51 protein-coding genes (1 of these 51 only partly in view) are annotated in these 57,671 nt (G+C 66.4%); 27 read left to right on the forward strand and 24 right to left on the reverse strand.

Annotation, left to right across the window (positions count from 1 at the left end; genetic code table 11):
• A protein-coding gene (gene cyoB, locus JW805_14405) for a cytochrome o ubiquinol oxidase subunit I (protein MBN2973207.1) crosses the window boundary here: on the reverse strand, positions 1-1,465 show its 5' portion. It extends 542 nt beyond the left edge of the window; 1,465 of the gene's 2,007 nt are visible here — the first part of the coding sequence; it begins with the start codon at positions 1,463-1,465; its stop codon lies off the left edge, out of view.
• Positions 1,466-1,474: 9 nt separating this feature from the next.
• Complete coding sequence (gene cyoA / locus JW805_14410; GenBank protein ID MBN2973208.1) at positions 1,475-2,590, reverse strand: ubiquinol oxidase subunit II; 1,116 nt, start codon at positions 2,588-2,590, stop codon at positions 1,475-1,477.
• 176 nt (positions 2,591-2,766) lie between these two features.
• On the opposite strand from cyoA, the gene JW805_14415 reads away from it, so the two are divergent.
• From JW805_14415 to JW805_14435, 5 genes are all read left to right on the forward strand, one after another.
• A complete protein-coding gene (locus JW805_14415; protein MBN2973209.1) occupies positions 2,767-4,107 on the forward strand; it encodes an MFS transporter in 1,341 nt (446 codons plus the stop codon).
• Between the two features lie 98 nt (positions 4,108-4,205).
• Positions 4,206-4,946, forward strand: a complete 741-nt coding sequence (locus JW805_14420; protein MBN2973210.1) for an SDR family oxidoreductase — start codon at positions 4,206-4,208, stop codon at positions 4,944-4,946.
• A 2-nt stretch (positions 4,947-4,948) separates the two neighbouring features.
• Positions 4,949-6,226, forward strand: a complete 1,278-nt coding sequence (locus JW805_14425; GenBank protein MBN2973211.1) for an L-fuconate dehydratase — start codon at positions 4,949-4,951, stop codon at positions 6,224-6,226.
• Positions 6,227-6,305: 79 nt separating this feature from the next.
• Positions 6,306-7,589, forward strand: coding sequence for an L-fucose:H+ symporter permease (gene fucP, locus JW805_14430; GenBank protein ID MBN2973212.1), 1,284 nt, complete (start codon positions 6,306-6,308; stop codon positions 7,587-7,589).
• A gap of 10 nt (positions 7,590-7,599) precedes the next feature.
• Positions 7,600-8,451, forward strand: coding sequence for an IclR family transcriptional regulator (locus tag JW805_14435; protein ID MBN2973213.1), 852 nt, complete (start codon positions 7,600-7,602; stop codon positions 8,449-8,451).
• 93 nt (positions 8,452-8,544) lie between these two features.
• Here JW805_14435 and egtD read toward each other — a convergent pair whose 3' ends face one another.
• The 5 genes from egtD to JW805_14460 are packed head-to-tail and all read right to left on the reverse strand — an operon-like array spanning position 8,545 to position 12,620.
• On the reverse strand, positions 8,545-9,522 hold the full coding sequence (egtD, locus tag JW805_14440) for an L-histidine N(alpha)-methyltransferase (protein MBN2973214.1): 978 nt from the start codon (positions 9,520-9,522) through the stop codon (positions 8,545-8,547).
• Position 9,523: 1 nt separating this feature from the next.
• On the reverse strand, positions 9,524-10,783 hold the full coding sequence (gene egtB, locus JW805_14445; GenBank protein ID MBN2973215.1) for an ergothioneine biosynthesis protein EgtB: 1,260 nt from the start codon (positions 10,781-10,783) through the stop codon (positions 9,524-9,526).
• Between the two features lie 45 nt (positions 10,784-10,828).
• Positions 10,829-11,383, reverse strand: coding sequence for a cob(I)yrinic acid a,c-diamide adenosyltransferase (locus tag JW805_14450; GenBank protein ID MBN2973216.1), 555 nt, complete (start codon positions 11,381-11,383; stop codon positions 10,829-10,831).
• Positions 11,384-11,417: 34 nt separating this feature from the next.
• Positions 11,418-11,651, reverse strand: coding sequence for a twin transmembrane helix small protein (locus JW805_14455; GenBank protein MBN2973217.1), 234 nt, complete (start codon positions 11,649-11,651; stop codon positions 11,418-11,420).
• A 9-nt stretch (positions 11,652-11,660) separates the two neighbouring features.
• Positions 11,661-12,620: a glutamyl-Q tRNA(Asp) synthetase gene (locus JW805_14460; GenBank protein MBN2973218.1), complete on the reverse strand. Its 960-nt coding sequence runs from the start codon at positions 12,618-12,620 to the stop codon at positions 11,661-11,663.
• A gap of 63 nt (positions 12,621-12,683) precedes the next feature.
• Here JW805_14460 and JW805_14465 point away from each other — a divergent pair, with 63 nt between their 5' ends.
• The gene (locus tag JW805_14465) at positions 12,684-13,697 is read left to right on the forward strand and encodes a DUF1176 domain-containing protein (protein ID MBN2973219.1); all 1,014 of its coding nucleotides are present in this window, start codon (positions 12,684-12,686) and stop codon (positions 13,695-13,697) included.
• Between the two features lie 109 nt (positions 13,698-13,806).
• Here the strand turns inward: JW805_14465 and JW805_14470 are convergent, their stop codons facing one another.
• Positions 13,807-15,237 carry a glycoside hydrolase family 125 protein gene (locus tag JW805_14470; protein MBN2973220.1) on the reverse strand — a complete coding sequence of 477 codons (1,431 nt, stop codon included), beginning with the start codon at positions 15,235-15,237 and terminating at the stop codon, positions 13,807-13,809.
• Between the two features lie 182 nt (positions 15,238-15,419).
• The gene (locus tag JW805_14475; GenBank protein MBN2973221.1) at positions 15,420-16,205 is read right to left on the reverse strand and encodes a Crp/Fnr family transcriptional regulator; all 786 of its coding nucleotides are present in this window, start codon (positions 16,203-16,205) and stop codon (positions 15,420-15,422) included.
• Positions 16,206-16,445: 240 nt separating this feature from the next.
• On the opposite strand from JW805_14475, the gene JW805_14480 reads away from it, so the two are divergent.
• Entirely contained in the window at positions 16,446-19,571 is a 3,126-nt protein-coding gene (locus JW805_14480) for a DEAD/DEAH box helicase (protein MBN2973222.1), read from the forward strand.
• 99 nt (positions 19,572-19,670) lie between these two features.
• Here the strand turns inward: JW805_14480 and JW805_14485 are convergent, their stop codons facing one another.
• From JW805_14485 to JW805_14495, 3 genes are read right to left on the reverse strand one after another with little or no spacing between them, the layout of a single operon-like run.
• On the reverse strand, positions 19,671-20,261 hold the full coding sequence (locus JW805_14485; GenBank protein MBN2973223.1) for a hypothetical protein: 591 nt from the start codon (positions 20,259-20,261) through the stop codon (positions 19,671-19,673).
• Positions 20,258-20,794, reverse strand: a complete 537-nt coding sequence (locus JW805_14490; GenBank protein ID MBN2973224.1) for a DUF177 domain-containing protein — start codon at positions 20,792-20,794, stop codon at positions 20,258-20,260. Before JW805_14490 ends, JW805_14485 begins: the two co-directional genes overlap by 4 nt.
• Entirely contained in the window at positions 20,791-21,294 is a 504-nt protein-coding gene (locus tag JW805_14495) for a ubiquinol-cytochrome C chaperone family protein (GenBank protein ID MBN2973225.1), read from the reverse strand. Before JW805_14495 ends, JW805_14490 begins: the two co-directional genes overlap by 4 nt.
• Positions 21,295-21,424: 130 nt before the next feature.
• On the opposite strand from JW805_14495, the gene JW805_14500 reads away from it, so the two are divergent.
• The 4 genes from JW805_14500 to JW805_14515 all read left to right on the forward strand — a co-directional run bounded on the left by JW805_14500 (position 21,425) and on the right by JW805_14515 (position 25,308).
• On the forward strand, positions 21,425-21,886 hold the full coding sequence (locus tag JW805_14500) for an outer membrane protein assembly factor BamE (GenBank protein ID MBN2973226.1): 462 nt from the start codon (positions 21,425-21,427) through the stop codon (positions 21,884-21,886).
• 272 nt (positions 21,887-22,158) lie between these two features.
• Complete coding sequence (locus JW805_14505; protein MBN2973227.1) at positions 22,159-23,538, forward strand: glycosyl transferase family protein; 1,380 nt, start codon at positions 22,159-22,161, stop codon at positions 23,536-23,538.
• Positions 23,535-24,584: a hypothetical protein gene (locus tag JW805_14510; GenBank protein MBN2973228.1), complete on the forward strand. Its 1,050-nt coding sequence runs from the start codon at positions 23,535-23,537 to the stop codon at positions 24,582-24,584. Before JW805_14505 ends, JW805_14510 begins: the two co-directional genes overlap by 4 nt.
• Positions 24,585-24,756: 172 nt before the next feature.
• Entirely contained in the window at positions 24,757-25,308 is a 552-nt protein-coding gene (locus JW805_14515) for a hypothetical protein (protein ID MBN2973229.1), read from the forward strand.
• 139 nt (positions 25,309-25,447) lie between these two features.
• Here the strand turns inward: JW805_14515 and JW805_14520 are convergent, their stop codons facing one another.
• From JW805_14520 to JW805_14530, 3 genes are all read right to left on the reverse strand, one after another.
• Positions 25,448-26,137 (reverse strand): hypothetical protein, encoded by a 690-nt coding sequence (locus tag JW805_14520; protein MBN2973230.1) that lies wholly within the window; start codon positions 26,135-26,137, stop codon positions 25,448-25,450.
• 104 nt (positions 26,138-26,241) lie between these two features.
• Positions 26,242-26,520, reverse strand: coding sequence for a hypothetical protein (locus JW805_14525; GenBank protein MBN2973231.1), 279 nt, complete (start codon positions 26,518-26,520; stop codon positions 26,242-26,244).
• Positions 26,521-26,647: 127 nt separating this feature from the next.
• Positions 26,648-27,394 carry a Bax inhibitor-1/YccA family protein gene (locus JW805_14530; GenBank protein MBN2973232.1) on the reverse strand — a complete coding sequence of 249 codons (747 nt, stop codon included), beginning with the start codon at positions 27,392-27,394 and terminating at the stop codon, positions 26,648-26,650.
• Between the two features lie 120 nt (positions 27,395-27,514).
• On the opposite strand from JW805_14530, the gene thpR reads away from it, so the two are divergent.
• Positions 27,515-28,054, forward strand: a complete 540-nt coding sequence (thpR, locus tag JW805_14535) for an RNA 2',3'-cyclic phosphodiesterase (protein ID MBN2973233.1) — start codon at positions 27,515-27,517, stop codon at positions 28,052-28,054.
• Positions 28,055-28,063: 9 nt separating this feature from the next.
• On the opposite strand, the gene JW805_14540 is transcribed toward thpR, so the two are convergent.
• Together JW805_14540 and JW805_14545 are read right to left on the reverse strand one after the other, a co-directional pair.
• Positions 28,064-28,675, reverse strand: coding sequence for a superoxide dismutase family protein (locus tag JW805_14540; protein MBN2973234.1), 612 nt, complete (start codon positions 28,673-28,675; stop codon positions 28,064-28,066).
• 263 nt (positions 28,676-28,938) lie between these two features.
• Positions 28,939-31,287 carry an EAL domain-containing protein gene (locus tag JW805_14545; GenBank protein MBN2973235.1) on the reverse strand — a complete coding sequence of 783 codons (2,349 nt, stop codon included), beginning with the start codon at positions 31,285-31,287 and terminating at the stop codon, positions 28,939-28,941.
• A 185-nt stretch (positions 31,288-31,472) separates the two neighbouring features.
• Here JW805_14545 and acnA point away from each other — a divergent pair, with 185 nt between their 5' ends.
• From acnA to JW805_14575, 6 genes are all read left to right on the forward strand, one after another.
• The gene (gene acnA, locus JW805_14550; protein MBN2973236.1) at positions 31,473-34,157 is read left to right on the forward strand and encodes an aconitate hydratase AcnA; all 2,685 of its coding nucleotides are present in this window, start codon (positions 31,473-31,475) and stop codon (positions 34,155-34,157) included.
• Positions 34,154-34,525 (forward strand): antibiotic biosynthesis monooxygenase, encoded by a 372-nt coding sequence (locus JW805_14555; GenBank protein ID MBN2973237.1) that lies wholly within the window; start codon positions 34,154-34,156, stop codon positions 34,523-34,525. The genes acnA and JW805_14555 overlap by 4 nt, the downstream gene beginning before the upstream one ends.
• A complete protein-coding gene (locus JW805_14560) occupies positions 34,522-35,028 on the forward strand; it encodes an HIT family protein (protein MBN2973238.1) in 507 nt (168 codons plus the stop codon). The genes JW805_14555 and JW805_14560 overlap by 4 nt, the downstream gene beginning before the upstream one ends.
• A 4-nt stretch (positions 35,029-35,032) precedes the next feature.
• Positions 35,033-35,440 (forward strand): DUF2147 domain-containing protein, encoded by a 408-nt coding sequence (locus JW805_14565; protein ID MBN2973239.1) that lies wholly within the window; start codon positions 35,033-35,035, stop codon positions 35,438-35,440.
• Between the two features lie 77 nt (positions 35,441-35,517).
• On the forward strand, positions 35,518-36,132 hold the full coding sequence (locus JW805_14570; GenBank protein ID MBN2973240.1) for a hypothetical protein: 615 nt from the start codon (positions 35,518-35,520) through the stop codon (positions 36,130-36,132).
• A 53-nt stretch (positions 36,133-36,185) separates the two neighbouring features.
• The gene (locus tag JW805_14575; protein ID MBN2973241.1) at positions 36,186-36,620 is read left to right on the forward strand and encodes a hypothetical protein; all 435 of its coding nucleotides are present in this window, start codon (positions 36,186-36,188) and stop codon (positions 36,618-36,620) included.
• Positions 36,621-36,650: 30 nt separating this feature from the next.
• On the opposite strand, the gene JW805_14580 is transcribed toward JW805_14575, so the two are convergent.
• Positions 36,651-38,126 (reverse strand): M23 family metallopeptidase, encoded by a 1,476-nt coding sequence (locus JW805_14580; protein ID MBN2973242.1) that lies wholly within the window; start codon positions 38,124-38,126, stop codon positions 36,651-36,653.
• A 369-nt stretch (positions 38,127-38,495) separates the two neighbouring features.
• On the opposite strand from JW805_14580, the gene JW805_14585 reads away from it, so the two are divergent.
• From JW805_14585 to JW805_14610, 6 genes are all read left to right on the forward strand, one after another.
• Positions 38,496-40,982, forward strand: coding sequence for a hypothetical protein (locus JW805_14585; GenBank protein MBN2973243.1), 2,487 nt, complete (start codon positions 38,496-38,498; stop codon positions 40,980-40,982).
• 4 nt (positions 40,983-40,986) lie between these two features.
• Positions 40,987-41,268, forward strand: coding sequence for an RNA-binding S4 domain-containing protein (locus tag JW805_14590; protein ID MBN2973244.1), 282 nt, complete (start codon positions 40,987-40,989; stop codon positions 41,266-41,268).
• A 51-nt stretch (positions 41,269-41,319) separates the two neighbouring features.
• The gene (locus JW805_14595; GenBank protein ID MBN2973245.1) at positions 41,320-41,661 is read left to right on the forward strand and encodes a ferredoxin family protein; all 342 of its coding nucleotides are present in this window, start codon (positions 41,320-41,322) and stop codon (positions 41,659-41,661) included.
• A gap of 262 nt (positions 41,662-41,923) precedes the next feature.
• On the forward strand, positions 41,924-42,457 hold the full coding sequence (locus tag JW805_14600; GenBank protein ID MBN2973246.1) for a CarD family transcriptional regulator: 534 nt from the start codon (positions 41,924-41,926) through the stop codon (positions 42,455-42,457).
• A gap of 113 nt (positions 42,458-42,570) precedes the next feature.
• Positions 42,571-43,302, forward strand: a complete 732-nt coding sequence (locus JW805_14605) for a DUF2807 domain-containing protein (GenBank protein ID MBN2973247.1) — start codon at positions 42,571-42,573, stop codon at positions 43,300-43,302.
• A gap of 248 nt (positions 43,303-43,550) precedes the next feature.
• Entirely contained in the window at positions 43,551-44,255 is a 705-nt protein-coding gene (locus JW805_14610) for a DUF2807 domain-containing protein (protein ID MBN2973248.1), read from the forward strand.
• Between the two features lie 132 nt (positions 44,256-44,387).
• Here the strand turns inward: JW805_14610 and dinB are convergent, their stop codons facing one another.
• Both dinB and JW805_14620 read right to left on the reverse strand, forming a co-directional pair.
• Entirely contained in the window at positions 44,388-45,467 is a 1,080-nt protein-coding gene (gene dinB / locus JW805_14615; protein MBN2973249.1) for a DNA polymerase IV, read from the reverse strand.
• 20 nt (positions 45,468-45,487) lie between these two features.
• The gene (locus tag JW805_14620) at positions 45,488-48,961 is read right to left on the reverse strand and encodes an error-prone DNA polymerase (protein ID MBN2973250.1); all 3,474 of its coding nucleotides are present in this window, start codon (positions 48,959-48,961) and stop codon (positions 45,488-45,490) included.
• A gap of 54 nt (positions 48,962-49,015) precedes the next feature.
• Between JW805_14620 and JW805_14625 the strand changes: the two genes are divergently transcribed.
• Together JW805_14625 and JW805_14630 are read left to right on the forward strand one after the other, a co-directional pair.
• A complete protein-coding gene (locus JW805_14625) occupies positions 49,016-49,258 on the forward strand; it encodes a type II toxin-antitoxin system Phd/YefM family antitoxin (protein ID MBN2973251.1) in 243 nt (80 codons plus the stop codon).
• A complete protein-coding gene (locus JW805_14630; protein MBN2973252.1) occupies positions 49,255-49,665 on the forward strand; it encodes a type II toxin-antitoxin system VapC family toxin in 411 nt (136 codons plus the stop codon). The genes JW805_14625 and JW805_14630 overlap by 4 nt, the downstream gene beginning before the upstream one ends.
• A gap of 8 nt (positions 49,666-49,673) precedes the next feature.
• Here JW805_14630 and JW805_14635 read toward each other — a convergent pair whose 3' ends face one another.
• Together JW805_14635 and JW805_14640 are read right to left on the reverse strand one after the other, a co-directional pair.
• On the reverse strand, positions 49,674-51,314 hold the full coding sequence (locus JW805_14635) for a DNA polymerase Y family protein (GenBank protein MBN2973253.1): 1,641 nt from the start codon (positions 51,312-51,314) through the stop codon (positions 49,674-49,676).
• Positions 51,315-51,744: 430 nt separating this feature from the next.
• On the reverse strand, positions 51,745-52,482 hold the full coding sequence (locus tag JW805_14640; GenBank protein ID MBN2973254.1) for a damage-inducible protein: 738 nt from the start codon (positions 52,480-52,482) through the stop codon (positions 51,745-51,747).
• A gap of 321 nt (positions 52,483-52,803) precedes the next feature.
• Between JW805_14640 and JW805_14645 the strand changes: the two genes are divergently transcribed.
• Entirely contained in the window at positions 52,804-54,930 is a 2,127-nt protein-coding gene (locus JW805_14645) for a M3 family metallopeptidase (protein ID MBN2973255.1), read from the forward strand.
• 172 nt (positions 54,931-55,102) lie between these two features.
• Here the strand turns inward: JW805_14645 and JW805_14650 are convergent, their stop codons facing one another.
• Together JW805_14650 and JW805_14655 are read right to left on the reverse strand one after the other, a co-directional pair.
• The gene (locus JW805_14650; protein ID MBN2973256.1) at positions 55,103-56,167 is read right to left on the reverse strand and encodes a LacI family DNA-binding transcriptional regulator; all 1,065 of its coding nucleotides are present in this window, start codon (positions 56,165-56,167) and stop codon (positions 55,103-55,105) included.
• A 179-nt stretch (positions 56,168-56,346) separates the two neighbouring features.
• Positions 56,347-57,180, reverse strand: coding sequence for an SDR family oxidoreductase (locus JW805_14655; GenBank protein ID MBN2973257.1), 834 nt, complete (start codon positions 57,178-57,180; stop codon positions 56,347-56,349).
• Positions 57,181-57,671 lie beyond the last annotated feature (491 nt).

Here is a 57,671-nt window from a genome sequence, read left to right on the forward strand (position 1 = left end):
TCGTGCCCATCAGGCCGACGATGTAGATCGGCGTCCACGCGATCCAGTAGCCGATGACCCAGCCCCAGAAGGCGATCTTGCCCCAGAACGGGTCGAGCCGGAAACCGAACGCCTTGGGGAACCAGTAGGTCATGCCGGCGAACAGCCCGAATACCACGCCGCCGATGATGACGTTGTGGAAGTGCGCGACCAGGAACAGCGAATTGTGCAGCACGAAGTCCGCCGGCGGCACCGCCAGCAGCACGCCCGTCATGCCGCCGACCGTGAAGGTCAGCAGGAACGCGACCGTCCACATCATCGGCAGTTCGTAGCGGATGTCGCCGCGGTACATGGTGAACAGCCAGTTGAAGATCTTGGCGCCCGTCGGGATCGAAATGACCATCGTCGCGATGCCGAAGAAGCTGTTGACGCTCGCCCCCGACCCCATGGTGAAGAAGTGGTGCAGCCAGACGAGAAACGACAGGATGGTGATGACGACGGTCGCGTAGACCATCGACGAATAACCGAACAGGCGCTTGCCCGAAAAGGTCGAGGTGATCTCCGAGAAGATGCCGAACACCGGCAGGACCAGCACGTACACTTCCGGGTGACCCCAGATCCACACCAGATTCCAGTACATCATGGCGTTGCCGCCAAGATCGTTGGTGAAGAAGTTAGTGCCGATGTAGCGGTCGAGCATCAGCATCGCGAACGCCGCAGTCAGGATCGGGAAGATCGCCACCGCCAGCACGTTGCTGCACAACGCGGTCCAGCAGAACACCGGCATCTTCATCATCGTCATGCCCGGCGCGCGCATCTTGATGATCGTCGTCACCATGTTGATCGCGCTGAGCGTCGTGCCGACGCCCGCTATCTGTAGCGCCCAAAGATAATAGTCCGGCCCGACGTCCGGAGAATTCTGCAGATTCGCGACCGGGACATAGTTCAGCCACCCCGCCCGGCTGAATTCGCCGATGAACAGCGACGCCATGACCAGCAGCGCGCCCGCCACCGTCAGCCAGAAGCTGAGGTTGTTGAGGTAGGGGAACGCCACGTCGCGCGCGCCGATCTGCAGCGGCATGACATAGTTGATCAGGCCGACGACCAGCGGGATCGCCACGAAGAAGATCATGATCGTCCCGTGTGCGGTGAAGATCTGATCATAATGGTGCGGGGGCAGATACCCCTCGTTCCCGCCGAACGCGATCGCCTGTTGCGTGCGCATCATGATCGCATCGGCAAAGCCGCGCAGCAGCATGATGATGCCCAGGATCATGTACATGATCCCGATCTTCTTGTGGTCGACGGTCGTGAACCATTCGCGCCACAGCCAGCCCCACAGCCGGTATTTGGTGACGACGAACAGCAGCCCGAGCCCGCCGAGCACGACGCCGGCGAAGGTGACGAGCAGGATCGGCTCGTGCAGCGGGAAGGATTCGAAGCCAAGGCGCCCGAAGATGATCTTGGACAGGGGTTCGTTGAACATGGGTTGATCCTAAGCCGCTTCGGCGCGCGGGGCGCCGGTACGCAGGTCGAGGCGGGACATATCGCGGTTGTTCGGGTTGTCCGGGTCGGCATTGCCCGGCGGGTTCCGGCGCTCGTCACCGCGCTTGGGCGAAACCTTCTTCTCGTCTCCACCCTTGAAGATCGCGCCTTCGGGCTTTTCGCCGGCGGGCGGCTGGCTGCCGTGCATCGACGGCATCGCGGCCCCATCCTTGTCGTGGCGCATCATGTCGCTCATGCACGGCGTGCCGGGACGCACGCAGCGCTGATAGACACGGTCGAACAAGCCCGGCTGGACCCGCGCGAAATACATCGGCGGCACCTTGTCGGTCGGTTTCTCGATCTCGAGGTAGGTCGGCGTGTCGAGCGTCATCGGCGCGCCCTTCACCCGGCCGACCCAGGCGTCGAATGCGCGGGCGTTCACGCCGTACAGGGTGAAGCGCATGTCGGAAAAGCCGGCGCCCGAATAATTGGCCGACATCCCCTCGAACTTGCCCGGCTTGTTCAGTACCGCATGCAGCGTGCTGCGCATGCCGGGCATGGTGTAGATCATGCCCGCCAGCGTCGGCGCGTAGAAGGTGTTCATCATGTTCGACGACGTCAGGTGGAAGCGCACCGGCCGGTCGACCGGAAGGGCCAGTTCGTTGACCGTCGCAATCCCCTGTTCGGGGTAGATGAACAGCCATTTCCAGTCGAGCGAGACGACCTGGATGTCGAGCGGCTTCACCGTCGGATCGACCGCCTTCGTCGCCGAAATGCGGTTCACCGGCCGGAACGGATCGAGCAGGTGCGTGCTCCACCATGTCAGCGCGCCCAGGCAGATGATGATCAGCAGCGGCGCCGACCAGATCACCAGTTCGAGCGAGGTCGAATGGTGGAAATCGGGGTCGTAGGTCGCGTCCTTGTTGCCTTTGCGATAGCGCCACGCGAACACGCAGATCAGCGCCATCACCGGCACGATGATGACGAGCATCAGCGCGGTCGAGATGTAGATGATGTCGCGTTGCTGCAGCGCGATGTCGCCGGCCGGATCGAGCACCTGCTTGTTGCAGGCGGCGAGCACCGCCAGCGCGGGCAGCAGGGCCATCGCCGTCAGGCGGCGCCGCATCGCGGAGAAAGAGCTATCGGACATGATGCTGCGCTTAAGCCCGGGCCCGCTGTTTCCGACAGTGGACATTTTGTCCTATCCCCCACCATGCACCTAATCGGGCAATACGCGTTGTAACGGATTACCCCTGGGTGGGTTGCGGGAGCGATAGGACGATGAGTGCAGCGTCGATGACGATGGGCCAGGGCGGCCAGGGACGCGGCGCCGCCGACTCGACGTCGCTCGAACGCGACGCCGCCGCAATTCATGCGGACGGCGAGAAGATCGCGCCGGGCGAGATCGCGATCGGCGTCGTCATCGGTCGGACCAGCGAGTTCTTCGACTTCTTCGTCTACGCCATCGCTTCCGTCCTGGTCTTCCCGTCGCTGATCTTCCCGTTCGTCGACGAGGTGACGGGGACGCTCTATTCCTTCGCGCTCTTTGCCCTTGCTTTCATGTTCCGGCCGCTCGGCTCGGCGCTGTTCATGTGGATCGACCGCAACCACGGTCGCGGCGTCAAGCTGACCATCTCGCTGTTCCTGCTCGGCGGGTCGACGATGGCGATGGCGTTCCTGCCGAGCTATGCCTCGGTTGGCATCGTGGCGGCGTGGCTGCTGGCGGCGTGTCGCATCGGTCAGGGCATGGCCCTGGGCGGCGCTTGGGACGGGTTGCCCTCGCTCCTGTCGCTGAACGCGCCCGAGAATCGGCGCGGATGGTACGCGATGATTCCACAGCTGGGCGCCCCGCTCGGCCTGATCGTCGCGGGCGGACTGTTCGCCTTTTTCCTCAGCACCTTGTCGGAGGCCGATTTCCTCAGCTGGGGGTGGCGCTATCCGTTCTTCGTCGCCTTCGCGATCAACGTCGTCGCGCTGTTCGCGCGCCTGCGTCTCGTCGCCACGCCCGACTTTCAGAAGCTGTTCGAGAATCGCGAACTCCAGGCCGCGCCCTTTTGGGAAACCGTCCGCATCGAATGGCGCACGATCGCGCTGGGCGCTTTTGCCCCGCTCGCCAGTTTCGCACTGTTCCACCTGGTAACCGTGTTCCCGCTGTCGTGGGTCACCCTCTATACCGGCGAATCGGCAGAGCGATTCCTGGTCATCGAGATGATCGGCGCGGTCGTCTGTGTGCTCGCCATGCTGGCGTCGGGCGTCATCGCCGACCGGGTCGGGCGGCGCGCGGTGCTCGGCGTCTCGGCGGTCCTGATCGGCGCGTACAGCGGCTTCGCGCCGCAATTGCTCAACGCCGGCGCGTTCGGCGAGATCGTCTACATGATGACCGGCTTCGCCCTGCTGGGCATCGCCTTCGGCCAGTCCTCGGGCGCGGTGAACGGCCGTTTCTCCGCCGCCCGGCGTTATACCGGCGCGGCGACGGTCGCGAACCTTGCCTGGCTGATCGGCGCCGGCTTCGCGCCGCTCGTCGCGCTGACCCTGGCGAGCAAGGTCGGGCTCTGGTCGGTCGGTGCCTACCTTCTGTCGGGTGCGATCTGCACGCTGGCGGCGCTGGCGATCAACAAAGATTGGGGACGCTCCGACCGCTGAGCGACCCGAGCCACACCGGCGCGTGGCGCACGTGCCCACTTCCCGCTTGCTCGAAAACCGATTTTGACTAATGAAAGTCACTTCGGAGAGGGCAAAGAATGCGGTTTGCAGGCAAGACCGTGCTGGTGACGGCAGCGGCACAGGGGATCGGGCGTGCAACCGCCGAACGGCTGCGGGACGAGGGCGCCACCGTTTGGGCCGCGGATCGCGATCGCGACGCACTGGCGGATATCGCCGGGGTGACGCCCATCACCGTCGACCTGACGGACCCGGCCGCCATCGCCGCCCTCCCCGCGCGGACCGGTCCGCTGGACGCGCTGGCCAACATCGCCGGCTTCGTCGGCGCCGGGAACATCCTGGAGTGTAGTGACGCCGATTGGGCGCTCAGCTTCGACCTGAACGTTCACGCGATGCACCATGCGATCCGCGCCTATCTGCCTGCGATGCTGGCGCGCGGAGGCGGGTCGATCGTCAACATGAGCAGCATCGCGTCGAGCGTGAAGGGCATTCCCAACCGCTATGCATATGGCGCCTCCAAGGCCGCCGTCATCGGCCTGACCAAGGCGGTGGCGGCGGACTTTGCCGGCCGCAACGTCCGCTGCAACTGCATCTGCCCCGGCACGGTCGAGACGCCGTCGCTGCGCCAGCGCGTGACCGAACAGGCCGCGGCGCAGAGCGTGAGCGTGGACGAAGCCGACGCCGCCTTCGTCGCGCGCCAGCCGATGGGGCGGCTGGGTCGCGCCGAAGAGATCGCCGCGCTCGTCGCCTACCTCATGAGCGACGAGGCCAGCTTTACCACCGGCGCGGTCCATGTGATCGACGGCGGCTGGGTCAATTGACGATGACGTCCATAACTGGTCTGCGCACCTTCGACCTGCGCTTTCCGACCAGCCTATCGCTCGACGGGTCGGACGCGATGAACCCCGATCCCGATTATTCGGCCGCCTATGTCGTGCTGGAAACGGATACGCCTGGCCTCAAAGGGCACGGGCTGACCTTCACCATCGGTCGCGGCAACGACGTCTGTTGCACTGCCATCCATGCCATGGAGCATCTGGTCGTCGGGCTGACGCTGGCCGAGGTCGCCGCCGATCCCGGCGCGATGTGGCGGCGGCTGACCGGTGACAGCCAGTTGCGCTGGATCGGCCCCGACAAGGGCGCGATGCACCTGGCGACCGGCGCGGTCGTCAATGCGATCTGGGATTTGTGGGCGAAGGCGGAAGGGAAACCCGTCTGGCGGCTGGTCGCCGACATGACGCCCGAGCAGCTCGTTCGCGCGATCGACTTTCGCTACCTGACCGACGCGATCACGCCCGAACAAGCGCTGATGCTGTTGACGCAGCGCGCGGCGGGCAAGGCCGAGCGGATCGAGCGGCTGATGGCCGACGGCTATCCCTGCTACACCACGTCGGCGGGCTGGCTCGGCTACCCCGACGACAAGCTGCGCCGCTTGACGCAGGAGGCCGTCGACGCGGGCTTCGACCACGTCAAGCTCAAGGTCGGCCGCGACCTGAGCGACGACATCCGCCGCGTGGCGATCGCGCGCGAGGTCCTGGGCCCCGACCGCAAGCTGATGATCGATGCCAATCAGATGTGGGAGGTCGGCCAGGCGATCGAATGGGTCAACGCACTGGCCTTCGCGAACCCGTGGTTCATCGAGGAGCCCACAAGCCCCGACGACGTGCTGGGCCATAGGACGATCCGGCGGGGTATCGGCGCGGTCAAGGTCGCGACCGGCGAGATGTGCCAGAATCGCATCCTGTTCAAACAGTTCATGGCCGCGGGCGCATGCGACGTCGTACAGCTCGATGCCTGCCGCATCGGCGGCGTGAACGAGGCGCTGGCAGTGATGCTGCTCGCCGCGCGCTTCGACCTGCCGGTCTGCCCGCACGCCGGCGGGGTCGGCCTGTGCGAATATGTCCAGCATCTGTCGATGATCGACTATCTGTGCTTCTCCGGAACGATGGAGGGGCGCGTGATCGAATATGTCGACCATCTGCACGAGCATTTCCTGGACCCGTGCGTGATCCGTGACGGAGCGTACATGCCGCCGACGCGGGCCGGCTATTCGATCGAGATAAAGCCGGAGACTTTAGAGGCTTTCCGCTTCGGCGGGTGACGTCTCGCCCGATCGGGCAACAATCGTTACGGTCGGACGCACGGCAATCGACCGATCGCGCCGACAGGAGAGGCTGGATATGACGCGCGCGAAGGCCACACGCTACGCACCGGCGATCGTGCTGACGGTATCGCTGTTCTTCCTGTGGGGCATGGCGAACAACCTCAACGATATCCTGATCGCGCAGTTCAAGAAAGCCTTCACGCTTTCGGATTTCGAAACGAGCTTCGTCCAGCAGGCCTTCTACCTCGGCTATTTCTGCCTCGCGATCCCGGCTGCGATGGTGGTTCGCGCGAAAGGCTACAAGGCGGCGATCGTCACCGGATTGCTGCTCTACGCAGCGGGCGCGCTGCTGTTCTATCCGGCGGCGCACTACGGCGAATATCGCTATTTCCTCGCCGCGCTGTTCGTCATCGCTTCGGGTCTCGCTTTCCTCGAAACCTCGGCCAACCCGCTGATGACCGAGCTCGGCGATCCGGCGGGGGCGGCGCGGCGGCTGAACTGGGCGCAGGCGGCAAACCCGGTCGGCACGCTGGCCGGCGTGCTGATCGGCAAATATTTCATCCTGTCCGAAATCGCCCATGACGACCGTGCGATCGCCGCGATGGCACCGGCTGCGCGCGAGGCCTTTTATCGCGCCGAAACGCAAGCGGTGCAGGCACCGTATCTCGTCATCGGGCTGGTCGTGCTTGCCGTTGCGCTGGCTGCCGCGATGATCCGTTTCCCCGATACGCGCGCCCAACCGGGCGAGGACGCGCAGCCGCCCTTTTCCCACGTCTTTCGCCACCCGCGCTTGCTCCTCGCCGCAGTCGCGCAATTCTTCTACGTCGGCGCGCAGGTCGGGCTGTGGAGCTACACGATCCGCTACGCGCAATATAACGTTGCCGGTATGATCGAGCGCACGGCTGCCGACTATCTGTTCGTCAGCCTGCTGCTGTTCGGCATCGGCCGTTTCGTCGGCACCGCGCTGATGGGCAGGATCGCGCCGGCGCGGCTGCTGGCGATCTTTGCCGGCGCGTCGCTGGCGCTGGCGGTCGGGTCGGCAACGATCGGCGGCCAGATGGGCCTGTATATGCTCGTCGCAGCGAGCTTCTTCCTGTCGATCCAGTTCCCGACGATCTTCGCCCTGGGCGTGGAGGGGCTGGGGCCGCTGCGCAAGGCGGGCGCGTCGCTGATCGTCATGGCGATCATCGGCGGGGCAGCGATCACCGCGACGATGGGGCAGGTGTCGGACGTCGCGGGTATCAACATGGCGATGCTGATCCCGGCGCTCGCGTTCGCCATCGTCCTGGCGTTCGCGGTGTCCGCCGGCCGCGGGACCACGCGGGCGATCGGCGATGACAACCCCCGGCCGATCCACTAGCATCGCGGGAATGGCCGTTTCCAAGACCTCCGCGCGCGACGATGCGAAAGCCCCCGCCTATTCGGCGCCTGCGCTGGAGAAGGGCATTGATGTCATCGAACTGCTGGGCAGCGAGCCGTCCGGGCTGTCGATCAGCGAAATGGCGACGCGCATGGGCCGCTCGATCAGCGAACTGTTTCGCGTCGTCGTGGTGCTCGACCGCCGTGGCTGGCTGCACAAGGACCCGGCAAGCGACCGCTACCGCGTGACCTACAAGCTGCTCGAGGTCGCCCATCGCGCGACGCCGGCGCAGGAGCTGACGCATGTCGCCGGGCCCTTGATGCATGCGCTGGCCACCAAGGTGGAACAGTCGTGCCATCTGGTCGTCGTCAATGGCACGCAGGGGCTGGTCGTGCTGCGACAGGAAAGCCCGGGGCAGACCGGCTTCTCGGTCCGGCTCGGCACTTCGGTCGATCTGGTATCGAGCTGCTCGGGTCACGTCCTGCTGGCCTTCGCGCCCGGCACCGTGCGCGATGCCTTGCTCGACGGAGCCAGGGGCGCCGCCGCGTTGCGGACCCGCCTCGAACAGGTGCGGGCGCAGGGTCATGAATCGATCCCCAGCGCGCGGATGGCGGGCGTATCGGATATCAGCTGCCCGATCTTCGGCTTCGACGGTCATGTCGTCGCGGCACTGACCATCCCGTTCCTGGAAGCGATCGACGGCGCGCCGCATTGCAGCCAGGCCGAGGCCTTGGACGCGCTGAAGGCGACGACGGAAGCGATCTCGACCGCCCTTGGTTGGTACGACCGCGCGGCGGAGGACATCGTACCGACGCTTTCCGTGGCGGCGCCGACGCGCAAAAGGCGATCGGCCGCCAGTTGATCGGTGTTCGCTGAGGGTCTGTCGACGGCGGGCCTCATGGTCCCGTGCCTCGACGCGCTCGGCACGAACGGTGATCGTCGCTGATGCCTCGGGTTACGGTGCCCGCCGCTCAGCCTGCGCTTCGGCCAGGATCAACGCGAAGCGATCCTCCGCATCGGTCCATTCCGCAACCGGCGTCCAGCCACCGCCGCGCAGCAACAGCCGCGCGTCGCGGGAGCCGTATTTGTGGCTGTTCTCGGTGTGGATCGTCTCGCCCGCCGCGATCGTGAACGGCCGCCCTTCGACGGTGAATTCGACGTCGCGGATCGCTTCCAGATGCATCTCGACCCGCGCGCGATCGTCGTTCCAGATTGCGCGGTGGCGAAATGCTTCGACCGGAATCGTGCCGTCGAGCTCGCGGTTGATCCGGCAGAGCAGGTTGAGGTTGAACGCCGCCGTCACGCCGGCTGCATCGTCGTAGGCGGGGATCAGGACGTCCTCGCCCTTGATCCGGTCTATGCCGATCAGCAGCAGCGATCCCTCACCCAGCGATGCGCGCATCGATCGCAGCAGATCGACTGCGCCTGCCGCCAGCATGTTGCCGATGGTCGAGCCCGGGAAGAACCCCAGCTTGGTCAGGTCGCCCACCCCGGCCGGCAGCTTCAGCGGCTTGGTGAAGTCTCCTTCCAGCGGCGTCACCGCGATGCCGGGAAAGCGTTCGGCGATGATCGCGGCGCTATCCCGCAGGAAATCGCCCGAAATGTCGATCGGCACATAGGCCGCCGGCTTGACGCATTCGAGCAGCGCGGGCGTCTTGGTGGATGAGCCCGAGCCGAACTCGACCACCGCACATCCTGCCGGCACGCGCCGGGCGAGTTCGTCGCAGCAATCGGCAAGAATCGCGATTTCGGTGCGCGTCGGATAATATTCGGGAAGTTCGGTGATCTCCTCAAACAACTCCGACCCGCGACGATCGTAGAACCAGCGGGCGGGGATCGCACGGGGGCGAAGTGCCAACCCGGTCAGCACGTCGTGACGGAACTGCGGGTCGGCCAGCGAGGCCTGACCGTCTTCGATTTCCTGGCGCAGCAAATCAGAGGTCCTTTGCAAGACGGACGCCGGTGAACTGCCAGCGCTGATGGGGGTAGAAGAAATTGCGGTAGCAGGATCGCGCATGGCCGCGCGGCGTGGCGCACGACCCGCCGCGCAGGACGAACTGTCCGTTCATGAACTTGCCATTATATTCGCCGACCGCACCCTCGGCTGCGGTAAAGCCCGGATACGGGCGGTAGGCGCTGCCGGTCCATTCCCAGACGTCACCGAAGAAGCCCGGGGCGGCCGCGGCCGGGCGCGGTTCGACCGGGCCGGCGGCGTCGAGGAAATTGCCGGCATTGGCGGCGTGGGGCGCCGCGGCGGCCTCCCATTCGAATTCGGTCGGCAATCGCGCGCCGGCCCAGCTGGCATAGGCATCCGCCTCGTAGAAGCTGATGTGCGTGACCGGTGCGGCCGGATCGATCGCGCGGCGGCCGTCGAGCCCGAAGCGGGTCCAGACTCCGTCGCGCGATTCCCAATAGAGCGGCGCGATGACGCCTTCGCTTTTGACCCAGGCCCAACCGTCGCTCAGCCACAGCCGCGGATCGGAATAGCCACCGTCGGCGATGAACGCGGCCCATTCGCCGTTGGTGACGGTTCGATCGGCGATCGCATGCGCGGGCACCAACGCGCGGTGACGCGGCCCTTCGCAGTCGAAGGCGAAGCCGTCGCCGCCATGTCCGATCTCGACGACCCGCTCTTCGCTTTCGACCCAATTTACCGGACCGGGCATCGCAACCGGCACCTTGCGCTCCGCCGGCCAGATCGCAGGCTCGACCGGATTGCAGGAAAATAGATGGAGGATATCGGTCAGCAGGAGTTCCTGATGCTGCTGTTCATGATGGCATCCAAGCTCGACCAGCGCGCGCGCATCGTCGTTCAGGGTCGGCCATGCGTCCACCACCGCGGTCGTCACGGCGGCACGATAGGCGAGGACTTCGTCGAGCGTCGGGCGCGTGATCATGCCGCGGCGATGTCGCGCGTGGCGAACGCCCTCGGCTTCATAATAGCTGTTGAACAGGAACGGGAAGCGCGGGTCGAACAGCCCGTACCCCGCGACATGATCGCGCAGCACGAAGGTTTCGAAGAACCAGCTCGTATGCGCCAGATGCCATTTCGCCGGCGACGCGTCGGGCATCGACTGAACGGTCGCGTCCGCGTCGCTGAGCGGCGCGACCAGCGCCTCGCTCAACGCACGCACCCCGGCGAACAGGGCGAGCGCAGCATCGGCGGTGTGCGCCGGAGCAGGAGCGAGGGGCATGGCGATCCTTCCCCCGCGGGCGGATCGCCAGAGCAGCGATCTGGGTTATTGACCCCCGGGAACCCACAAAACGTCGCCATGCCCCTTTTGGTTCACATAGCGTCCGGCAACGAACAGATAATCCGACAGCCGATTGGCATAGGCGAGCGCAGGGGCACCGACGTCGGCACTCTCGGCCAGCGCCACGATCGCGCGCTCGGTCCGGCGCACGATCGCGCGGGCAAGGTGCAGGTGCGCTGCCGCCGGCACGCCGCCCGGCAGGATGAAGCTCGTCAGCGGTTCAAGCTCGGCGTTCAGCATATCGATCGCCCGTTCGAGCCGCGCGACCTGCGCAGGCGTCACCCGCAACGCGCCAGGAATGTCACCGGGCGTGGCAAGGTCGGCACCAAGATCGAACATGTCGTTCTGGATCCGCGCCAGTTCCTCCGCGACCGGTCCGTCGTCGAGCGCCGTCCGCGCGACACCGATCGCCGAATTCGCTTCGTCGACATCGCCGATCGCTTCCATCCTCGCATCGGCCTTCGACACGCGGCTGCCGTCGACCAGACCCGTGGTGCCGGTGTCACCGGTGCGCGTATAGATGCGGTTGAGCTTTACCATGGTTCAGGCATTCGGCCGGAGACCGGCGGGATGCTCAGGTCCGGCCGGCTGCGAACAGGATCACCACGACGATCAGGATCGCAAGCGCCTGGAAGAAAATGCGGAACTGCATCATCTTGTTCGACTTGACCTGCGATACGGTGGGACCATCCGGCCCGGCTTTCAGCTCCTCCTCGGTCGTCTTCAGAAAAGTGACGATGCCGCGGATCAGCGCGACGAGCGTGGCGATCATCGCCGCGATCAGAGCCAGAGCCAGGAAAGTGTTCATGCCCTGTATCTAGGAAGTCGCAGCCCGCTTGGGAAGGCGCCCGGCGAGCAGATCGCGTACCATCGCCGGCCCGTCCATGCCGCCTTCCCGCATCGCCGCCAGCGTCGGCGCGCCGGTGCGCTTGGCAAGCCGCTCGCCGGTCGCATCGGTCAGCAGCGGATGATGATGATAGCGCGGCGTCGGCAGGTCGAGCAGCGCCTGGAGCAGGCGGTGGACATGCGTACTGTCGAACAGATCGACCCCGCGTACGATATCGGTGACGCCTTGCGCGGCGTCATCGACAGTGACCGCAAGGTGATAGCTGGCCGGCGCATCCTTGCGGGCAAGGACGACGTCGCCATGGGCGGCAGGTTCAGCGCGGACCCAACCGGCCGTCGCGTCGTGCCAAGCAAGATCCTCCCCAGAATGGGGAGGGGGACCGCCGCCGAAGGCGGTGGTGGCGGGGGCGGGCCGCACAGGGCTACCTTCGCGGAGCCCCCCCTTCACCATCTTGCGCATGGTTCCCCTCCCCGTGCCGGGGAGGATTTGCCGGGCTTTCGCCACATCCAGCCGCCAGCAATGCGGGACCGCCGGGTCGACGTCGCGCCCCCGGCACGTCCCCGGATAGATCGCGCCCGAGGTCCCATGCGGCGCGGACAAACTCGCGGCGATATCCGCGCGCGTGCACACGCAGCGGTAGAGCAGGCCCATCCCCCGCAACCGATCGAGCGCCGCATCATACATGTCCAGCCGCGCCGACTGCCGCACCACCGGCCCGTCCCAGTGGAGCCCGAGCCACGTCAGATCCTCGATAATTCCTGCGACATGCTCCTCGCGACTGCGGGTGCCGTCGATATCCTCGATCCGCAGCAGGAACTGCCCACCCCGCTCGCGCGCGAATCGGTGAGCCAGTGCCGCCGAATAGGCGTGCCCAAGGTGCAGCCGCCCGGTCGGGCTGGGGGCGAAGCGGGTGACGACAGGGGCGGGCATCGCGCACAGATGGCAAGCGCACCTCAGCTTGTCGATGCGAGGCCGCCCGATTACTCTGGCGCAATGACACGCATTCCCGCCCTGCTCGCGATTTCGCTCAGCGTCCTGCCGGCGACCGCGCCGGCACAAGTCGCCCCCAAGCCGGGGGCAATGAAGACTTTCGGCGACTGGACGGTGGGCTGCGACAACGCCAATCGCTGTATGATGCTGTCGCTGGCGCCCGAGGACGGCGACGCGCCGCCGACGACTTTGCTCGTGGCGCGCGACGCCGGCAGAGATGCCGGGTTTCGTGTGACCGTCGAGCCCGAGGACGGCCGCCCGCGCGGACTGGGGGTCGACGACAAGCCGCTGGTGGCGGGCAAGGTCGATTACGACGGCCCGCCCGCAAGCGCGATTGTGACCGCGATGGCGAACGGCCGGACGCTCCAGATCCGCAACGCAGCCGGCAAGTCCGAATCGCTACTCAGTCTGCGGGGCGCATCGGCGGCACTGCGCTACATCGACTCGCAGCAGGGGCGCGCCGGGACCGTCACCGCCGCGGTCGCCAAGGGGAGCGCTCCTGCCGCACGCGTGCCCTCCGCCCCGGCGCTACCGGTCGTGACGGCGATCACCCCGGCGGGGGTGGCAGCCAGGCCGACCGCGGCGCAGGTCGCAACGATGCGCAAGGTCGCGGAATGCGATCTCGAGGGCTTCGCCGGCGACAGCGCACCCGAGCTGCATGCCCTGGGTGGCGGCGCGACGCTGGTGCTCGTTCCTTGCTCGGCCGGCGCATACAACATCACTTCGGCGGCGTTCGTTCTCAGGGGCGGCAAGGTCGCCCCGGCGCGGGCGGATGTGCCGACCGGCTTCGGTGAGGATGGTTTGACCGCTGGCCCGGCGATGCTGGTCAACGCCGGCTTCGGCGACGGTGTGCTCAGCAGCTATGCCAAGGGGCGCGGGATCGGCGACTGTGGTGTCTCGCAGAACTTCGTATGGGACGGAATGCGCCTGCGCCTGACCGAACAGGCCGAGATGAGCGAATGTCGCGGCAACACCGGGCTGGCGACGACATGGCGCGCGACGGTACGGCGGAAATAGCTGACGCCGCGGCTGTCTGTCGTCCGGCGTCGACGTCGGCTATCGCTGTTTCACTTCCCCCCGGACTCGCCCCCTCGGCCGCCACGATGCTCCGCAGCGCACGCGGGTCTTACAATTCGGTGCCCAGGATGTGCGGACGTTCGTCGGCCAGCTTCACGATCAGTTCGCCGAACAGGCCGTTCGCCCAGGCGAACCAGGCGCGCGTGAATTTGGCGGGATCGTCCTGATCGACGGCTTCATGCACGAAGCCTGTGCCGCCGTCGCTGTCGCGAAGCCATTTCAGGCACTGGCGCACAGTGGTGTCGTCAATGGCCGAGAGGGCCCGGATGGTCAGCGACATCGGCCAGACCTGCCCCGGTCCGACATGCGGGCCGCCAATGCCCTCCACCGCCTTGCCACGGAAGAACCAGGGGTTGGCGTCGCTCCACGCCGCAGCTTCGGTACGACGCCACAATGGATCTTCGGGTTTCACGCAGCCAAGATAGCCAAGCCCTGACAGCGACGGCACGTTCGCATCGTCCATGAAGATCGCGTTGCCGAAGCCGTCGACTTCATAGGCCCATACTTCGCGCCCGTCGCGCAGGCGCATCTTGCCATATTGCTGGATCGCTGTTTCGACCTCGTCGGACAGCGCCTTCGCCTCCATCGCCAGCTTCATGTCGCCCGCCGCCTCTGCCGCGACCACCGCCAGCTCGCGCAGGGTGATAACGGCGAACATGTTGGCCGGGATCAGGAACGGGTAGAGGCAGGCATCGTCGGAAGGGCGGAAGCCCGAATGAATGAGGCCAACCGGCTTGGTCGGATTACCATAGCCCCACAGCAACGACTCGGTCGGCTGGTTGGCGGCGCGGCGGAATGTGTACGGGCCGGGTCCGGTCTTGCGCTGCTGTTCGCGAAAGGTCTGGACGATCAACCGCGCCGACCTTGCCCACGTCACGTCGAAGGGCCGCGGATCGCGCATTTCCCGCCAGTAGAGATACGCCAGCCGCAGCGCATAGCACAGCGAATCGATCTCCCACTTCCGCTCGGCGACGCCGGGCCGCATCTCGGTCTCATCCTTCAGCGCCCAGCTGAGATTGGTCTTCGCCGCCGGGTCTTCCATGAAGGCATTGGCATAAGGATCGATCAGGATCGAGCGCGCGTGGCGGGCTATGAGTCCGCGGAACAGTTCGTCGAGCTTCGGATCCTTCTTGATCAGGTGCAGATAGGGCTTCACCTGCGCCGCACTGTCGCGCAGCCACAGGCAGGGGATATCGCCGGTAATCACGAAGCTGTCCGGTCGCCCGCCGATTGTCGACATCTTAACCGTGGTATCGAGCGTGTTGGGATACGCATTCTCGAACATCCACGCGAGTTTCGGGTCGGCGATCTTCGCCTTAACCCGCGCGATCTCGCGCTCGATCGCCTTGCTGACGAACTTGCGTTCGCCGAGCGGGGGGCGTCTGGTCGGGATCGCCGGCGGGGCGTCATCCTTCGCATGAGCAGGCAGGGCAGCCATGGCCGCAGTGGCTCCGACGAAGGCTCGACGCGTGATGGTCATTCCGGCAATCCCGTGATTCGCCCGGCCAAGCTCGTCTCGGCCCGGGTCCACGCCGACCTATCGGGCCGGCCGCCGCCGATCCAGATGCGATACGGGCCGGTCGTGGCGGTCTGGATGGCTCCCGAGGTCCGCCCCCTGCCGGTTCCCAGGGCCCGAAACGACGCCGTGGGGCAGGACGATGCTCAGTGATCGGTTTCGCGGCGCAGGTGAAGATAGCCGGGATCGAACTCGCCGGCCGCCGCCAAACCGTTCCAATCGAGGATATGCAGCATATTCCCGTCGGTCGCGATCAACCCGTGGTCACGCAGCGTCCGCATCATCCGGTTCACATGGACGCCGGTCAGACCAAGCGCCTCCCCCACATGCGTTTGGGTCAGGTTCAGCGCAAATTCGCGATGCGGCAGGTCAACCGCCTGGTACCGACACGATAATTCGCACAGGAGATGGGCGACCCTCGCCAGGGCACTGCGCCGGCCGATGGTCAGCAGCCATTCGCAGCCGATCTGCGCATCCGCCACGCAGTCGCGCCACAAAGCTCGCGCCAGCGTGGGGGAACGCTCTGCAGCACGATGCAGGATGTCGTGAGGGATGAGCAGGATCGTCGCCGACACCGTCGATTGCAACGGAGCGGTCACCACGGGCAGGACCGCCGAATGCAGATCGGCCATGTCGCCGGGAATGAAGAGCGCCGTCAGTTGCCGATGCCCGTCCGGCGCCTGACCGAAGCGAGCGACGATTCCGTCGACCACCAGGCACGAATGCTGCGTCCGCTCGCCAAGTCGGACGATATCGCGCGACGATGCGTAGCGCCGTATCTGCCCGGGCAGGCCCATGACCGCCTCGCGGTCGGAATTGGTCAGGGGTGAACGGATCTCCAGGCGGCGCAGCCACCGCGACAAAGCTTCATGCCCCTCGGTCATCGGCGTGCGATAGCGGAACGTTTCGGCTGCGTGATTGATCGAAGTCATAGGCAGGACCGCCGGATCATCTGCACTTCGATGGCGTCGAGCGAAGAGCCAGCGTACTCCACCATGTTCCCGGTCGCGCCGGCGTTGGTTCTGGATCGAAAGCGGCAGTTCTCCATGACAGGCGCAACGTGCAAACCGATGCTATGATCCCGATCAAAAGCGCCGGTTTTGGACGGAACGGCGAGCCGAAGCCGACGTTCGCCGAAGTCCCGGCAGTTCCGCCGGCTTCGGACACCCATCTTGCTGCAGCCGCCGCCTACGCCCGCCCCGACCATCGCGCCCCCCGCCCCTGCGGCGACCGCCATTCAACTGATCGCGGCAAAGTCGCCCGCGGGAGTAATCTTCGTCGCGCGCGATCATGGTCGCGCGGATGCGATCGCGGCGGTCGTGCGAGCGTTCGCGCCCGACCGTACGGTCGTTCTCTATCCAGCCAGCGACACCTTGCCCGGCGAAGCCGGCGCGTCCGCCGAAAATATCGGTGCGCGCGTCTCCGCCCTCCACGCGCTGCACGGCCGTGGCAAGACCGGCCCCATTCTGATCGTTCCCGTCGGCGCGACACTGGACCGTATCGCCGCGCCTGACGCGTTCACGGCAGAGCCGCCCCATCTGACCATCGGTCAGTCGATCGACGGCGATGCCTTTCGCGACCTCGCGCAAGACATCGGCTACCGCGACGATGACCGGGTCGACGAACCGGGCGAGTTTGCGGTGCGGGGACGAGCAATCGACGTCTACCCGGTTGACGCGAACTGCCCCGCTCGGATCACTCTCGATGACGACGGTCGCATCCTCAGCATCGACTGGTATGACGCGCTGACGCAACGAAGCACTGCGTCGTGCGAGCGACTGGCGATCGGCCGGGCGGCAGAGCCCGACGCGGAGCGCAGCACGACCATTCTCGATCATCTGCCGGACGCCGCCGTGATGCTCGACGTTGGGGTCGACGATCGTCGCGATCGGCTGGTCGCGCTGGCAAGCGACACCGCGCGTGGAAAGGCGCGGCCGGTCACCGCACACGACTGGCAATCGGCTCTGTCTGCGCGTGACGTCCTTGCGCTCGTTGCCGACGATGCACCGCCCCCGCCCCGATTCGTCGAGCGCAAGGATCCGACCGCCGCCTTTGCGCGCTTCGCCCGCGCGACGCTTACGGAAGGGCCGTTGGCTGTCGCCGGCGTGCCACGGGATCTGCGCTTTCTCAAGCCGCGGCTTGCAAAGCGGTTGAAGACCACCATCGGCGACGCGGCCGGTTGGTCGGCCATTGCCAAGGCCAAGGCGGGAGAGGTTCTCGCTATCTCCGCGCCCTTGGCTCGCGGTTTCGTCGCAGGACGCGTGACCGTCGTCGCTGCCGCCGACCTGCTCGGCGGGCGTGCAGGTCGGAACGATCGCGCCGCCGATGGGCTTGCCGCACTATCGAACGGCGATGTCGCGATCGGCGATCTCGTGGTGCATGAGCGTTACGGTATCGGCCGCGTGCTTGGACTGGAACGATTGGCCGACGGCGACGAGGGGATCGCCCTGGAATATGCCCGTGGCGGACGGCGTGTGGTCGGGCTGGCCGAGGCCGACCGACTGTGGCGATACGGCGCGGACGGCGATGCGGTGGCGCTCGACAGTCTCGACGGATCCAGCTGGGACAAACGGCGCGCCGACATCGATCGGGCGATCGCCGAAAGTGCGCGGGCACTCGCCAAGGTTGCCGAAGAGCGCGCGGCGCTGACGACGGACCCGATCACACCCGACGCGGCGGCGTATGAGAAATTCGCCGCATCCTTCCCGTTCACCGAAACGCCCGATCAGGCCCGCGCCATCGCCGCGATTCGCGCGGACCTGGCGTCGGGCAAGCCGATGGATCGTCTGGTCGTCGGCGACGTCGGCTATGGCAAGACCGAAGTCGCCCTGCGCGCCGCTGCGATGGTCGCGCTGGCCGGGCGGCAGGTGGTCGTTGCCGCACCGACGACGGTGCTGGTCCGCCAGCACCTCGACACCTTTCGCAAGCGTTTCGCCGACACGGGGATCGAAGTCGCCTCGCTTTCCCGCCTGTCGAGCGCAGCGGAGGCGAAGCGCGTGAAGGCGGGGCTTGCCGACGGGTCGATCCGCATCGTCGTCGGCACCGCGGCGGTGGCTGGCAAGGGCGTGACCTTCGCCGACTTGGCGCTGGTCGCGATCGACGAGGAGCAGCGGTTCGGGGCGGCGCAAAAGGCCAAGCTCGCCGCGCTCGGCGCCGGGCACAGCCTGTTGCTCAGCGCGACGCCGATCCCGCGCACCTTGCAGAGCGCGCTGATCGGACTGCAGGCAGTGTCGGTCATCGCCACGCCCCCGGCCCGCCGCCAGCCGATCCGCACCGTCGTCGGCCAGTTCGACGACGCCACCGTCCGCGCCGCCCTGCTGCGCGAAGAGGCGCGCGGCGGACAAAGCTTCGTCGTCGTGCCGCGGATCGAGGATATCGCGCCGCTGGAAGCGAAACTTCGCCGGCTGGTCCCCGAACTCGGTCTGGTCGTCGCGCATGGCAAACTGCCGGCGGCCGAAATAGACGAAGTGATGACCGGATTTGCCGCCGGCGACGGATCGGTGCTGCTGGCGACCAACATCATCGAGGCCGGGCTGGACGTGCCGCGTGCCAACACGATGATCGTTCACCGCGCCGATCGCTTCGGCTTGGCGCAACTTCACCAGCTGCGCGGTCGGGTCGGGCGCGGAGGGCGGCGAGGGCAGATTCTGCTCACGACCGAAACAGGCAAGACGATTGCCAACCGCACGCTGAAGCGGCTCGAGACCCTACAGGCATTCGACCGGCTGGGCGCCGGCTTCGCGATCAGCGCGCAGGATCTCGACATGCGCGGGGCCGGCGATTTGCTGGGCGAAGAACAGGCCGGGCACATGAAGCTGATCGGCATCGACCTTTATCAGCATCTCCTGACTCACGCGCTACGCGCCGCGCGCGGGGATCCGGCACCAACGCCGCTGCCCGACCTGACGCTTGGTGCGGTTGGGCATCTGCCCGAGGACTGGGTTCCAGAGGCAAGCGTGCGCTTGTCGCTATACATGCGCCTGGTACGGATCGCGGATGCGGCCGATCTCGACGCGTTCGAGGAGGAACTGGAGGATCGCTTCGGCGCCCTGCCGCCGCCCGCCCTGCGACTGATCGCCTGGATGCGCGTGCGCCTGCTCGCTCACGCAGCGGGCGTCGCGGCGATCGCCGGCGGGCCTGCCGCGATCGCCTTCACGCCGGTCGATCGCAAGGCCGATTGGGCCGCTGCAGGGCTGGCCGAAAAGGATGGGCGCTGGATCGACGCGACCGCGATCCCCGACGACGACGCCCGACTGGAGCGGGTCGGCGAGGTGCTGGAGGCGCTTCAGGAGGGCTGAACCGAACGAAGCTGTGCCTCGGCACAGGCAGAGCCGTGACGGCCAGTGCTGCGCCCGCGCCTGCGCCGGAGCACATGACGTGATGGTGCGTCGGCGGGCCTACGGTCGACCGTCGCCGTTCAAGTGATTTTTCAGCGCCCGCCGTCGATCGGTCCGCGCCAAAGCATGCGGATCGACAGCTTCGGCCCGCGCGACCAATCCTTCGATCTCGCCAAGCAGTTCGGTCATCAGCGCGTGCCGCCGCAGCGTCGGGGCGGTCGCGGCTTCGTCGAGATAATTGTCGATCAGCTCCGGCACGCGCCGTTCGAGTTTGATCTGAAGTTCGCCGAACGTCGAGAAGGGGTCGATCGTAGCGTCGCGCGACAGGAGCGCGTCGTAGCGTCGTTTGAGCGTCGTTATCCGCCCGCGCGTCAGGATGCCGGCGGCACCGGTCAATCGGTTCCACGCAAGCAGGCTGGCCGGCGGCACCGGCGCCCCTTTCGGCGACGAGGACGTGTTTATCACTGCCAGCAGAAAAGCGACGACCAGTGCAATCGTGATCGCGACGCGCGGAGCGACGCCGGCTTCCTCGACCAGCAGGACCGCCGCCAGCAGAGCGACCGGTGCCGCCACGATGATCCGCCGCGGTGCCGCCGACAGCGCGATGATCGTGCATATCGCGAGCAGAACGACGACGATGGCGGCGATCATCCGCCCTTTTTCTCCAGCAGGTCCTTCAGCCCCGCCAGCGCGCCGGCGGGCTTGGCCTCGTCCTCGGTCTGCACCCCGGCCTCGCGAAGAACCGCCTCGGCGCCCGGCGCGCGCGGATAGGGGTCCAGCGCTAGGGCGAACGTCTCCGCCGCCGCTTCGCCCAGGTCGATCGCCGCGCCCGAATAGAACATCGTGTCCATGTCGCCGCTGTCGAGTTCGACCTCGTCGGGCTGGTCACCCTGGGTTTCAGGCAGAAAACGGATGTCGAAGCGTTCGTCGATCGTCGCCGGCACCGGATCTCCGGTTGCCGTACAGGCCTGGACCGCATCGGCGCGCAGGGTGCCGTTGGCGACGATACCGGCGGCGTCGCGGCGCAGGGCATAGGTGGCCTCCAGCCGATCGAGCGAGCGCAGGCCGAAGCGGCCGGCCAGCTTGCGGCGCTCCTCGGCATCCGCCTCGATCGTCACCGTCACGCTGCCTTCGCCGATCGTGTCGAGCCGGCGCGGACGCGAAAACTCATAAGCCTGGGTCATGGCAACTGTCCCGCCTTGAGCGCATCGAGCGGCGTCTTCGCCAGCGCGGCATGCAGCGCCATCAGTGCACCGCGCGTCTGCGCCAGTGCCGCTTCTCCGGGATCCTGATCGCGGTACAGGTTGCGTAGCAGGGCGGGATCGAGCGATCCCTTCGCCAGCCCCTCGCGATACGCGCCCAGCCGGCCGCCCAGCATCGACATCATCTTGCCGACATGCTTGCCAACGACGATGTCGCCGATGCCGATTTCCCGCAGCTGCGGGTCCATGTCGTCGACGAAGCGTTCGGCCAGCGCCACGCCGAACCCTTCCGCCCCCGGCTCGGCTTCGATGCGAAGCAGCACGATGCTCAGCACGGCCGCGATCATGTCGAAGCGCCCATCGATCGTATCGGCGACGCCGCCTGCTTCGTACCAATGTGCCGCACGGGCGCGCTCGACCACCGCGCGGTACAGCGCGGCGGCCTCGTCCTTGCGGCCGAACAGGCGTTCGAGAAATGCCAACGTGTCGTCCTCTAGAAATTCGGGTCGCCGCGCAGCGCTTGTCCCGCGGCCTTCCCGCGCATATTGAGGCGATCGGGCGCGGTTGCAACGCCTCTGCCCCAGTATGTAATGTCCTCCGCCGGAGACCCGAATGTTCCGACCCCTTGCTCTGACGCTCCTGTGCGGCGTCGCCCTAGCGGGCTGCACCCAGCTGCGTGGCCATCAGGGCTATGTGATCGATGCCGATCTGGTGAATTCGATCCAGCCGGGCGTCGATAACCGCGATTCGGTGCGTCAGGTGATGGGCCAGCCGACGATTTCCGGCCAGTTCGGCCAGGGCGACTGGTATTATGTCGCACGCGACACCCGCAACCTGGCTTTCAACAATCCTCGTCCCGTCCAGCAATCGACGTTGCGCGTGCGCTTCAACGACGCGGGTGTGGTGACGGCGATCGACCGGCTGGGCCTGGAACAGGTCGCGTCGATCACGCCGGAAAGCAAGAAGACGCCGACACTGGGCCGCGAGCGTGGCTTCTTCCAGGACCTCTTCGGCAACATCGGCACGGTCGGCGCCGCCGGTGCCGGGGCACCGGGCGGCGGCAACGGACCGTAACTGCGTAACACGCAAGCGGCCGCGCCGCAGATAAGCGCCGACGCGGCCGAGTGCGCCCGTTACGCACTGGTCCCGAAAGGGGTAAGGACCGGGACAGGCAACGCGCGAGTCGGGGATTGGTTCTAAAGCGGGCGTGCGGACGCAGTATCTGCCGCTGACAGCCAGAACCACGGTCACGCCGTGACTGTGTTCCGGTCAAGATGAACCCAACAAAACTTGCCCGTACCTAATCTAGGTTGAACGATGCGCCGTCGGTTGCTGGGGGGCATCGTTTGGACTGGGGCGTTTCTACCGAATTCCTGGCGGCCCTTTCCTACGAGCTCACCTTGTTTGCAGCGGTAGGAATGATGGTCGGGGGAATCGACGATTGTGTCGTCGACGCGATCTATCTTTGGCACCGCATCCGTCGGTGGTGGCGGGGCGAGCGCACAGCGACGCTGGCCGACATGCGCCCGCGAGCGCGCCGGCTGGCGATCTTTATCGCGGCATGGGACGAATCGGCGGTCATCGGGCGGATGCTCGCGGCCCTGTCACGCAATCTGGCCTCGAGCCGGTTGACGGTCTTCGTGGGCGCCTATCCCAACGACCGCGCCACGATCGACGCGATCGTCACGGTTGCCGAGGCCGACCCGCGAATTCGGCTGGTCGTGAACATTCGCCCCGGACCGACGACGAAGGCGGACTGCCTGAATGCAATCTGGCGGTCGATGCGTGTCGAGGAAGACGCGATCGGCGCGCCCTTCGACGCGATCATCCTGCACGATGCCGAAGACCTGGTTCATCCCGCCGAACTGACGGTCATCGATCATTATCTGTCGCTGGCCGATGCGGTGCAGTTACCTGTGATCCCGCTGCCCCATCACGACGCGTCGCTGGTCGGGGGCACCTATCTCGACGAATTCGCCGAAGCGCATGGCAAGACGTTGGTCGTCCGCAGCAGCGTCGGCGCCGGGCTGCCGCTTGCGGGCGTCGGGTGCGCGATCTCGCGTCCGCTGCTCGGGAAGATCGCTGCGCTCAGGGGCGGGCACCCCTTTGATGCGGACAGCCTGACCGAGGATTACGAACTGGGCCTGACGATCGCCGCGATGGGCGGACGCATGCGTTTTGCCCAGGTCCAGACCGCCGATGGCCCGCCGGTCGCGGTTCAAGCCTATTTCCCGAAGGACTTCCTGCCGGCGGCCCGCCAAAAATCGCGGTGGATGATCGGGATCGCGCTTGCTGGCTGGGACCGGATCGGCTGGGGTCGCGCGCCGCATCTGGGCGAATGGTGGATGCGCCTGCGCGATCGGCGCGCGCCGATCGGGATCATCGTCCTGCTCGCCGCTTACATGGCAAGCGTTCTGATGGTCATCTGCGGCCTGATCGACCTGTGGGGCACCGACATGCCGTCGCTGCCGGGCAGCCTGGTGACGCTCCTCTATCTCAACGTCGTGCTGCTCCTGTGGCGGATGCTGGTGCGCGCCTATTTCGTCCATCGGCTGTACGGCTGGAAGGAGGCTTTGCGATCGGCCCCGAGAATGCTGATCGGCAATCTCGTGGCGATGGAGGCGGCGCGACGCGCGCTGACCCGCTACCTCGCGATGCTGCGCGGCGCCCCGACACGGTGGGAAAAGACGGCCCATCAGTTCCCGGACGAAACACCAAAGGCATGACCACCGCGGCAGGTCGGCCTCTCCGCTTTCTAGGGCTGATCGCCGGAGGATGGGCGACGTTGCGCATCACCCTGGTCTGGTGGAGCGGTGGCACGCTCGGAGACGCGGTTCGGGACGCGCTGCCCTTGCCGATCGCAGCCAGCGCTGCCGCACCGTCCGGCGGCGGCGGCGGCGACGGACCGTCCGACCGGGCGCATCACCCGCCGTGGCCATCCGTATCCGCTGTCGGCCCATCGACCCCGAAACGATCGCCGGCGCCTATTCCGCTCGCGTCGAAGCCGGCGCCAAGCGCTGCTCCGCTCTCGCCGATCTCTGACGCCCAGCGCGCTGCCGCTCAGCCCCATACTCCCGTAGCGGCCGGCGAGATCCTGCCACCGTCGGCACCATTTCCGGCGTCGCCGCGCGCAAGGCCGATAACGCACAGGCACTTCAGCGTCAGCAGCTGGATGATCGCCCGCTCCGGCATTGGCGTCGGGAGCAGCGCCTTCGCGCCGCAGCTTGGCGGAACGCAGGGCGGTGTACGGGTGGATTACGGTATCGCTCGCAATCTGGCGGCGACCGCTCGGATCGCCGCCCCGGCGGCCGGGGCGGGACGCGAGCTGTCGGTCGGTATCGCCTGGCGCCCGGCCGGCGTGCCGCTGCGCTTCGTTGCCGAACAGCGCTTCGCGCTCGACGGCGGTCGCGGCGGTCCGTCCGTCGGTGTTAGCGGCGGCGTCGATGCGGTGCGCCTTCCGGCCGGGTTTCGCCTGGAAGGCTATGGACAGGCGGGCGTCATCCTGCGGGACGGCGTCGAGCATTTCGTCGACGGCAGTGCGCGCGCGACCCGCGGACTGGTCGCAGTCGGCGGGATCGAGATCGACGCCGGTGCCGGCGCCTGGGGCGGCGCCCAGCGCGACGTCGCGCGGTTCGACATCGGCCCGACGGTCGGCGCCCGCGTGCCAATCGTCGGGCAGACGCTGCGTGTTGCAGTCGACTGGCGACAACGCGTGGCGGGTCACGCCCGCCCCGGCTCGGGCCCGGCGCTGACCCTGGGCATGGATTTCTAGACAACGACGGCCGCGAATAATTGCGACGAATTGAAGTCGGTTTGTCGCAACATTTGTTGCAGCGCAGCGGATTTCGTGATCGATTGTGAATGTCGGACGAACGGCTGGTTAAGGGGAGTGTTAACCATCCGGGTGCATCATCCGATGATCGACTCTGGGTGGGGTGGGTAACATGACGGCGAAGATGAAGCCGGCCGAAGGTGTCATGACTTTGGCCGAAATGAAGGAGTTCGCGGGCTTTTCCGCAAGCACGCAGCGCTACATCCGGCGCGCGCTCGATATCGGGCTGGACCGCGACGACGCGATGACCCGGTGGTCGCGCGACGTGGTGGAGGCGGCGAGCATTCGGGCACAGGCCAGGATGTACGATCGCCTGCCTGACCTGCGCGCGATGATCCCGGACGACAGCGGTCTGGACGCGGTGGAGCCGTTCATGGCGCCGCTCGTGACCCTGTCGGCGTTCGACCTGGGCCAGGGACGGCTGCCGACCTTCTCGGCCTATCGCTTCCTGTACGAACGCCTGCTGGGCGCCGAGTGCCGCCCATGGCTGCCGGCCGCCTTCTGCGCGGCCGCCGCGCTGCCGACTCTGCACCCGGACCTGCGCCGGCGGCTGCTCCAGTCGATCAGCGAAGCGGCGGCCACCGCCAGCGGCTGGTCGAACCGCAAACCGGCCTTCTTTCCATATTGGGTGGAAAAGGTCGGGGACATGGGCCTGGCGCACTAAGCGGACGGCTTCGGATTGCGGAAGCAATCCGAAGACTCGTCACGTCGGCCAGCGGGACGGCACAGCCGTCCCGTCTGACGGCGTGACCGACCAGGCTAGCTCCGACGGCGTCATCGCCGGGGCCACCGCCCAAAAAATCTCAGTTCGCCGGCACCGTCACGGACGCCGGGGCAGCAGCCTCGGTATCCTCGACTTTCGGCCGCGTCCGCATCCGGCGTTCGAGCACCGACGCCTTGTTGTCGGCCGGCACCGCCATATTCTCGTCTTCCGGATATTTCGCCCAATAGTCCGCGCCCTGCAGGCCGATGTCGGTTACACGGCCCGCGTTGAGGGGGATCAGAGAGCGGGTGAAGCTGCGGGGTTTCTTCATCAGCTTCTTGTCCTCGACAACGACGAGCCCCGCTCGGCGCGCCGCTTCGGCGACGAAGAACACGCAATTGCGCTTGTTGAGGTTCCACTTCGAACCGGGCGCGTCCCACTCGGCCACCTGCGCCTTGATCGCGGCATATTGCGCGTCGCTGATGGTGATGCGGAACTGGGCGTCGCTGCCGCGCATGTACTTCTTGGTGGTATAATCGACGTGCGCCTTCACCGACGCGAACAGCGCGATCGGCGTCATGTCGTTGAGCGTGAAGCCATAGCTTTCGTCGACGACCTGGCCGGTCGAATCGAGCGTTCCCTTCAGCGAGAAGAAGGCGTGCGGAAAATAGTTGCTGGTGTTCCTCGACCAGAAGGTCATGCGGACCTCTGCCGCGGCCGGCATCGCGATCCAGGCGAACAGCAGCACCGCCGCTGCAAGCATCCGACGAACTTGCCGCCCGATCGTCATCCTGGCCACCCTTTACGCTGCACACTGCCTCGTGCCGGCATAAACGAGCGGCGACGACCCGTATAGGGCCACCGCCGCCACGTATCAGCATAGGTTCCTGTGTCTCAGGCGTCGCGCTGGCGAGCCTTTTCGGCCGTCTCGTCGTAACCGGAGGACGGCGCCGGGCCATGGTTATGAACCGGCTGGGTCGTAGCAGGCGGATCGCTCGCGTCCATCGACTCATCGAGCCCGCGGTCGAGCCGGGCGTCCTTGTTCTCCGGATTCCGTTCGAGCCGCTCGGCGATTGATTCGTCGCGGCCGGCGTCACCGCGGCTGCGATCGGCGTCGCTATCGTCGGGGGCGACGGTCATCGTCTCATCGACCGTCTGTTCGATCTCGCTCATGCCAGTCTCTCCCTCAGCATGGATGCTGTTGCGGGAGGGTAACGAACGCCGCGCGCGCACGTTCCATGCAAAACGGCCCGGCGGAGATGCTCCGCCGGGCCGCAAACCCTTGACCGTCCTCGGAATTTTATTCGCGATTGCCCAGGAACGAGAGCAGGAACTGGAACATGTTGACGAAGTCCAGGTACAGCGACAGCGCCCCCATGATAACCGCCTTGCCCATCATATCGGTGCCGGCGACATAATCGTACATGCCCTTGATGCGCTGCGTGTCATAGGCGGTCAGGCCGGCAAACAGCAGAACACCGATCGCGCTGATCGCCAGGTTGATCGCCGGCGACTGGAACCACAGGTTCAACAGCGAGGCGACGATCAAGCCGACGACACCCATGATCAGGAACGTGCCGAACCCCGACAGGTCACGCTTCGTCGTGTAGCCGTAGAGGCTGAGCGACAGGAACGCGACGGCCGTCGCGAAGAAGGTGATCGCGATCGACGCGCCGGAGTAGACCAGGAAGATCGTCGACATCGACAGGCCCATGACGGCCGCGAATGCCCAGAAGATCGCCTGTGCGGCCCCCGTCGACAAACGATTGATGCCGAAGCTCAGCACCATCACGAATGCCAGCGGCGAGAACATGATGACGTACTTCAGAATGCCGCCACTGAAGAACACCGCTGCCGCCGGGCTCTGCGCCCCGCCGCTGGCGAACAGCAAGGCGACGATGCCGGTCAACAGCACGCCCGACGCCATGTAGTTATAGACAGACAGCATGTAGGACCGGAGCCCCGCATCGTACGCCGCATCGCGGGTACGGGCGGACCGCGTCGCGAACGGCGCGCTCTCCGTCCGGGGATCAGACCAGTTTGCCATTGTGAACCAACTCCTTTGCCCGGCGCTTCTGCCGGTTAGATCCAAATATCGCCCCGCGTGGGCACGGTTTCAAGCGAAACCGGGGTCGAATCGGCGCCCAGAAACACTATGATACAATTGATGCACCGCTTGTTCGTCGCCTTTCGTCCACCGGCGGACGTCCGCCGCCACCTTCTCGACGCGATGGGCGGCATTTCCGGCGCGCGCTGGCAGGTCGACGAGCAACTGCACCTGACGCTGCGCTACATCGGCGAGGTCGAACGCCCCGTCGCAGAGGATGTCGCCGTCGCGCTGGAGGGCGTGCGTGCCGCCCCGGTAACGCTGACGATCGCCGGCGCGGGTGTTTTCGACGGCACCGGACGCCCAGGTGGTGCGGTATGGGCAGGCGTGACGCCGCGGGAGCCGCTGGCGGCCCTTCATACGAAGATCGACACGACGCTGGTCCGTGCGGGGCTGCCGCCCGAACGGCGAGCGTATCTGCCGCACATCACCCTGGCCCGGCTGTCACGTCACGCGGGGTCGCCCGACCGGTTTCTGGCCGATCGGGCCATGCTGTCGAGCGCGCCCTTCACGCTCGACCATTTCCTGCTGTTCGAAAGCCACGTGGGTGCGAACGGTGCGGCGTATGAGGCGGTCGCGCGCTATCCCCTGGTTCGATAGCGTGGCGGCTCAGCTCCGTTCGAACACGCCGCAGGCGATGCGGCCGCCCGAATTGCCCGAGGGGTCGGTCTTATAGTCGTCGGCCGCGGCGTGAACGACGAAGGCGGCGCCATCGGCGTCCATCAGGCCGGCCATGGTGCCGGCGGGCAGCATCATTTCCAGTTTGCCGCGACCGTTTGCGCCGATCTGGACGTTGGGGAAGTCGCCGGCATGCGGACCCATCGGGTTTTCGGTGCCGTGCTTCATGTTGGTCGGATTCCAATGTCCGCCCGCGGTCGTGAAGTCCGGGCCATCGCAACGACCGGTGGTGTGGACGTGCGCGCCGTGCGGACCCGCCGGCAGCTTCGACACGTCGAGCGATACGCGGATCCCGCCGTTCACTTCGGTCGCGACCGCCCGGCCGACTTCGGTCCCGTCGGCCATCCGCAGGACTGCACGCGCACCGCCCGAAGATGCCGAGGTGTCGGTCGACGTGCCGCCCATCGTCGTACAGCCCGCCACCAGCACCGCACCCGCCGCAGCCGCCGCAGCCGTCATCATCCGGATCATCGCCGTCATCCCCTGTTCGAAAATCTCGTTACGCCAATGATCCAGGATTGGCGGGGTTCCAAGCGTGTGCATCGGACTCCCAAGACGAGCATAAAAAAAGCCCCGGCCTAAGGCCGGGGCTTCCAGAACTTGGCAGTCTTGGAGACTTAGCCGTTCACGCCAGTGTTGGCGTCGTTACCATTCCAGTTGCCGGTCGAGACCCAGTCCCAGAAACCGCGAACCGGACGTGCGTTCTTAATCATGCCCGTTTCCCCTGTCTTCGAATCGGACCGCCGCAGGACGGCCCGGCAGGGAGAGTGTATCCGAACGAGACGGAATTTACAATTTGATAACCATTACGCTGCCCGAACGATCGCCTTGCTTTCGATCAGCTTGACAAGGGCTGGCAATTTCATGGGCCGTCCGATCAAATAGCCCTGCGCGCGATCGCAACCGAGTTTTGCTAGCTCGCTCAGGATCTCCGGTGTCTCGACACCTTCCGCGACGACGCTGCGGCCTAGGGAATGCGCCAATTCTATCGTCGATCGCACCATGACTCGGTCGCTGACATTGCGGTCGATCGCGGCTACGAAGCTGCGGTCGATCTTCACCTCGGTCGCAGGGATCTTTTTAAAATATTCGAGCGTGGAAAAGCCCGTTCCGTAATCGTCGATTGACACGTTGATGCCCAGCGAACCGATTTCCTCCAGCGTGCGAATCGACGCGCGACCGCTGCTCATCGCGGCCGATTCGGTCACTTCCAGCGTGAGTCGTTCGGCCGGCAACCCCGAGTCGTCGAGAAGCCGTCGGACCATCGTCACCAGCCCAGGCTTTTCCAGCAAACGCGCCGACATGTTGACGGCGACGTCAAATACGACCCCTTTGGCAAAGAATTCGGCGGCAACGCGGATTGCATCGCCCAATACGAAGGCTGTCAGTTTATCGATACGATTATGCTGTTCCGCGGCGATGACGAATTCGAGTGGGCTGACCTCACCCTTGTCTGGGTGCGACCAGCGAACTAGCGCCTCCGCTCCGACGATCGCGCCGGATGCGACGTCAATCTGTGGCTGATAAGCGACCCAGATTTCCCCGCCGTCGATTGCCGCATCGAGTTGGCCAAGCAAAGACAACTTCCATTCGGCGTCCACCAATTTGGCGGGGTCGTAGATTTTCCACCGTAGCCCTTCGCTCGCCGCCTCATCTGCAGCGACCAGCGTCGCGCCCAAACGGTTCGGCAGGGTCCGGGACGCGTCCGCATCGATACCCAATGTCATAGAAAGATCGATCGGTCGTCCGTCGACCAGCGCCGGACTGCGGAACAGCGCGTATATTGCGTCGAGCTGGTCCGGTCCGGTGACATCGGGCGTCGACAGCCAGGCAAAAATTCCCTCGTCCCCTTGATAGATTCGCGCGCCGCGCGCGCCCAATGCCAAGCGAGCAACGATTTGTTCGACGAGCGCTCGTTCGGCATCCGGCGGCAACGACGAGGTAATTTCGGCAAAGTTGTGGATGCGAGCGCCGACAATCACGGCGTTCGCTGCAGGCACTTCGCTTCGTAGGGCCGTAAGGTTCGGCAGACCTGTCACAGCATTGATGCTGCCGAGCGCCTGATAAGAGCGACGAAACCGGAACCACGCGCCACTTCCCATGCCGAAGGCAATACAAGTGACAAGCGGCATGATCTGGAACGTGACGCCGTGCGACTCTGCAACGACTGGGGCGATCGTCAGACCGACGATAGCGATCGCGACCGCGGTCCGCCCCAACCATCGCCAGCGCGAGAACAAGTAGATCGTGCACAGAAGGAAGCCGCACGCCAGCGGCGCCAGCCACCCGACCGACGTGACGCCACCCGCCATCAGTGTTTCCGCCGCGACGATGTTGATGAACATCCCGTTGATCTGGCCGACGCCGGGCGCATAATAGACATCGCCCATTTCGTTCGACGCAGCGCCGATTACGACGTCCTTGCCGCGAATATCCTGATCGCGAGTTCTACCGGCAAAAATGTCGGCCGCGCTGACATACGGAATTTTTCGGGCGTTGATCGCATAGTCGATCGCAAAGGTTTTACCCGGCGGTCCTGATTGACGGGCCAATTCGGCCGACATCGTCGGGGGGACGATGGCACCCATTTGCGTCGCATAGCCCATGTTCCGAATCGAGGCCGAACCGTCGACCTTTACGGATACGCTTATGACGCGCCCGTATTGCCTAAATTCGGCGCGGGGAATCTTGTAATACCGCTCCCCGGTCGCCGGATCGCGCACCAGCATCGCGGCCAGATAGACATTTCCAGCTCGCTTCAACGCATCGACGAAAGCGGCGTCCTGTACCGAATCCGATTTTGTCGCGAACGATACGTCGAAGAAGATTCGCCTTACGCCGGCAGCGTTCAGCCGGTCGATCAATTCGATATGACGATGGCGCGACCAAGGCCATGAGCCAATCTCTTCCAGACTGGGATCATCAATGCCAATCGCGACGATCTGCCCCGACGGCGCGCGTGGACGCAGACGATCGCGCATTTCGTGCAACTTGCTCTCGATGGGCTCGGCCAGTCCTAAAATGCCCACGGCCAGCGCCGCCAGCGTCGACCAGAACAGGATCTTCCGTCCTGATCTGCGACGCGCGGCAAGGTCATCCGGTCCCTCGCGGCGGGCAAGGCGGGTCAGCAGGCGGGTAGAGCGCGCGACGTTCACACATCCGCCCTACAGGAGCTTGGTTAACGAAGACTTTGCGAGCGCAACAGCGCCCTTCCCCACGCCCGAAAGCCTTGCTATCGGCCAGCCCGAATCTCGCAACTGCGAACACCCGCCGGCACACCTCGCGGCCCAAAAGAGCCGCCCGCCGCCCGTGCCGGCCACGAAGGAAGGGACGCTCAGACATGACCGCCATCGGCCAGGACACGCTTTCCACCCGCACGTCGCTCGACGTCGGCGGCAAGCGCTATGATTATTTCTCGCTGGCGAAGGCGGCGGAGAAGTTCGGCGACATCAGCCGCCTGCCCTTCAGCATGAAGGTGCTGCTGGAGAACATGCTGCGCTTCGAGGACGGCAAGACCGTCACGACCGAGGACGTGCAGGCGATCGTCGACTGGCAGAAGGATGCCCGCAGCGACCGCGAGATCCAGTATCGCCCGGCGCGCGTGCTGATGCAGGACTTCACCGGCGTGCCGTGCGTCGTCGACCTGGCGGCGATGCGCGATGCGATCACCAAGCTGGGCGGCGACGCGCAGAAGATCAATCCGCAGGTCCCCGTCCACCTGGTCATCGACCATTCGGTCATGGTCGACGAATTCGGCACGCCCAAGGCGTTCGAGGATAACGTCGAGCTGGAATATCAGCGCAACATGGAGCGCTACGAATTCCTGAAGTGGGGATCGAAGGCGCTCGACAATTTCTCGGTCGTGCCGCCGGGGACGGGCATCTGCCACCAGGTGAACCTGGAATATATCGGCCGCGGCGTGTGGTCGTCGGACGCGTCGGGCGATCATGGTGACGGCGTTGCCATCGCCTATCCGGACACGCTGGTCGGCACCGACAGCCACACGACGATGATCAATGGTCTCGGCGTCCTCGGCTGGGGCGTCGGCGGGATCGAGGCGGAGGCCGCGATGCTCGGCCAGCCGGTTTCGATGCTGATCCCCGAAGTCGTCGGCTTCAAGCTGACCGGCAAGCTGCAGGAAGGCATCACCGCCACCGACCTGGTGCTGACCGTGACGCAGATGCTGCGCGCCAAGGGCGTCGTCGGCCGCTTCGTCGAATTCTACGGTCCGGGCCTCAGCGAAATGACGCTCGCCGACCGCGCGACCATCGCCAACATGGCGCCGGAATATGGCGCGACCTGCGGCTTCTTCCCGATCGACGGCCGCACGATGGACTATCTGCGCCTGTCGGGTCGCCCGGACGAGGACATCGCGCTGGTCGAGGCCTATTGCAAGGCGCAAGGCCTGTGGCGCGAAGAGAATGCGCCGGATCCGATCTTCACCGACACGCTCGAACTCGACATGAGCACCGTCACCGCCTCGCTCGCCGGTCCGAAGCGCCCCCAGGACCGCGTGTCGCTGAGCAAAGTCGATGAAGTGTTCAACGGCGACCTGACCAAGGTGTACAAGAAGGAGCGCCCCGCGCGCGTGCCGGTCGATGGCAAGGGCCATGACATCGGTGACGGCGACGTCGTGATCGCCGCCATCACCAGCTGCACCAATACCTCGAACCCCAGTGTGCTGATCGCCGCCGGCCTCGTCGCCCGCAAGGCGCGCGAGAAGGGCCTGCAGCCCAAGCCGTGGGTCAAGACCTCGCTGGCACCGGGCTCGCAGGTCGTGACCGACTATCTCGACAAATCGGGGCTGTCGGCGGATCTGGACGCGATGGGCTTCAACCTGGTCGGCTATGGCTGCACGACCTGCATCGGCAACTCGGGCCCGCTCGCCGAGCCGATTTCGGCCGCGATCAATGGCAACGACATCGTCGCCGCGTCGGTTCTGTCGGGCAATCGCAACTTCGAAGGCCGCGTGTCGCCGGACGTCCGCGCCAACTTCCTCGCCAGCCCGCCGCTGGTCGTCGCCTACGCGCTGAAGGGCACGGTGACCGAGGATATGGTCGAAACCCCGATCGGCCAGGGCTCGGACGGCAACGACGTGTTCCTGAAGGACATCTGGCCGACCAACGACGAAGTCCGCAGCATGATGGACGCGAACATCAACGACGAGATGTTCCGCAGCCGCTACGGCAACGTCTATCAGGGCGATACCCATTGGCAGGGTATCTCGGTCGAGGGATCGGACACCTACGGCTGGCCGGCGGCGTCGACGTACATCGCCAACCCGCCCTATTTCGAGGGCATGGGCATGACACCGGCGCCGGTCGCCGACATCGTCGATGCCAAGCCGCTCGCGATCCTGGGGGATTCGATCACCACCGACCACATTTCGCCGGCCGGTTCGATCAAGGCCGACAGCCCGGCGGGCAAGTGGCTGCAGGAACGTCAGGTTTCGAAGGCGGACTTCAACAGCTATGGCGCGCGTCGCGGCAACGACAACGTCATGGTCCGCGGCACCTTCGCCAACATCCGCATCAAGAACGAGATGGTCCCCGGCATCGAAGGCGGCATGAGCCGCTATGGTGACGAGGTCATGCCGATCTACGACGTCGCCATGCGCCACAAGGCCGACGGCACGCCGCTGGTCGTCGTCGCGGGCAAGGAATATGGTACGGGTTCGTCGCGCGACTGGGCGGCGAAGGGCACCAACCTGCTGGGCGTCCGCGCGGTCATCGCCGAAAGCTTCGAGCGCATCCACCGCTCGAACCTGGTCGGCATGGGCGTGCTGCCGCTGCAGTTCGCCGAGGGCGTGACGCGCGAGACCCTGGGCCTGAAGGGCGACGAAACCTTCACCATCGACAATGTCGCGGGTCTCCGCCCGCGGCAGGACGTGACGGTGAAGCTGACGCGTGCCGATGGCTCGACCGAAAGCTTCGAGACCCGTTGCCGGATCGATACCGTCAACGAACTCGAATATTTCCTCAATGGCGGCATCCTGCAGTACGTGCTGCGCAAGCTGGCCGCTTGAGCCTGACGCGTCGAGGCGCGGTCGCGGGGGGACTCGCGATCGCCCTGGCCGGTCCGGCGGCGTTTGCCGCCGCGGCCGACGGCAGCTTCGGCATGATCGGCAAGATCACCGCAAAGCCGGGCCAGCGCGATGCGCTCGTCCGGCTTTTGCTTGCCGGGACCGGCGCGATGCCGGGCAATCTCGCCTATCTGGTCGCCGAGGACCGCGGCCAGGCCGACACGATCTGGGTGACCGAGGCCTGGGATAGCGAGGCGAGCCACAAGGCGTCGCTCACCCTGCCCGCCGTCCGCGACGCCATACGCCAAGCCATGCCGCTGATCGCCGGCTTCGATACTGTCGCCACCACCCGCCCGGTGGCACGCGCATGAAGGCCGTCGCCGCCCTGCTGCTGGCAATGCTCGTCACTCCCGCTGGTGCTCAGGAAACAGCGCGCGGGCTGACCGGGGCCTATGATCCACAGAACCCCTTCGCCCGAATCCTGCGTGGCGAACGGCCGGCATCGAAGGTTCATGAGGACGCGACCGTGCTCGTCCTGATGCCGCTGACGATGGCGAAGCCCGGCCATGTCCTGGTGATCCCCAAGCGATTGGGGGTGCGCAATCTCCTCGACCTGACCCCGGCCGAGCTCGCCGCGTGCATGGTCGCCGCGCAAAAGGCCGGCCGCGCGCAGATCGCGGCCCTCGGCGCGACCGGGTTCCAGATCCGACAGAATAACGGTGGCGACGCGGGGCAGGAGGTGTTCCACCCGCATTTGCACGTCATCCCATTCGTGGGACCGGACAAAGCCTTGCGCCCGGACGCGGATCGCAACACACGCGAGGAACTCGATGCGATGGCCGCGCGATTACGGGCGGCTTGGCCGAAGGAGTGATGTGATGCGTACCGCCCTGCTCGCCGCTGCCCTGTTGATCCCGACCGCAGCCATTGCCGCCCCTGCCCCGGTCACCGGCCGCTGGCTCACGGTGGAGGGCAAGGCGATCGTCGAGATCGCACCCTGCGGCGCACAACTGTGCGGGCGGATCGTCAAGGTGTTGAAGCCACGCCCCGGCGGCCCCGCAGTCGACGTCAACAACCCCGACCCAGCCAAGCGTCGCCAGCCGATCGAGGGGCTGTCGATCCTGACCGGCTTCGCGCCAAAGGGCGATCGCTGGGGTGGGCGCATCTATGATCCGGAAAGCGGCCGGACCTATCGGTCGGAGCTGTCGGCCGAGGGCAATACGCTGAAGGTGAAGGGCTGTTTCGGCCCGTTCTGCCGCAGCCAGGACTGGACGCGTCTGCGCTGAGCCAAAACGGGACGCGAGCGAGTCGCCTTCCTGTTCAATAGGATGCTATCCCTTCCGCAGAATAGCGGGAGTGTCATGTGAAAAAGCCCCAGACCGTCGCCAGCCTGACGGAGCTCGGCCGCGTTCAGCTGTCGAAGAGTTTTTTCCTGCGCGATTTCCTGCAGTCGGAAACCGCGGCGATGCACGGCCTGTCGAACGTGCCCGACGATCCCGACCTGGCGATCGCCGCCGGCACGCGACTGTGCGAGGAGTTGCTGGAGCCGCTGCAAGATGCATTCGGGCGGATCGCGGTCCGCTCGGCGTATCGCTCGAGCGAGGTCAACGCTTTGTGCCACGCCAAGGGCTATGGCTGCGCGTCGAACGAGCGCAACGCCGCCTATCATATCTGGGACCGGCGTGACGCCAAGGGGCATATGGGCGCGGCGGCCAGCATCATCGTGCCGAGCTTCGCCAACCGTTTCGACCAGCCGGGCGACTGGAAACGGCTGGCGTGGTGGATCCACGACCATCTTCCCTATGCGACGATGGAATTCTTTCCCACCAAATGGGCGTTCAACCTGGGCTGGCACGAGCGCCCCTTGCGTGCGATCATGAGCCATATCCCGGGCGACCGCGGCTATCTGACCAAGCCCGGCATGCCGGGCCATGAGGAGCGGCACGAAGCCGAGTGGGCAGGAATTCTGCCGGCCTAGAGCATTGGCGGCGCGGTTGGCATGCCCGCCCATCGTCGAGCGAGGAGGGACGTATGAAGCAGGCTTGGATTGCCGGTCTTTTGCTATTTAGCGCAGCGACTACCGCCGCGCAGACAAAAGAATCCATCCTCGATCCGGCGCGGGCGATTGCGGCAGCCGATGCCTCTCGCACGGGCTATCACGGTCGGTTCGCGATGACGGTCCTGTCGACCGGCACGTCGCGAACCGCGACCTATCTGAACGCCACGGCCGATTATCGCGCGCCCGATGCGCTGACGTTCCGCCTGGCGCCCAATGTCGCCGCGGCGATGGAAAAGCGCTACGGCGCACCGGCCGATCAATATTTGAAGGGCAAGCGTGTGACGGTCGAAGGCATCGTTCAGCGCCGGATGATCGTGAACTCTCGCTACGGCAAGGCAGAAAGTTTCAATCGCTGGACCCACGAGGTGTACGTCCGGTTACCCGGTCAGATCATCGCGGTCGAATAGGATCGGGGACGCGGCTGGCGCGCCGATCGCTCAATCGGCCGTCGGCACTGCCATAAGCCGCGCGAACTTGGTCTTGAACGCCGCCAGCGCCGAACCCGACAGCTGCTGGACGCTTTCGAACGTCACCTTGCCCGGGTTGATCGGCACGCCGTTTTTCCACAGTTCATAGTGGAGGTGCGCGCCGGTCGACATGCCGGTCGAGCCGACATAGCCGATGATCTGCCCCTTGCTCACCCGCCCGCCGCTGGCGACAGCGATGCGGCTCATATGACCGAAGCCGGTCGCCAGGCCATTGCCGTGCGACAGCTTCACGAACTTGCCATAGCCTCCGGCCCAGCCCGCCATCTGGACGACGCCGTCCATCGGCGCGCGGATCGGCGAGCCCATGGGGGCGGCGATGTCCAGGCCCTTGTGCATGCGGGCATAGCCCAGCACCGGGTGACGACGCATGCCGAACGCCGACGTCAGGCGGCCTGCAACCGGCATCATCGCGCCGGTCGAACTCTTGGCGCCGATGCCCTTGGCGTCGAACCACTGATCCTTGCCGTCCTGGTCGAACCGCACGAGCTGCAGCTTGCGCGCGTCGCCCGAGAGCCCGGCGTAGATCAGCTTTCCGAGCTGGACTTCGCCCGTTTCGGCGCGGGCACGCTCGACGATCAGGTCGAACTGCTCGTTCGATCCGATCCGGCTCATCGGCACGCGGCTGGCGATCGAGCGAATGAAGGCTTCGACCGCCTTGGCCGGGACGCCGGCGGCGCGGGCGGAGCGATAGAGGCTGGGGCCGACGCGGCCCTGAATGCGCAGCGGGGTGTGGTCGATTGCGATCGGAACGGCGGTGACCGCAAGTGCGCCGGCATCGCGCACGACCTTCATGCCCAGGTCGAACCGCGCGCGGAAGCTCAGCGATTCGAGCGGGCGGGCATCCGCCTTGTTCGCACGACGGCCGAGCGTCAGCTGAAGCTGGGTGCCGGGCTTCAGTTCGTCGAGCGGCATCCGCGCCGCGACCATGTCCGCGACACGATCCGCCTCGTCCTCGCCCACGCCGGCGCGCTCCAATGCGCGGGCGAAGGCATCGCCCGACGGCAGCGTCGTCGACAGCTCAAGGATCGGCCGCTCCGGCGTATCGGTCAGCGGGCGGACCGCGGCGGTCGGCGCGAGCCGGCGCCCCGAGGTGGCGCCATAGGCCAGCGGCGCGATCGACTGCGCGCGCGCCTCGTCCCAGTCGGCGCCCTCCATGACCGGCGCGGCGGGGCGGTAGAGGGGGTGGAAACCGGGAGCGAGCGCGATCGTGACGGCGCAAAGCGCAGCACAGGTCGCCGCCCCCCGCCACCACTCGCGGCTGCCGATGTTGGCGCCGAGGTCGGGAACCAGGTCGATGTCGCGCAGGCGGTCGTGCCAGCGATCGATCCGGCCGGCCGGATACGCAGCGGCCACCGGCGCGCGACCGAACCGCAGCGCACTCGCGCCGCCGGCACCATCCAGACCATGATCGTTGCGCAGATACACTGCGGCGCATGCCCCCGAGAAAGAAAACAGCCTGCCCCGAAACCCATCAGGCCGTGGCGGCAAGCGTTGTGGGGCGCAAAAGCTAAAGTCAAATTAACCCGGGCGGTTGTTTGCGCGGCTTGCGACGAGGCGTTGGGTGGGATCGACGAAAGGCCCGTGCCCTATGCGACGGGCAAATGGGGCTCGGCGAAGGACGGGACCGTGGCTGCCGCGGCCTGACGGTTGCCAACGCTCCGGGCCACGCCGAAGCGCAGAGCGCCGCGTTTTTGAGCAACCCGTTCCTTTTGCTTTGAAAACGCAGGCTCGTTGGGTGATTCCTTAATGCAGCCCATTGCATCCGCGCGTCCGGCGGTCGATCTTAGCCCTACGATGAGCAGTTTCGCGCGTTCCGCCGTTACCGCGGTGCTGGGTCCGACCAATACCGGCAAGACCCACCTCGCCGTCGAGCGGATGTGCGGCCATTCGAGCGGGATGATCGGCTTTCCGCTGCGCCTGCTGGCGCGGGAGGTGTACGATCGCGTCGTCAAGCTGAAGGGCGAGAAACAGGTCGCGCTGATCACCGGCGAGGAGCGGATCATCCCGCCTGACGCGCGCTATTTTCTGTGCACCGCGGAAAGCATGCCGGTCGATAAGGATGTCGCGTTTGTCGCGCTCGACGAGGCGCAGCTGGGCGCGGATCCGGAGCGCGGCCATGTCTTCACCGATCGATTGCTGTGCGCGCGCGGGCGCGAGGAGACGATGATCCTTGGTTCCTCGTCGCTGAAGCCGCTCGTTCGCACCCTGGTGCCCGAAGTGGAAGTGATCGAGCGACCGCGCTTTTCGACGCTGAGCTATGCCGGCGCCAAGAAACTGTCGCGCCTGCCCAAACGATCGGCGATCGTCGCCTTCTCGGCCGAAGAGGTCTACGCCGTCGCCGAAGCGATTCGCCGGATGCGGGGCGGAGCGGCAGTCGTGATGGGCGCGCTGTCGCCGCGCACGCGCAACGCCCAGGTCGCGATGTTCCAGGCGGGCGAGGTCGATTACCTCGTGGCGACCGATGCGATCGGCATGGGGCTGAACATGGACGTGGCGCATGTCGCCTTCGCCTCGCTCACGAAGTTCGACGGCCGCCGCACCCGCCGCCTGACCGTGCCCGAAATGGCGCAGATCGCCGGCCGCGCCGGACGGCACCAGCGCGACGGCACCTTCGGTGCGCTGGTCGAGGAGGGACCCGGCGCCTTCACCCCCGAAGAGGTCTTCGCGATCGAAGACCATCGTTTCCAGACGCTCGACTTCCTCTACTGGCGCGAGGGTGAGCCCGACCTGTCGTCGGTCGACGCGCTGCTCGCCAGCCTGGAGCGCAAACCTGGCGAGATCGTCCTTCGCGCGGCACCCGAAGCGCTCGACGTGTCGGTATTGAAGCGTCTGTCGAACGAGCATGTCGTGCTGAACCGCGCGCGCTCCCCGGCTGGCGTTGCGCGACTGTGGGCGGCGTGCGGCATCCCGGATTTCCAGAAGCTGGGCGTCGAGCCGCACAGCCGTTTCGTCGCGCGCGTTTTCACGCATCTGACCGAAGGCAACGGCCACATCCCCTTCGCGTGGTTCGCGAGCGAGATCGCGCGGCTGGATACGGTCGCAGGCGACGTCGAGACGATCGCCGGACGGATCGCTGCGACGCGGACCTGGGCGTACATCGCGCACCGCAAAGGCTGGCTGGCCGACCCGTCGGAGGCACAGGCCCGTGCGCGCGCGCTGGAGGAGCGGCTGTCGGATGCACTGCACGAGCGGCTGACCCAGCGCTTCGTCGACAAGCGCACGACCGCGCTGCTGCGCACGATCGGCGCCGACCACCGCCATCTGCCCGTCACCATCGGCGAACAGGGCGAAGTGAGCGTCGAGGAGCATGAGATCGGTCGACTCGACGGCTTTCGCTTCACCGTCGCCGCCGATGCCCGCGCGACCGACAAGCGTCTGTTGCTCGCCGCGGCCGAGAAGCGGCTGGCCGGTGAACTCGGCAAGCGCGGCGCGGCGCTGGCCGAGGCGCCGGATGCGGACTTGGGGCTCGACGATGGTCCCATCTTGTGGCGCGGCGCGGACGTCGCACGGCTGGGACCGGGGCCGCGGCTGACCCGACCGGCGATCATCGTCGACCGCGCGCTCGACTGCCTGGACAAGCCGGTGCGGGAAGCCGTCGTGGGTCGACTGACACGCTGGGTGACGGAGCAGACGCGGCGACTGACCCCCGCCCTCGCCCGGCTGGACGCCCTTGCAGACGATGCCACCGCCCCGCCCGAGTTGCGCGCGGTCGCGATCGCACTCGCGGAAGCCGGCGGGCTGGCCGATCGCGCGACCGTCCCCGACGTCGAGCGGATCGACCCGCGCGCGCGACGGTATCTGCGCGACCTGGGGATCACCGTCGGCACGCTCGACCTGTTCGACCCGCGGTTGACGCGTCCGGGGCCGGCGCGGTGGCGCGCGGCGTTGCTCGCGGCGCGCGGGCGGACGACGGTGCTGCCGCCGGACGGCGCAACGGTGATCGCCGGCGGCGCGCCGATGGCGGGTTTCCGACGGGTCGGCACGCAACAGGTCCGGCTCGACCTGGTCGAACGCATCGCCCGTGCGGCGCATGAGGCGCGTGGCGACAAGGGCCCGCGCAAGCCTTTTGCGCCCGATCCTGCGCTTGCCACCTCGATCGGCGTCACGCCCGACACGCTCGCGAAGCTGATGGTGCGCCTTGGCTTTCGCGCGGTGAAAGGCGAAGCGCCGGCCTGGGTCTGGCAGGGCCGGCCGAAGCTCGTGTCGCCGAAGAAGGCGGAACCGCCCCGGCGTGACAACGCCTTTGCCGTGCTCGCGGGTCTCGGGAGTCCGCGTGGCTGACACGATGCGCCTCGACAAGTTCCTGTGGTTCGTGCGTTTGGCGAAGACGCGTAGCTTTGCGCAGGAAGTGGCCGAGGCGCGGCATCTGCGCATCGACGGGCGAGTGATCGAAAAGGCTGCCGCCGGCGTCCGCATCGGCAATACGCTGACCTTCCCCCTTCACGGCCGCGTCCGCGTCATCCGCGTGCTCGCGCTGCCCACCCGCCGCGGCCCGGCGCCCGAAGCGCAGGCCTGTTACGCCGATCTGGGGGCTGAGAACGTCTCGCAGAACCGCACAGGCGATTGACGCACCGGGAAACGGCCAATAGCGGGGGCCGCGTTCGAAGGAGTTGCCCCAATGACCTATGTCGTCACCGATGCCTGCATCCGCTGCAAGTACATGGACTGCGTCGAGGTCTGTCCGGTCGACTGTTTCTATGAGGGCGAGAATATGCTCGTCATCAACCCCAGCGAGTGCATCGACTGTGGCGTGTGCGAGCCCGAGTGCCCGGCCGAGGCGATCCTGCCCGACACCGAAAACGGTCTCGAAAAGTGGCTGGAGCTCAACACCACCTTTTCTGCCCAATGGCCCAACGTCACGCGCAAGCTCGACCAGACCCCGCCCGACGCCGACGAGCACAAGGGTGAAGAGGGCAAGTTCGACAAATATTTCTCGCCCGAACCCGGCGCTGGCGACTGAGATCGGGACGGTGCGGTAGCGTGCCTGCCGCTACGGCAGCCCTGCCCGCACCGGTAATCGGCGGTTTTCGGCCTTTTCCGAATCGCTTGCCTGTGTCGTGACACTGGTAATTTTATTGCGGACGTGTTAAATGGTCCGGGACGAGGGCGATGGATTCGCCGCTCGCCCGGAGAAGCACAGACCTGCCCCGACGTCGCCGACCGGTCCTCGGTCGCGCGCATCTTTCATGTCGGGCCAGTGAACACGGAAAGGCTCAACGCACATGGCTGCTAAGGCGCTGTCCTTCGTTGTCGGCGATTATGTCGTTTACCCCAAGCACGGCGTTGGTCGTGTTATCGAGCTCCAGAAGCAGGAAATCGCGGGCACCAGCCTCGAACTCTATGTGCTGCGCTTCGAAAAGGAGCGCATGACGCTCCGTGTGCCCACTAACAAGGCCGAGAGCGTCGGCATGCGCAAGCTCAGCAGCGACAAGACGCTGCGTGAGGCGCTCGACACGCTGAAGGGCAAGCCCAAGGTCAAGCGCACCATGTGGTCGCGCCGCGCGCAGGAATATGAAGCGAAGATCAATTCGGGCGACCTCGTGTCGATCGCCGAAGTGGTCCGCGACCTGTTCCGCCCCGACGATCAGCCCGAGCAGAGCTATTCGGAACGCCAGATCTTCGAAGCTGCCGCCAGCCGCCTGGCGCGCGAACTGGCCGCGATGGAAGAGGTCGACGAACCCAAGGCGCTGGTGAAGATCATCGACATCCTGAAGGCCGCGGCACCGGCCTATGCCAAGGAAAAGGCGCTCGCCTGATCCACGCATTCCGGATGAAATTTGAAAGGGGCGGCCGGCAACGGTCGCCCCTTTTCATTTGCGCGTCGGCCGTTTGTGTATTATTCATACAACACACAAACGGGAGATGGTCGATGCGGTTTCTGATGGTCCTGGCAGCCTTGCCCCTGGTCGCGTGCGGCAGCATCGCCAGCGGATCGAACAAGGGCGAGCCCGCCGCGGAAAGCGGCAGCGGCACCGCGCGCAGCTTCCAGGTCGCCGATTTCACGAAGGTCGAACTTGCCGGCGCCGACGATATCGACGTGCGGGTGGGCCAGGGCTTTTCGGTGCGCGCCGAGGGGCCGGCCGATCAGCTCGACAAACTCGACATCCGTCGCGACGGATCGACGTTATGGGTCGGCCGCAAGCGCGAGAAGGGCAGTTGGTCGATCGGCCGCGGCAAGGGCGTGAAAATCTATATCACCATGCCGGCGATCGAAGGCGCATCGCTCGCCGGGTCGGGAAATCTCTCGGTCGATACCGCCCGCGCAAAGTCCTTCGAAGCGAGCCTTGCCGGGTCGGGCAATCTGCGGCTCGGCCGTGTCGAGGCCGAAGATATCGAGGTCGATCTGGCCGGGTCGGGCAACGTCGATGCCGCCGGACAGGTCGGCAAGCTGGAGGTCAACATCGCCGGATCGGGCAACGTCCAGGCGCCGGCGCTGAAAGCCGCGGAAGCGGAAATCTCGATCGCCGGATCGGGCAATGTCGCCGCCGAGGTCAACCGTTCGGCCAAGATCAGCCTGATGGGATCGGGCGATGTGACGCTGACCGGCGGCGCGCGGTGCGATTCGACCAAGATGGGGTCGGGCGAGATCAAGTGTAGCTGATTCGGAGGTGTATTGAACCACCGCGCCCCGGCGAAGGCCGGGGCCCCAGTTACAGGTAGCGCGGTAAGCTACGGACCGACCTGTCGAACCGGGCCCGGCCTCCGCCGGGACACGGTCAACATGGTCGTTCACGACACGGCCTTGCGGGTGTCCCTCGGCCCGGGACCGAGGAGTGAAACACCAACGCGCCTTCGGCAACCATACGCGGGCCGCTTGCGGATCGACCGGCAAGGTGCGACCGTCCCGCCATGATCCGCCGCCTTGCCGTCCTCTCCCTCGTCGCCTGCGCCACCCCGGCCCACGCCGACGAGCGCCGCTACATGCTGACCGATTTCGACGCGATTCGGATCGAAGGACCCTATGAGGTCGGCGTGACCACCGGCAGCGCGGCGTCGGCTGTCGCCACCGGGACGCCCCGCGGGTTCGAGAGCATCAACGTCCGCGTCGAAAATCGGACCCTGGTCGTCAGCGCCGGCTTCGCGAAATGGGGCGGCTATCCCGGCGCAAAAGGCGCCGCGCCGCGGATAGCGGTGACCGTGCCTGCCGTGCGCAGCGCGAACGTGCAGGGCGGCGCCCGGCTGACGATCGACAAGGCGGTGGGGCAGAAGGTCACGCTGCAATTGCTCGGCGCCGGCTCGATCACGGTCGCGACCGTCAAGGCGGACAATCTGGAGGCGGGCGTCGTCGGCAGCGGTGCGATCGTGATGGGTGGCACCGCCCGACGCGCCCGCTTCCTCGCCAACGGCGCCGGCTCGATCGACGCAGCCGCCGCCACGATCGATGCGCTGGTGGCCGACTGGCAGAGCGTCGGCGCCGCCAAGGCCACGGTGCGCTACACGGCGGAAATCTATGCTCGCGGACAGGGGCCTGTGGAGATTCTGGGGAACGCGGCGTGCAAGGTCGCCGGCGCAGGCCCGGTGAGTTGCGGGAACATCACGGGGCGGCGGGATTAACCCCCCCCCCCCCGGCCTTTCCGCGACGGCGGCAATCAGGTCCGGCTGAATGTCGTGAGGTCCGCTGACGTCGGCGCCTATCGATCTTCGGCTTTGTAGGAACAACGAATCAGGCGGCGTGCGCCGCGCCCCTCACCCGAACAACGGCAGCCCGCGTTCTTGCCGCGCGACGAAATTGGACACCGTGACGCCGACCAGCCGAATGCCCTTCGGTGTCGGCAGGACGGATCGGATCAAGCCCAGCGCTGCGGTGCGCAGTCCATCATGGCTGTCGACCGGCAGGGACAGCGTTTGACTGCGCGTAATCTGCTGAAAATCGGCATATTTGACCTTTACCGTCACCGTCCGCCCGAAGGCGCCGGCGGTCTCGCACCATGTCCACACGTCGTCGGCCATTTCGATCACCCCTGCCTCGATTTCGGCATCCGCGGTCAGATTGCGATCGAAGGTCGTTTCCGAGCCCGAGGATTTGCGAACGCGATCGGGGTTGACCGGGCGCTCGTCCTCGCCGCGGGCGATGGCGTAGTACCAGCCGGCGCTGCTGCCGAAATTCGCGCGCAGGAACGCCATCGAACAGGCGCGCAGGTCCGCGCCCGTGTGGATGCCCAGCCGCTCCATCTTCGCTGCGGTGACGGGGCCGACGCCGTGGAAGCGCGCGACGGGCAGCGTTTCGACCCACGCCGCTCCCATGTCGGGCGTCACCGCGAACTGACCGTTGGGCTTGCGGTGGTCGGACGCGAGCTTCGCCAGGAACTTGTTGTAGGAAATGCCGGCCGAAGCGGTGAGGCCGGTTTCCTCCAGGATGCGCGCTCGGATCGCCTTCGCGGTCGCCCAGGCGGTCGGCAGTCCGGCGAGATTGGCGGTGACGTCGAGATAGGCTTCGTCGAGCGACAGCGGTTGAATGATCGGCGTGAATTCGGCGAAAATGGCGTGGATCTGCCGCGACACCGCCTTGTAGACGTCGAAGCGCGGGCGGACGAAGACCAGTTGCGGACAGCGCCGAAGCGCGGTGATCGAAGGGAGCGCCGATCGCACGCCGAATGCGCGGGCCTCGTAACTCGCCGCCGCGACGACGCCGCGCGCGTTGGGTGATCCGACGGCGACCGGCTGGCCCTTCAGCGATGGATCGTCACGCTGCTCCACCGACGCAAAAAAGGCGTCCATGTCGATGTGGATGATCTTGCGCGGGTCGGCGGACACGCCGCCCGACATGGGTGCGCAGACGGCGGCGCTCAATGGAAATCGCGGGATTTGATGGGAATCGCGTCTTCCGGATCGCAGCCGTTGTTGAACGCCTTGTGATAGTCGGAGCGCACGCGCGGTTGCCAGCCGGGATCGCCGCGGTCGGGGGCCCCGCCATGGGTCGCGCCGTCGCCGCGTGTCGTCAGCCGCGGAAGATCGACGTCGCCGACCTCGCGCAGCATCCAGCTGTAATCGACGATGCGATCGACGATGACGTGGATGACCAGCCCCTCCTTCTGCACGCGTCCCTGCACACCGATCATCGTCGCCGACATGACCGTGCGGCGCTGCGCCTCGAACCGGTCGGGCCACAGGATGGCGTTGGCAACGCCTGTTTCGTCCTCGATGGTGATGAACAGCACGCCCTTGGCGCTGCCGGGCTTCTGGCGGACCAGGATGACCCCAGCGACCTCGACCTTGCGCCCGTCCTTGATCCCCGCCAGTGCCGCGGCGGGCACGATACCGGCACGTTCCAGCCGTGGGCGCAGGAACGACAGCGGGTGGGCGCGCAGCGACAGCTGGGTCGAGCGATAATCCTCGACGACCTCGCGCCCCGCGGTCAGCGGCGTGAGCGCGACGGCAGGCTCGCGCACCTCCATCGCGTCTAGGAGCGGAAGCGATTTCTCGCCCAGCGCCTTCACCGCCCAGAGCGCCTGACGGCGATCGTGGCCGAAACAGCGGAAGGCATCGGCCCGGGCGAGCCGTTCGAGCGCAGCGGGCTTGACCCGCGATCGGCGGAAGACGTCGGGAATCGAAGTGAACGGCCCACCGGCCGCCCGCGCGGCGAGGATGGCGTGGGCATCGGCCTGGGCGAGGCCCGCGACCATGTTCATACCCAGGCGGATGGGGCGCAGGTCTGCCCAGTCGGCCTCCGAGCCGGCGAAACGAGCGAGTCTTGGCCCTCTCCCCTTCAGGGGAGCGTCAGGTGAACCGCGCCCCGCGCGGTTCAGATCAGGCTGGGGGCCTGATCCACCTGACGCTGGTCGGGAGAGGGGGCGGTGTCTCACCGGGACCTGAGCCTGCTGCACTGCCCGTCTCCCAACCCTCTCCCTGCAAGCGGGGAGAGGGCTTAGAAGCCGCGTATCCCAATCGCTGTCGTTCACGCACACCGGCTCGACGACCACGCCATGCTCGCGCGCATCGCGCACGATCTGTGCCGGCGCGTAGAAGCCCATCGGCTGCGCGTTCAGCAGCGCTGCGCAGAACACGTCCGGGTGATGGCATTTCATCCAGCACGAAGCATAGGCGATCTTGGCGAAGGACGCGGCGTGGCTTTCGGGAAAACCATAGCTGCCAAAACCCTCGATCTGCTTGACCAGGCGTTCTGCGAAATCGAGCGAGATGCCGTTCTTGAGCATGCCGGCGATGAGTTCATCATGGAAATGACTGACTCCACCGGTGAATTTGAACGTCGCCATCGCCTTGCGCAGGCTATCCGCCTTGCTGGGTGAAAAGCCCGCGCCAACGATCGCAACCTTCATCGCCTGTTCCTGGAACAGCGGCACGCCCATGGTCTTTTCCAGCACCTCACGCAAAGCGGTATTCGGATATTCGATCGCCTCCTTGCCCTCGCGCCGCCGCAGATAGGGATGCACCATGTCGCCCTGGATCGGCCCCGGCCGGACGATCGCGACCTCGATCACCAGATCGTAGAATTCCTTAGGCTTCATCCGCGGCAACATCGACATCTGCGCGCGGCTTTCGATCTGGAAGACTCCTAGCGTGTCGGCCTGCTGGATCATCGCGAACGTGTCGGGACAATCGACCTGCATTTCGTCCGACGCCATGGTCAGGCGGAGTCCCTTATGCTCGGCAAGCAATTCGAACGCCCGGCGCATACACCCGAGCATGCCGAGGCCGAGGATATCGACCTTCATCAGCTTCAACTCTTCGATATCGGCCTTTTCCCATTCGACGACGTGACGATCCGCCATCGCTGCGGGCTCGATCGGCACCAGCGTGTCGAGGCGATCCCGCGTCAGGACGAAGCCGCCGGGATGTTGCGAGAGGTGCCGCGGCGTCCCGATCAATTCCCGGGCGAGTTCGAGCGTGAGGGCAAGGCGCGGGTCGGTCTTGTCGAGGTTGAGTTGATCGACGTGCTGGTCACGCACCCCCTCCTCCGACCAGCCCCAGACCTGGCCGGCCAGCGCAGCAGTCATATCCTCGGACAGGCCCATGACCTTGCCGACCTCGCGCACCGCGCCGCGCGCACGGAAGCGGCTGACGACCGCGGTCAGCGCCGCGTGATCGCGACCATAGGTGTCGTAGATCCACTGGATCACGTCCTCGCGCCGCTCATGTTCGAAATCGACGTCGATATCGGGCGGTTCATGACGGTCTTCGGAAATGAAGCGTTCGAACAACAGCTTGTGCTGGACGGGGTCGATCGACGTCACACCCAGCACGAAACAGATCATCGAATTCGCCGCCGACCCACGCCCCTGGCACAGGATATTCTGGCTGCGCGCATAATCGACGATCGCGACGACGGTCAGGAAATAGGGCGCGTATCGCATCTTTTCGACGAGCCGCAGTTCATGGCTGAGCAGCTTGCGATATTTCTCGGTCGGGCAGCCGCCGTACCGCTTGTTCAGGGCGCGCCAGGCGAGCTTTTCCAATGCCTTTTGCGGGCTGTGCGCCGACATCACCCGTTCGTCGGGATATTGATATTCCAGGCTGCGCAGGTCGAACCGACAGCGTTCGACGATCCGTTCGACCGCGTGCAGCGCGTCGGGATAATCGGCGAAGCGGCGCGCCATCTCGGCTGGTGGCTTCAGGTGCCGGTCGACGCTGCGTTCGCGGGCCAGGCCCAGGTCATCGATCGTACAACCGTTACGGATCGCGGTGACGACATCCTGCAGCATCCGTCGATCGGGATGATGATAGAGCACATCTCCCGTCGCAAGCGGGATCAGGCCATGCGCACGGGCTGCCTCCGCCGTGGAGCGCAGGCGCAAGGCATCGCCCGGCCGGCGAAGATGGGTCAGGCAGACATGGCCGCGGTCGGGGCCGAACACATCGGCCATCCAGGCGAGCGCGCGGGGCACGGGATCGGCATCGGCGACCAGGGCACCGATCAGTCCGTCGCAATGCGCAGCCACATCTTCCCAATGGAGAAAGCACTGCCCCTTTTCGCCCTTCTGCGGGTCGGCGCGCAGCTTGCCGCGGGTCAGCAGTGTCGTCAGCCGGCTCCATGCCGCCTTGTCCTCCGGCCAGACGAGCAGCGAACTGCCGCAGACCAGGTCGAGCCGGCAGCCGGGGATCGACCGCACGCGAATGCCATGCTTCTTTTCGACCTCATCGCTCGCGTAGAGCGCCCGCACCACGCCCGCGACCGAATTGCGGTCGACGATGCCCAGCGCCGGCATGCCCATCACCGCAGCCTGGGCGAACAGTTGCTCACACGACGACGCGCCGCGCAGGAAGCTGAAGTGGGTGGTGACCTGGAGTTCGCTGTAGGTCATTGGCCGGCACGCCCGACATGACTATATGACATGTACATTTCGGGAAGGTCGGTCATGAACAAGATCGTCAGCGCCAGCGAGTTCAAGGCCAAGTGCCTGCGCCTGATCGAGGAAATGCAGGCCGACGGGGTGCCGATCACCATCACCAAGCGGGGCAAGGTGGTGGCGGAAGTGACGCCGAAGGCGGAGGCACCGCGCAAATCGGTGATCGGCATGCTACGCAGCCCCGACTATCGATCGGACTGGGACCATGAGGCGCCCACAAGCGACCCGGACGATTGGGACGCGCTGCGGTGATCGTCCTCGACACCCATGCGCTGATTTGGGTGGTTCGTGACGATCGAAATCTTGGCCAAAACGCTCGCGCGATTATCGACAACGCCACCCGCACGACGGGTCTGATCGTTCCAGCATTCTGTGCCTGGGAAATCGCACAGATTGAAAGACGTCAAAATCTGACATTTGAAGGCGGTGTTGTGGCCTGGTTTGAACGCATTCTTGCCGAACCCGGCTTTCGCCTGAGCCCACTCGTTCCCAAAATTGCCGTCGGCAGTGTGATGCTTGATTGGAAGCACAAGGATCCTGCGGATCGCATCATGGTCGCAACGGCGCAGTATCATGACATGGCATTGCTGACCGCCGATCGGACCATCCTGCGCTATGCCGCCGACGGGCATGTGAAGGCGATCGACGCCCGTCGTTAACGCCCGCATCACCCGAACCACCCGTGCAGGAACCAGTTGAGGTCCCCTGTTTCCGCGCGCTCGCCGTCGCCGCGGCGGTAGAGCCAGAAGCGCGTGCCGGCGTCGTCCTCGACACAGAAATAGTCGCGGATGGCGGTGCGTTCGGCCGCACGGCGCCACCATTCGCCGGCGATGCGTTCGGGGCCGTCGGAGCGTGCGACCGTCACGGTGCGGCCGCGCCAGACGAAGCGGCGGGGCGCGCCGTCGGGCATTACCGACAGGACGTTGTCGATCCGCTCCGGCCGGGCAAGCAGGCGCACCGGGCGCGGCCAGCGAGGGTGCCAGGGCGGGACGACCGTACGGGTATCGAGCGTGCGGACGTCATCGGGCTTCAGCCTGGGCGCGGCACGGGTCGGCGGGTCGAGCGGCGGGGCCGGCGCCGCGCTGCGTTCGGGGACGTCGCTTTCGACCGGACGCACTCGCCACAGCCGACGACCCAGAGTCGCCAGCGTGTCGACCAATGGGGCCAGGTCGGGTTCGGCCTCCCCGGCCAGTTCGGCGCTAAGCGCCTCGGCTCCTAGTCGATCGGCAGCCCGCAGGTACAGGGTCAGCGCATCGATGCCGTAACCGGGTTCGACGTCGCCGATTCGGCGGACGAGCAGACGCAGGATGTGGCCCCCGTCCCGGCTCGGGCGGGCGAGACCGATACGGATGTGCTGCGGCACCGCATCGATGCGGTCGGCGATCACCTCGATCCGCCGCGCGCCCAGACCTGCAGTTGCGAGCTCGGCCGTCAGGCGGGGCACGAGCGTACCCAGCCAATGTTCGATCGCCTCGGCGGTGGCGATCGGTTCGGCGAAGCGCTGGGTGATGGCGATCGGTTCGGGCGGGACGACGGGCGTCAGCGGATCGGGCAACCGTCCGAGAGCCTGGTCGAGCCGGGTGACGGTGCCCGGACCGAACCGACGCGCGAGCGGTCCGCGCGCGACATCCGCCAGCATCCCGATCGTGTCGATGCCCAGGCGGCGCAGCAGTTCGATCTGCGGCTCCGCCAGGGCCAGCGCGGCGACCGGCAGCGGGGCGAGCGCGGCGGCATCGTCGTGCGAATGGACGATCCGCGCCGGGCCATAACGGGCGAGCGCATGCGCGGCGGTCGCGGAATGGGCGACAGCGATGCGCGCGGTGAATCCGCGGCGCGCGAGTTGGCGAACGATGCGCCGGGCCATCGCGGCCTCGCCACCATGTAGATGTTCGGTACCGGTAATGTCGATCAACAGACCCGCCCTGCCGTCGATCGCGACCGTCGGCGACACGCGGCGGGCAAGCATGATCGCCAGCGCGGCGAGATCGGCGGCGTCGCCCTCAGGGTCGTAATCGCGAACGTCCAGCCCGGGGGTCTGGGCGCGCGCCTGGGTCAGCGCCATGCCGCGGGTAATGCCGAGCGCGCGGGCGTGCGTGCAGGCGGCGGCGATCTCCACACGCGGACCGGTCTTGTGGACGAGAACGAGGGGAGCGCTTTGGTCCTCCCCAGAATGGGGGGGTGCATCAGCCGAAGGCTGGTGGAGGGGGGCTTCCGCAAGCGACCCGTTTGCGGCCTGCCCCCTCCACCGCTCTACGAGCGGTCCCCTTCCCCGTGCCGGGGAGGATCGGGCGCCTTCGTCGGGACGCATCGCCTTGAACGGGTGCGGGGCGGCTTCGCTGCGGCGGCCGAGCTCGCGCATCGGGGGCTGCTGATGTGCGGGGAGCGTCGCGAGAGCCGCTTGTACTTCCGCACGCGCCCAACGCGCGCCGGGTCGCCAACCGCCGCCGCGGGGGACGGAGCAGGCGTTGAGTTGTTCGGCCGCGACCTGGGTAGCGAGGGATTGCACGGTGCCGGTCAACCCGCCGTGCTCCCGCGTAGGCGGGAGCATAGAGCCACGAGCGATGGGTTCGCCGCCCTGGGCTCCGGCCTTCGCCGGAGCACGCGAGGGTACGGGGGCACGCGAGAGACTCTCGCCTGCTCCGCCGCAAGCCAAGCTTGCGTCGTCGGACGCGCTTTGCGCACCGGCCGGGTCGGACGCTGCGCGGCCGTCGGCGCGCATCGGCGCTGTCGCGCCTGCGTCACGCGGCTGCCGCTTCGCGGCGAGCCGCTCGACCGACCACTCCGGCAGGTACAGCGCAGCGACCCGTTTCATCGCAAGCCTCCAATTCCCAGGCGCCCGGGGCGCCACCCTTTTGTCGAACCAGTTCCACCCGCCAGCGTGATCGCCCCACCCCCGCGACGGGCAGCGGGGTGGAGGGCGCGGTGGCGATCCGCCAGCGGGTGACCGCAGCGGAAGGGGCGGCCAGCGGGTCGTCGTCGGTGGAGACATGGCGTTTGAGCAGCAATGCGATCGTCCGCCCGCCCTCCGCCGCCAGTTGCAGCCGACGCGTCGCGGCAAGCCCTGCGCGTTTCGCCTCGCCGATCACGGCGCCAAGCGAACGGTGCCGCAAGCCTTCTTCCATGATCGCCAGCAGGTCGGCGTCATCCTGTGCCTCGGCATAGATTACGCGGTGGGCGGCCAGCCCCGCCTGCGCCAGGCCCGGCGCGAACAGGTCGCGGCGCCGGACCACCCACAAGACCGGGCCCCAGGCGCGCGCGGCGATGCCCGCCATGAACAGGGTCGCGGCGGCATCGTCGCCCATGCTGGCCGAAGCACCGGCGACTTCGTGGAGCGCATCGAGCCGCAAGCCGGTCGAAGCGAGCGTGCCGTCGATCGCGCCGATTCCGAACGGCAAAGCCTCCCGCCGGCGGAAGGATCCGCTCTCGATCCCTCGCAATTCCTCGCGAAGGTGGGCTATGACGGCGGGGTTGGACACGCGGGGCACGACTCGCAAAACAACAGATGTTCTTATTCTGTTCCGTTTGCTCGCCGAGTCAACCGGCTGTTTTCTCTGAATTCCTCCCGAGCTTGTCTCGGGGAGGGGGACCGCAGGCCGCAGGCCGGTGGTGGAGGGGCTGGCGGCGTCCGGCGCGTGCCGCGCCGCCCCTCCACCACCCGGCTCCGCCGGGCGGTCCCCCTCCCCCAGCAAGCTGGGGGCGGAATTCGTGAGCCGCACGCCTCCTGCCACGAACCGCACTCGACCTGCGATCTCAACGCGTTAATCTTCGCGCCATCCTGACATCGCCATAGGCCGCCCATGACCTTACGCTTGACGCTCGCGCTCCTCGCCACGACTTCCCCGGTCATGGCCACCGCTCAAACCGCCGCCCCCGTCGCCACCCCGACCGCGGATGCCGCCATCCTGCTGCAGCCCTGGGGCGGCCCGAACGGCGGAGTGCCGCCATGGGACAAGGTGACGCCGGCGATGTTCCCGGCCGCCTATGATACGGCGATGGCCGAGTATCGCCGCCAGATTCATGCGATCCGCGACAATCGCGCCGTGCCGACGTTCCAGACCGTCATCGTGCCGCTGCAGCTGGCCGGCGACACGATCAGCCGGGTCGGGGCGATGTGGGGGGTCTATACCTCCAACCTCGCCACCAAGGAGGTTCAGGACATCGACCGGGTGCTGAGCCCGAAGCTCGCCGCCTTCTACGACGAACTGACGCTCGACCCGCTGCTTTTTGCCAAGATCAAGGCCGTGTACGATGGCCGCAAGGCCGCCAAGCTCGACGCGCAGCAGATGCGCCTGGTCGAGCGGACGTACCGCAGCTACGTCCGACGCGGTGCGATGCTGTCGCCGGAGCAGCGCGCGCAGGTGACGCAGCTGAACCAGCAGCTCGCCACCGCCTTCACCGACTTCGGCAGCAAGCTGCTGGCGGACGAGGAAAAATGGATCGTCATCGACAGCGAGGCGCAGCTCGACGGCGTGCCTGACAGCGTGAAGGCGGCGATGGCCGCGGCCGCGACGTCGCGCAATCTGCCGGGCAAATGGGTGGTGGTGAACACGCGGTCCTCCGCCCAGCCGGTGCTGACCTATGCCAGGGACCGGGCGCTGCGCGAGAAGGTGTTCAAGGCCTTCGTCAACCGCGGCGACAATGGTGACGCCAACGACACCAAGGCGACGATCGCGCAGATCCTGAAGCTGCGCCAGGACCGTGCCAAGCTGCTCGGTTTCAAGAACCACGCCTATTTCCGCATGGACGACACCATGGCCGAGACCCCGGCCAATGCGATGGCGCTGATGATGCGCGTCTGGCCCGCCGCAGTCGCCCGCGTGAAGGAAGAAGTCGCCGACATGCAGAAGGTGGCGGACGCCGAGAAGGCCGGCATCACCATCCAGCCGTGGGACTATCGCTATTACGCCGAGAAGGTGCGCAAAGCGAAGTACGATTTGGATGAGAGCGAGATCAAACCGTATCTCGAGCTCGGCAACATCCTGCAGGGCGCCTTCTACGCCGCCGGTCGCCTGTACGACCTGGGGTTCAAGGAAAACACCGGGCAGATCCCGGTCTTCGATCCCGACGTCCGCACCTTCGAAGTGACGAACACCAAGACCGGCCGCTTCATCGGATACTTCTACTTCGATGCCTATGCCCGACCGGGAAAGCGGTCGGGCGCATGGGCGACGACGTATCGCAGCCAGCAGAAGCTGGGCGGCGACCGCACGGTGCTCAGTTCGAACAACAATAATTTCGTGAAGGGGGCGCCGGGCCAGCCGACGCTGATCAGCCTGGACGATGCGACCACCGCCTTCCACGAATTCGGCCACGCGATCCATTCGCTGTTGCAGAACGTGACCTACCCAGGCCTCGCCGGAACGCCGCGCGACTTCGTCGAATATCCCAGCCAGGTGAACGAGAACTGGCTGCTGACCCGCGACGTGCTCGATCGGTACGCGAGGAACGCCGCCGGCCAGCCGATGCCGCAGGCGCTGGTCGACAAGATCGAAAAGTCGTCGACGTTCAACCAGGGCTTCGACACGGTCGAATATCTGTCGAGCGCGATCGTCGACATGAAGCTGCATGACCGCGACACGCCGGTGACCGACGTCGCCGCGTTCGAGCGCGAGACGCTCGCCGAGCTCGGCATGCCCAAGGAAATGGTGATGCGGCACCGTCTGCCGCAGTTCAATCACCTGTTCTCGTCGGATGCCTATTCGGCCGGCTATTACAGCTATCTCTGGTCGGAAACGATGGACGCCGACACCTGGGCGGCGTTCGAGCAGGCCGGGGTCTGGGACCGCGCGACGGCCGATCGATTCCGCACGACGCTGCTGTCGACCGGCAACGAAACCGACCGCAAGGAGGCGTACCGCCAGTTCCGCGGGCGCGACCCGGACGTCAACGCGCTGTTCAAGCGGCGGGGGTTCCCGACCAAGTAAGGCTTTCGAGCCATCAAATCCTCCCCTGCAAGGGGAGGGGGACCGCCGCCTAAGGCGGTGGTGGAGGGGTGTTCCGCTATCGAAACGGTGACATCCCTCCGTCAGGCCTGCGGCCTGCCACCTCCCCTTACAGGAGAGGATTGCTCGTCGGTCACAATCGCTCCCCTATGGCTCACGCCGCGCCATCCGACCCGCGCCGGATCAGCGTGAAGGGCAGGGTGCGATGTTCGGGCACCGCATCCACCCGCCCCACCCGCCGATCGCGGATCAGAGCGACCAGCAGGTCGATCGCCGTGCGGGCCATCTCGGCGATCGGCTGGCGGATCGTCGTCAACTCGGGCCAGATCTCGGTCGCGAGCGCGGTGTCATCGAAACCGACGACGCTCAGGTCCCGCGGCACGTCCAGCCCCAGCCGATGCGCCACCGCGACGCAGGCCGCAGCCATGTCGTCGTTGCAGGCGAAAATCGCGCTGGGACGCTCCGGACGAGTCAGCAGTCGCTCGGCCGCAAGCGCGCCAGAGCGGTAGGTAAACAGGCCCGGCATGACCAGTGCGTCGTCCAGCGTGATATCGGCCGCCGCCAGGGCCTCGCGATAACCGGCAAATCGTCGTGCGCTTGCGGTCTGGTCAGGATTGCCGGCGATGAAGCCAATGCGGCGATGTCCCTGTGCGACCAGATGCGCGGCCATTGCGCGCGCCGCGGCCTGATCGTCGATCCCGACCGCCGCCATGGCGGCCAGCGGCGCACCCGATGCGACCGCGACCGCCGGCAGCGCGGCATCGGCGATCAGGGCCTGCACGTCGATATTGTCGCACAAGGGCGCGGGCAGGATGACGCCGTCGACCCCGGCGCGCGCCAGCCGCGACGCTGCCTGCGCGATGTCTTCGGCATCGGCGCACGGCACTACGAGCAGCTGGGCGTTGATCGCCGTCGCATGCTCCAGCCCGCCGAGCAGGAAAGCGCTGAGATAGGCGGCGCTCGGGTTGGCATAGAGCAGGCCCAGGCGAAGGTCCCCCGCACTTGCCAGCGATCGCGCCGCGAGGTTGGGGGCATAGTCCAGTGCCGCGATAGCGGCTGCGACCCGCTCGCGCGTCTCGGCACGGACATTGGCCATGCCGTTGACGACGCGCGATACCGTCATCGGCGACACGCCGGCATGGCGCGCGACGTCGTCGACGGTAGCCCCGCCGCGGCGGCGACGGGGGGATTTCAGCGGAACGTCGGTGTCGGATGGCACGCCCGATATCGTGCGGCGAAGCGGTGACGGGTGCAAGCGGGAAGGCACATGTCCTCCCCTGCCAGGGGAAGCGGCGGGCCGCAGGCCTGACGGGGGGGTGTCACACCATCCGGATCGGGTGACACCCCCGACGCGCTTCGTGCCGCCCCCTCCCCTGCGAGGGGGGAGTCTCAGACGCGCTACCCGTTGACGATCGTGCCCCCATTGGGATGCAGCACCTGGCCCGACATGTAGCTCGAATCCTCGCACGCCAGGAACAGGAACGCCGGCGCGACTTCATTGGGTTGTCCCGGCCGCCCCATCGGGGTGTTCTGGCCGAAGGTCGCCAGCTTTTCCGGCGTCGCGCCGCCGAACGGGTTGAGCGGTGTCCAGATCGGCCCCGGTGCGACGGCGTTCACGCGGATGCCCTTGCCGACCAGATTTTCGGACAGCGACCGGGTAAACGCGGTGATCGCGCCCTTGGTCGAGGAATAGTCCAGCAGATCCTTGGCGCCCTGATACATGGTCACGCTGGTGCAGTTCACGATCGCAGCACCCTCGCCCAGATGCGGCAGCGCGGCCTGGACCATGTGGAACATGCCGAAGATGTTCGTCTGGAACGTACGGAGCAGCTGCTCCTCCGTGATGTCGCGAATATCCTCATCGGGATGCTGTTCGCCGGCATTGTTGACCAGCACGTCGAGCCGGCCGAACGCCTCGATCGTCTGCGCGACCGCGCGTTCGCACATCTTGCGGCTGCCGACGTCGGCACGGATGGCAAGGCCGCGGCGCCCCTCGCCTTCGATGATCCGCACCGTATCCTCGGCGTCGTCACTTTCGAGCAGATAGACGATCGCGACGTCGGCGCCTTCGCGGGCATAGAGCGCGGCGACTGCACGGCCGATGCCGCTGTCGCCGCCGGTAACGATCGCGACCTTGCCTGCCAGACGCCCGGAGCCGGGGTAGCGCGGCTGCCATTCCGGCTTGGGCTCGAGCTGGCGCTCGTGGCCGGGCAGCGCGTCTTCATGAACCATTTCGGCGGTGTCGGTGGCAGCGGTCATCACGGGTCTCCTGCAGGCGTGCCGGCTCAGCGGCCCGGCGGCGTGGGAGTTCCCGAAGGTTTTGCGGTAGATTACATGTTTCTCGGAGCAATGGTCACGGCGTATTTCGCGAAACCCGGCTGGCAGGCGCGCCGTCCGCTAAGGCGAAGGCGGCGCGCCGATGGGGTCGGGTCCGCATCCGGATCACGCCAGGAAGCCCGGACCCGGATGGCTGCTGCCAACGACGAGCAGAACGGTGGCAGCGAACGAGATGGCACTGATGGCGAGCGAGCGAAGCATGATGAAAATCCTTTTGTCTGATCTGATGTTGGTCGGACGGCGCGTTAGGCGATCGTCACGTGCGGGGCCGATGCGATCACCAGCATTGCGGTGAACAGGAGCGAGCCGAGAAGGGCGACGGTCGAGCGCTGGAGACTTTCGATGCGATAGGTCATGTCCCTGATCCTTGTCTTGTGTAGCGCCGG

This window comes from Roseomonas aeriglobus (assembly GCA_016937575.1).
In the GTDB taxonomy this organism is placed as follows: Bacteria; Pseudomonadota; Alphaproteobacteria; order Sphingomonadales; family Sphingomonadaceae; genus Sphingomonas; species Sphingomonas aerigloba.

Bases quoted from the DNA above. Each gene is read 5' to 3' on its own strand.
- cyoA (MBN2973208.1), bottom strand. From the start codon at position 2,590: ATGCGGCGCCGCCTGACGGCGATGGCCCTGCTGCCCGCGCTGGCGGTG.
- JW805_14415 (MBN2973209.1), top strand. From the start codon at position 2,767: ATGGGCCAGGGCGGCCAGGGACGCGGCGCCGCCGACTCGACGTCGCTC.
- JW805_14420 (MBN2973210.1), top strand. From the start codon at position 4,206: ATGCGGTTTGCAGGCAAGACCGTGCTGGTGACGGCAGCGGCACAGGGG.
- JW805_14425 (MBN2973211.1), top strand. From the start codon at position 4,949: ATGACGTCCATAACTGGTCTGCGCACCTTCGACCTGCGCTTTCCGACC.
- fucP (MBN2973212.1), top strand. From the start codon at position 6,306: ATGACGCGCGCGAAGGCCACACGCTACGCACCGGCGATCGTGCTGACG.
- JW805_14435 (MBN2973213.1), top strand. From the start codon at position 7,600: ATGGCCGTTTCCAAGACCTCCGCGCGCGACGATGCGAAAGCCCCCGCC.
- egtB (MBN2973215.1), bottom strand. From the start codon at position 10,783: ATGCCCCTCGCTCCTGCTCCGGCGCACACCGCCGATGCTGCGCTCGCC.
- JW805_14450 (MBN2973216.1), bottom strand. From the start codon at position 11,383: ATGGTAAAGCTCAACCGCATCTATACGCGCACCGGTGACACCGGCACC.
- JW805_14455 (MBN2973217.1), bottom strand. From the start codon at position 11,651: ATGAACACTTTCCTGGCTCTGGCTCTGATCGCGGCGATGATCGCCACG.
- JW805_14460 (MBN2973218.1), bottom strand. From the start codon at position 12,620: ATGCCCGCCCCTGTCGTCACCCGCTTCGCCCCCAGCCCGACCGGGCGG.
- JW805_14465 (MBN2973219.1), top strand. From the start codon at position 12,684: ATGACACGCATTCCCGCCCTGCTCGCGATTTCGCTCAGCGTCCTGCCG.
- JW805_14470 (MBN2973220.1), bottom strand. From the start codon at position 15,237: ATGACCATCACGCGTCGAGCCTTCGTCGGAGCCACTGCGGCCATGGCT.
- JW805_14475 (MBN2973221.1), bottom strand. From the start codon at position 16,205: ATGACTTCGATCAATCACGCAGCCGAAACGTTCCGCTATCGCACGCCG.
- JW805_14485 (MBN2973223.1), bottom strand. From the start codon at position 20,261: ATGATCGCCGCCATCGTCGTCGTTCTGCTCGCGATATGCACGATCATC.
- JW805_14490 (MBN2973224.1), bottom strand. From the start codon at position 20,794: ATGACCCAGGCTTATGAGTTTTCGCGTCCGCGCCGGCTCGACACGATC.
- JW805_14500 (MBN2973226.1), top strand. From the start codon at position 21,425: ATGTTCCGACCCCTTGCTCTGACGCTCCTGTGCGGCGTCGCCCTAGCG.
- JW805_14510 (MBN2973228.1), top strand. From the start codon at position 23,535: ATGACCACCGCGGCAGGTCGGCCTCTCCGCTTTCTAGGGCTGATCGCC.
- JW805_14515 (MBN2973229.1), top strand. From the start codon at position 24,757: ATGACGGCGAAGATGAAGCCGGCCGAAGGTGTCATGACTTTGGCCGAA.
- JW805_14520 (MBN2973230.1), bottom strand. From the start codon at position 26,137: ATGACGATCGGGCGGCAAGTTCGTCGGATGCTTGCAGCGGCGGTGCTG.
- JW805_14525 (MBN2973231.1), bottom strand. From the start codon at position 26,520: ATGAGCGAGATCGAACAGACGGTCGATGAGACGATGACCGTCGCCCCC.
- JW805_14530 (MBN2973232.1), bottom strand. From the start codon at position 27,394: ATGGCAAACTGGTCTGATCCCCGGACGGAGAGCGCGCCGTTCGCGACG.
- thpR (MBN2973233.1), top strand. From the start codon at position 27,515: ATGCACCGCTTGTTCGTCGCCTTTCGTCCACCGGCGGACGTCCGCCGC.
- JW805_14540 (MBN2973234.1), bottom strand. From the start codon at position 28,675: ATGCACACGCTTGGAACCCCGCCAATCCTGGATCATTGGCGTAACGAG.
- acnA (MBN2973236.1), top strand. From the start codon at position 31,473: ATGACCGCCATCGGCCAGGACACGCTTTCCACCCGCACGTCGCTCGAC.
- JW805_14560 (MBN2973238.1), top strand. From the start codon at position 34,522: ATGAAGGCCGTCGCCGCCCTGCTGCTGGCAATGCTCGTCACTCCCGCT.
- JW805_14565 (MBN2973239.1), top strand. From the start codon at position 35,033: ATGCGTACCGCCCTGCTCGCCGCTGCCCTGTTGATCCCGACCGCAGCC.
- JW805_14575 (MBN2973241.1), top strand. From the start codon at position 36,186: ATGAAGCAGGCTTGGATTGCCGGTCTTTTGCTATTTAGCGCAGCGACT.
- JW805_14585 (MBN2973243.1), top strand. From the start codon at position 38,496: ATGAGCAGTTTCGCGCGTTCCGCCGTTACCGCGGTGCTGGGTCCGACC.
- JW805_14590 (MBN2973244.1), top strand. From the start codon at position 40,987: ATGCGCCTCGACAAGTTCCTGTGGTTCGTGCGTTTGGCGAAGACGCGT.
- JW805_14595 (MBN2973245.1), top strand. From the start codon at position 41,320: ATGACCTATGTCGTCACCGATGCCTGCATCCGCTGCAAGTACATGGAC.
- JW805_14600 (MBN2973246.1), top strand. From the start codon at position 41,924: ATGGCTGCTAAGGCGCTGTCCTTCGTTGTCGGCGATTATGTCGTTTAC.
- JW805_14605 (MBN2973247.1), top strand. From the start codon at position 42,571: ATGCGGTTTCTGATGGTCCTGGCAGCCTTGCCCCTGGTCGCGTGCGGC.
- JW805_14610 (MBN2973248.1), top strand. From the start codon at position 43,551: ATGATCCGCCGCCTTGCCGTCCTCTCCCTCGTCGCCTGCGCCACCCCG.
- dinB (MBN2973249.1), bottom strand. From the start codon at position 45,467: ATGTCGGGCGGCGTGTCCGCCGACCCGCGCAAGATCATCCACATCGAC.
- JW805_14620 (MBN2973250.1), bottom strand. From the start codon at position 48,961: ATGACCTACAGCGAACTCCAGGTCACCACCCACTTCAGCTTCCTGCGC.
- JW805_14625 (MBN2973251.1), top strand. From the start codon at position 49,016: ATGAACAAGATCGTCAGCGCCAGCGAGTTCAAGGCCAAGTGCCTGCGC.
- JW805_14635 (MBN2973253.1), bottom strand. From the start codon at position 51,314: ATGCGTCCCGACGAAGGCGCCCGATCCTCCCCGGCACGGGGAAGGGGA.
- JW805_14645 (MBN2973255.1), top strand. From the start codon at position 52,804: ATGACCTTACGCTTGACGCTCGCGCTCCTCGCCACGACTTCCCCGGTC.
- JW805_14655 (MBN2973257.1), bottom strand. From the start codon at position 57,180: ATGGTTCATGAAGACGCGCTGCCCGGCCACGAGCGCCAGCTCGAGCCC.